This is a genomic window from Rhodospirillaceae bacterium (assembly GCA_018662005.1).
Classification (GTDB): domain Bacteria; phylum Pseudomonadota; class Alphaproteobacteria; order Rhodospirillales; family JABHCV01; genus JACNJU01.
On sequence record JABJHA010000006.1, the window covers coordinates 1 to 46,967 of the forward strand.

Annotated in this window: 57 protein-coding genes and 3 tRNA genes; 23 read left to right on the forward strand and 37 right to left on the reverse strand. The window is 53.3% G+C overall.

Annotated features, from left to right (window positions below; genetic code table 11):
• Both HOL66_03815 and HOL66_03820 read right to left on the reverse strand, forming a co-directional pair.
• Positions 1-113: nucleoside-diphosphate sugar epimerase (locus HOL66_03815; GenBank protein ID MBT5243351.1), on the reverse strand; the 113-nt coding region annotated here is incomplete at its 3' end.
• A 158-nt stretch (positions 114-271) separates the two neighbouring features.
• Entirely contained in the window at positions 272-817 is a 546-nt protein-coding gene (locus HOL66_03820) for a peroxiredoxin (GenBank protein ID MBT5243352.1), read from the reverse strand.
• A 136-nt stretch (positions 818-953) separates the two neighbouring features.
• On the opposite strand from HOL66_03820, the gene HOL66_03825 reads away from it, so the two are divergent.
• The 3 genes from HOL66_03825 (at position 954) to HOL66_03835 (ending at position 2,842) form a co-directional block, all read left to right on the forward strand.
• Positions 954-1,907 (forward strand): hydrogen peroxide-inducible genes activator, encoded by a 954-nt coding sequence (locus HOL66_03825; protein MBT5243353.1) that lies wholly within the window; start codon positions 954-956, stop codon positions 1,905-1,907.
• A 128-nt stretch (positions 1,908-2,035) separates the two neighbouring features.
• Positions 2,036-2,497 (forward strand): Hsp20 family protein, encoded by a 462-nt coding sequence (locus tag HOL66_03830; GenBank protein MBT5243354.1) that lies wholly within the window; start codon positions 2,036-2,038, stop codon positions 2,495-2,497.
• Positions 2,498-2,611: 114 nt separating this feature from the next.
• Positions 2,612-2,842: a DUF1150 family protein gene (locus HOL66_03835; GenBank protein ID MBT5243355.1), complete on the forward strand. Its 231-nt coding sequence runs from the start codon at positions 2,612-2,614 to the stop codon at positions 2,840-2,842.
• Positions 2,843-2,853: 11 nt separating this feature from the next.
• Here the strand turns inward: HOL66_03835 and ptsN are convergent, their stop codons facing one another.
• The 9 genes from ptsN to HOL66_03880 all read right to left on the reverse strand — a co-directional run bounded on the left by ptsN (position 2,854) and on the right by HOL66_03880 (position 10,025).
• Positions 2,854-3,318, reverse strand: a complete 465-nt coding sequence (gene ptsN, locus HOL66_03840; protein ID MBT5243356.1) for a PTS IIA-like nitrogen regulatory protein PtsN — start codon at positions 3,316-3,318, stop codon at positions 2,854-2,856.
• 37 nt (positions 3,319-3,355) lie between these two features.
• A complete protein-coding gene (gene raiA, locus HOL66_03845; GenBank protein ID MBT5243357.1) occupies positions 3,356-3,931 on the reverse strand; it encodes a ribosome-associated translation inhibitor RaiA in 576 nt (191 codons plus the stop codon).
• A gap of 219 nt (positions 3,932-4,150) precedes the next feature.
• A complete protein-coding gene (gene rpoN / locus HOL66_03850; protein MBT5243358.1) occupies positions 4,151-5,707 on the reverse strand; it encodes an RNA polymerase factor sigma-54 in 1,557 nt (518 codons plus the stop codon).
• Positions 5,708-5,737: 30 nt separating this feature from the next.
• Entirely contained in the window at positions 5,738-6,541 is an 804-nt protein-coding gene (gene lptB, locus HOL66_03855) for an LPS export ABC transporter ATP-binding protein (GenBank protein MBT5243359.1), read from the reverse strand.
• 66 nt (positions 6,542-6,607) lie between these two features.
• Positions 6,608-7,429, reverse strand: a complete 822-nt coding sequence (locus HOL66_03860; GenBank protein ID MBT5243360.1) for a hypothetical protein — start codon at positions 7,427-7,429, stop codon at positions 6,608-6,610.
• Positions 7,426-8,106, reverse strand: a complete 681-nt coding sequence (gene lptC, locus HOL66_03865; protein MBT5243361.1) for an LPS export ABC transporter periplasmic protein LptC — start codon at positions 8,104-8,106, stop codon at positions 7,426-7,428. The genes HOL66_03860 and lptC overlap by 4 nt, the downstream gene beginning before the upstream one ends.
• Positions 8,107-8,143: 37 nt before the next feature.
• Complete coding sequence (locus HOL66_03870) at positions 8,144-9,121, reverse strand: KpsF/GutQ family sugar-phosphate isomerase (GenBank protein ID MBT5243362.1); 978 nt, start codon at positions 9,119-9,121, stop codon at positions 8,144-8,146.
• A 139-nt stretch (positions 9,122-9,260) separates the two neighbouring features.
• Positions 9,261-9,917 carry a ribonuclease D gene (locus tag HOL66_03875; GenBank protein MBT5243363.1) on the reverse strand — a complete coding sequence of 219 codons (657 nt, stop codon included), beginning with the start codon at positions 9,915-9,917 and terminating at the stop codon, positions 9,261-9,263.
• A 21-nt stretch (positions 9,918-9,938) separates the two neighbouring features.
• Positions 9,939-10,025, reverse strand: a tRNA-Leu gene (locus HOL66_03880).
• A gap of 171 nt (positions 10,026-10,196) precedes the next feature.
• On the opposite strand from HOL66_03880, the gene HOL66_03885 reads away from it, so the two are divergent.
• On the forward strand, positions 10,197-11,210 hold the full coding sequence (locus tag HOL66_03885; GenBank protein ID MBT5243364.1) for a complex I NDUFA9 subunit family protein: 1,014 nt from the start codon (positions 10,197-10,199) through the stop codon (positions 11,208-11,210).
• Between the two features lie 11 nt (positions 11,211-11,221).
• On the opposite strand, the gene HOL66_03890 is transcribed toward HOL66_03885, so the two are convergent.
• The 3 genes from HOL66_03890 to HOL66_03900 all read right to left on the reverse strand — a co-directional run bounded on the left by HOL66_03890 (position 11,222) and on the right by HOL66_03900 (position 13,294).
• Complete coding sequence (locus HOL66_03890; GenBank protein ID MBT5243365.1) at positions 11,222-11,572, reverse strand: MarR family transcriptional regulator; 351 nt, start codon at positions 11,570-11,572, stop codon at positions 11,222-11,224.
• A gap of 120 nt (positions 11,573-11,692) precedes the next feature.
• Positions 11,693-13,087, reverse strand: a complete 1,395-nt coding sequence (locus HOL66_03895; protein MBT5243366.1) for a leucyl aminopeptidase family protein — start codon at positions 13,085-13,087, stop codon at positions 11,693-11,695.
• Positions 13,088-13,105: 18 nt separating this feature from the next.
• Complete coding sequence (locus HOL66_03900) at positions 13,106-13,294, reverse strand: YqaE/Pmp3 family membrane protein (GenBank protein ID MBT5243367.1); 189 nt, start codon at positions 13,292-13,294, stop codon at positions 13,106-13,108.
• 138 nt (positions 13,295-13,432) lie between these two features.
• On the opposite strand from HOL66_03900, the gene HOL66_03905 reads away from it, so the two are divergent.
• A complete protein-coding gene (locus tag HOL66_03905) occupies positions 13,433-13,813 on the forward strand; it encodes a nuclear transport factor 2 family protein (GenBank protein ID MBT5243368.1) in 381 nt (126 codons plus the stop codon).
• Between the two features lie 173 nt (positions 13,814-13,986).
• On the opposite strand, the gene HOL66_03910 is transcribed toward HOL66_03905, so the two are convergent.
• The gene (locus tag HOL66_03910) at positions 13,987-14,451 is read right to left on the reverse strand and encodes a hypothetical protein (protein ID MBT5243369.1); all 465 of its coding nucleotides are present in this window, start codon (positions 14,449-14,451) and stop codon (positions 13,987-13,989) included.
• Between the two features lie 177 nt (positions 14,452-14,628).
• On the opposite strand from HOL66_03910, the gene HOL66_03915 reads away from it, so the two are divergent.
• Positions 14,629-15,738, forward strand: coding sequence for a response regulator (locus HOL66_03915; protein MBT5243370.1), 1,110 nt, complete (start codon positions 14,629-14,631; stop codon positions 15,736-15,738).
• A 135-nt stretch (positions 15,739-15,873) separates the two neighbouring features.
• On the opposite strand, the gene HOL66_03920 is transcribed toward HOL66_03915, so the two are convergent.
• The 3 genes from HOL66_03920 to HOL66_03930 are packed head-to-tail and all read right to left on the reverse strand — an operon-like array spanning position 15,874 to position 19,131.
• On the reverse strand, positions 15,874-16,851 hold the full coding sequence (locus HOL66_03920; protein MBT5243371.1) for a 2-dehydropantoate 2-reductase: 978 nt from the start codon (positions 16,849-16,851) through the stop codon (positions 15,874-15,876).
• The gene (locus HOL66_03925; GenBank protein MBT5243372.1) at positions 16,848-18,380 is read right to left on the reverse strand and encodes an AMP-binding protein; all 1,533 of its coding nucleotides are present in this window, start codon (positions 18,378-18,380) and stop codon (positions 16,848-16,850) included. Before HOL66_03925 ends, HOL66_03920 begins: the two co-directional genes overlap by 4 nt.
• Before the next feature lie 34 nt (positions 18,381-18,414).
• Entirely contained in the window at positions 18,415-19,131 is a 717-nt protein-coding gene (locus HOL66_03930; GenBank protein ID MBT5243373.1) for a FadR family transcriptional regulator, read from the reverse strand.
• A 319-nt stretch (positions 19,132-19,450) separates the two neighbouring features.
• On the opposite strand from HOL66_03930, the gene HOL66_03935 reads away from it, so the two are divergent.
• The 5 genes from HOL66_03935 to HOL66_03955 all read left to right on the forward strand — a co-directional run bounded on the left by HOL66_03935 (position 19,451) and on the right by HOL66_03955 (position 23,522).
• Positions 19,451-20,398 carry an ABC transporter substrate-binding protein gene (locus HOL66_03935; protein ID MBT5243374.1) on the forward strand — a complete coding sequence of 316 codons (948 nt, stop codon included), beginning with the start codon at positions 19,451-19,453 and terminating at the stop codon, positions 20,396-20,398.
• An 84-nt stretch (positions 20,399-20,482) separates the two neighbouring features.
• A complete protein-coding gene (locus HOL66_03940) occupies positions 20,483-21,244 on the forward strand; it encodes an ABC transporter permease subunit (protein MBT5243375.1) in 762 nt (253 codons plus the stop codon).
• Between the two features lie 24 nt (positions 21,245-21,268).
• Positions 21,269-22,042 carry an ABC transporter ATP-binding protein gene (locus tag HOL66_03945; protein MBT5243376.1) on the forward strand — a complete coding sequence of 258 codons (774 nt, stop codon included), beginning with the start codon at positions 21,269-21,271 and terminating at the stop codon, positions 22,040-22,042.
• Between the two features lie 9 nt (positions 22,043-22,051).
• Positions 22,052-22,804: an ABC transporter permease subunit gene (locus HOL66_03950; GenBank protein MBT5243377.1), complete on the forward strand. Its 753-nt coding sequence runs from the start codon at positions 22,052-22,054 to the stop codon at positions 22,802-22,804.
• 34 nt (positions 22,805-22,838) lie between these two features.
• On the forward strand, positions 22,839-23,522 hold the full coding sequence (locus tag HOL66_03955) for a fumarylacetoacetate hydrolase family protein (GenBank protein ID MBT5243378.1): 684 nt from the start codon (positions 22,839-22,841) through the stop codon (positions 23,520-23,522).
• Positions 23,523-23,734: 212 nt separating this feature from the next.
• On the opposite strand, the gene HOL66_03960 is transcribed toward HOL66_03955, so the two are convergent.
• The 6 genes from HOL66_03960 to HOL66_03985 all read right to left on the reverse strand — a co-directional run bounded on the left by HOL66_03960 (position 23,735) and on the right by HOL66_03985 (position 26,329).
• Complete coding sequence (locus HOL66_03960) at positions 23,735-24,145, reverse strand: universal stress protein (protein ID MBT5243379.1); 411 nt, start codon at positions 24,143-24,145, stop codon at positions 23,735-23,737.
• Positions 24,146-24,167: 22 nt separating this feature from the next.
• On the reverse strand, positions 24,168-24,716 hold the full coding sequence (locus tag HOL66_03965) for a universal stress protein (GenBank protein MBT5243380.1): 549 nt from the start codon (positions 24,714-24,716) through the stop codon (positions 24,168-24,170).
• Between the two features lie 62 nt (positions 24,717-24,778).
• A complete protein-coding gene (locus HOL66_03970; protein ID MBT5243381.1) occupies positions 24,779-25,252 on the reverse strand; it encodes a glycine zipper 2TM domain-containing protein in 474 nt (157 codons plus the stop codon).
• Between the two features lie 107 nt (positions 25,253-25,359).
• Complete coding sequence (locus HOL66_03975) at positions 25,360-25,758, reverse strand: DUF3775 domain-containing protein (GenBank protein MBT5243382.1); 399 nt, start codon at positions 25,756-25,758, stop codon at positions 25,360-25,362.
• A 54-nt stretch (positions 25,759-25,812) separates the two neighbouring features.
• The gene (locus HOL66_03980; GenBank protein ID MBT5243383.1) at positions 25,813-25,980 is read right to left on the reverse strand and encodes a hypothetical protein; all 168 of its coding nucleotides are present in this window, start codon (positions 25,978-25,980) and stop codon (positions 25,813-25,815) included.
• Positions 25,981-26,095: 115 nt separating this feature from the next.
• Complete coding sequence (locus HOL66_03985) at positions 26,096-26,329, reverse strand: hypothetical protein (protein MBT5243384.1); 234 nt, start codon at positions 26,327-26,329, stop codon at positions 26,096-26,098.
• Between the two features lie 376 nt (positions 26,330-26,705).
• Here HOL66_03985 and HOL66_03990 point away from each other — a divergent pair, with 376 nt between their 5' ends.
• From HOL66_03990 to HOL66_04030, 9 genes are all read left to right on the forward strand, one after another.
• The gene (locus HOL66_03990) at positions 26,706-28,400 is read left to right on the forward strand and encodes an NAD-dependent malic enzyme (GenBank protein ID MBT5243385.1); all 1,695 of its coding nucleotides are present in this window, start codon (positions 26,706-26,708) and stop codon (positions 28,398-28,400) included.
• Positions 28,401-28,542: 142 nt separating this feature from the next.
• Entirely contained in the window at positions 28,543-29,322 is a 780-nt protein-coding gene (locus tag HOL66_03995) for a hypothetical protein (protein MBT5243386.1), read from the forward strand.
• Positions 29,315-30,049, forward strand: a complete 735-nt coding sequence (locus tag HOL66_04000; protein MBT5243387.1) for a Na+-translocating NADH-quinone reductase subunit C — start codon at positions 29,315-29,317, stop codon at positions 30,047-30,049. Before HOL66_03995 ends, HOL66_04000 begins: the two co-directional genes overlap by 8 nt.
• Positions 30,046-30,696, forward strand: a complete 651-nt coding sequence (locus HOL66_04005) for an NADH:ubiquinone reductase (Na(+)-transporting) subunit D (GenBank protein MBT5243388.1) — start codon at positions 30,046-30,048, stop codon at positions 30,694-30,696. The genes HOL66_04000 and HOL66_04005 overlap by 4 nt, the downstream gene beginning before the upstream one ends.
• Positions 30,693-31,295, forward strand: coding sequence for an NADH:ubiquinone reductase (Na(+)-transporting) subunit E (gene nqrE / locus HOL66_04010; GenBank protein MBT5243389.1), 603 nt, complete (start codon positions 30,693-30,695; stop codon positions 31,293-31,295). Before HOL66_04005 ends, nqrE begins: the two co-directional genes overlap by 4 nt.
• 7 nt (positions 31,296-31,302) lie before the next feature.
• Positions 31,303-32,520 (forward strand): NADH:ubiquinone reductase (Na(+)-transporting) subunit F, encoded by a 1,218-nt coding sequence (locus HOL66_04015; protein MBT5243390.1) that lies wholly within the window; start codon positions 31,303-31,305, stop codon positions 32,518-32,520.
• Positions 32,521-33,483 carry an FAD:protein FMN transferase gene (locus HOL66_04020; GenBank protein ID MBT5243391.1) on the forward strand — a complete coding sequence of 321 codons (963 nt, stop codon included), beginning with the start codon at positions 32,521-32,523 and terminating at the stop codon, positions 33,481-33,483. It abuts the gene before it with no gap.
• A 148-nt stretch (positions 33,484-33,631) separates the two neighbouring features.
• Positions 33,632-34,021: a CBS domain-containing protein gene (locus HOL66_04025; GenBank protein MBT5243392.1), complete on the forward strand. Its 390-nt coding sequence runs from the start codon at positions 33,632-33,634 to the stop codon at positions 34,019-34,021.
• Positions 34,022-34,704: 683 nt separating this feature from the next.
• Positions 34,705-35,265 (forward strand): hypothetical protein, encoded by a 561-nt coding sequence (locus HOL66_04030; GenBank protein ID MBT5243393.1) that lies wholly within the window; start codon positions 34,705-34,707, stop codon positions 35,263-35,265.
• Positions 35,266-35,411: 146 nt separating this feature from the next.
• On the opposite strand, the gene HOL66_04035 is transcribed toward HOL66_04030, so the two are convergent.
• The 6 genes from HOL66_04035 to HOL66_04060 form a co-directional block, all read right to left on the reverse strand.
• Positions 35,412-35,750, reverse strand: a complete 339-nt coding sequence (locus tag HOL66_04035) for a hypothetical protein (GenBank protein MBT5243394.1) — start codon at positions 35,748-35,750, stop codon at positions 35,412-35,414.
• Between the two features lie 161 nt (positions 35,751-35,911).
• A complete protein-coding gene (locus HOL66_04040) occupies positions 35,912-38,314 on the reverse strand; it encodes a DUF3987 domain-containing protein (protein MBT5243395.1) in 2,403 nt (800 codons plus the stop codon).
• On the reverse strand, positions 38,307-38,639 hold the full coding sequence (locus HOL66_04045) for a hypothetical protein (GenBank protein MBT5243396.1): 333 nt from the start codon (positions 38,637-38,639) through the stop codon (positions 38,307-38,309). The genes HOL66_04040 and HOL66_04045 overlap by 8 nt, the downstream gene beginning before the upstream one ends.
• A complete protein-coding gene (locus HOL66_04050; protein ID MBT5243397.1) occupies positions 38,639-38,881 on the reverse strand; it encodes a transcriptional regulator in 243 nt (80 codons plus the stop codon). The genes HOL66_04045 and HOL66_04050 overlap by 1 nt, the downstream gene beginning before the upstream one ends.
• Before the next feature lie 189 nt (positions 38,882-39,070).
• A complete protein-coding gene (locus tag HOL66_04055) occupies positions 39,071-40,324 on the reverse strand; it encodes a tyrosine-type recombinase/integrase (protein MBT5243398.1) in 1,254 nt (417 codons plus the stop codon).
• A 134-nt stretch (positions 40,325-40,458) separates the two neighbouring features.
• Positions 40,459-40,548 (reverse strand) — tRNA-Ser (locus tag HOL66_04060).
• Between the two features lie 89 nt (positions 40,549-40,637).
• Here HOL66_04060 and HOL66_04065 point away from each other — a divergent pair.
• Complete coding sequence (locus HOL66_04065; protein MBT5243399.1) at positions 40,638-41,102, forward strand: hypothetical protein; 465 nt, start codon at positions 40,638-40,640, stop codon at positions 41,100-41,102.
• Here HOL66_04065 and lepA read toward each other — a convergent pair.
• Genes lepA through HOL66_04080 form a run of 3 tightly spaced genes read right to left on the reverse strand, consistent with a single transcriptional unit; the run spans position 41,099 to position 44,293 of the window.
• Entirely contained in the window at positions 41,099-42,907 is a 1,809-nt protein-coding gene (lepA, locus tag HOL66_04070) for an elongation factor 4 (GenBank protein MBT5243400.1), read from the reverse strand. The genes HOL66_04065 and lepA overlap by 4 nt on opposite strands.
• A gap of 42 nt (positions 42,908-42,949) precedes the next feature.
• A complete protein-coding gene (locus tag HOL66_04075; protein ID MBT5243401.1) occupies positions 42,950-43,636 on the reverse strand; it encodes an NnrU protein in 687 nt (228 codons plus the stop codon).
• A gap of 15 nt (positions 43,637-43,651) precedes the next feature.
• Positions 43,652-44,293 (reverse strand): hypothetical protein, encoded by a 642-nt coding sequence (locus HOL66_04080; GenBank protein MBT5243402.1) that lies wholly within the window; start codon positions 44,291-44,293, stop codon positions 43,652-43,654.
• A gap of 14 nt (positions 44,294-44,307) precedes the next feature.
• Here HOL66_04080 and HOL66_04085 point away from each other — a divergent pair, with 14 nt between their 5' ends.
• Entirely contained in the window at positions 44,308-44,652 is a 345-nt protein-coding gene (locus HOL66_04085; GenBank protein ID MBT5243403.1) for a hypothetical protein, read from the forward strand.
• Here HOL66_04085 and HOL66_04090 read toward each other — a convergent pair.
• From HOL66_04090 to HOL66_04105, 4 genes are read right to left on the reverse strand one after another with little or no spacing between them, the layout of a single operon-like run.
• A complete protein-coding gene (locus tag HOL66_04090) occupies positions 44,649-45,101 on the reverse strand; it encodes a GNAT family N-acetyltransferase (GenBank protein MBT5243404.1) in 453 nt (150 codons plus the stop codon). The genes HOL66_04085 and HOL66_04090 overlap by 4 nt on opposite strands.
• A 32-nt stretch (positions 45,102-45,133) precedes the next feature.
• Positions 45,134-46,033: a bifunctional methylenetetrahydrofolate dehydrogenase/methenyltetrahydrofolate cyclohydrolase FolD gene (folD, locus tag HOL66_04095; protein ID MBT5243405.1), complete on the reverse strand. Its 900-nt coding sequence runs from the start codon at positions 46,031-46,033 to the stop codon at positions 45,134-45,136.
• Positions 46,030-46,371: a DUF167 domain-containing protein gene (locus tag HOL66_04100; GenBank protein MBT5243406.1), complete on the reverse strand. Its 342-nt coding sequence runs from the start codon at positions 46,369-46,371 to the stop codon at positions 46,030-46,032. The genes folD and HOL66_04100 overlap by 4 nt, the downstream gene beginning before the upstream one ends.
• Positions 46,371-46,673 carry a YggT family protein gene (locus HOL66_04105; protein ID MBT5243407.1) on the reverse strand — a complete coding sequence of 101 codons (303 nt, stop codon included), beginning with the start codon at positions 46,671-46,673 and terminating at the stop codon, positions 46,371-46,373. The genes HOL66_04100 and HOL66_04105 overlap by 1 nt, the downstream gene beginning before the upstream one ends.
• Before the next feature lie 139 nt (positions 46,674-46,812).
• Here HOL66_04105 and HOL66_04110 point away from each other — a divergent pair.
• A tRNA-Ala gene (locus tag HOL66_04110) sits at positions 46,813-46,888 on the forward strand.
• Positions 46,889-46,967 lie beyond the last annotated feature (79 nt).

Below are 46,967 nucleotides of genomic sequence, written 5' to 3' on the forward strand. Positions count from 1 at the left end.
AGGAAACCCCGGCCACCGGTCAGTAACACCGTCTTGCCCGAAAAGTCCTTAGCCTGAATGGCCAGCCGCTGACAGATCTCGTCGATATCGGATTTAAGCAGAAATTCGGTCATGGAAATGTCTTCTTCGTGGTTAATGGGTGAATTTGCCACTCTATTAGCCCGAATCCGGGACTTGGCATAGTATAAACCCCTTTTAAACCTGCCCGTTACCACCATAAAAAAGGGCCAGACCGCACCAGCCTGACCCCTTTTGGATTTTATCATATTTTCTAAGCGCTCAATGCCTTCGGAAAGTATTCGTTTACGTATCCTATCATGGTATCGGCGTCAGAGACCTCAAACGGGTCATCCTCCACATTGTCGCCAAAACCGTCTTCAACAAACATTTTGACGATCTCGCCGTCTTCAACCAACATCGAATAGCGCCAGCTACGCATTCCGAAGCCCAGGTTTTCTTTTTCAACAAGCATCCCCATTTTACGGGTGAATTCAGCATTGCCGTCAGGCAGCAGGAAGACGTTTTTCGCCTTCTGGCTTTGGCCCCACTGGTACATGACAAAGGCGTCGTTAACCGACAGACAAACAATCTGGTCAACACCATGCGCCCTGAAGTCTTCATTCAATTCTTCGTATCGCGGCAGGTGGCTGGTCGAGCAGGTCGGGGTAAAGGCGCCGGGGAGGGCGAAAACAACAACCCGTTTGCCCTTGAAAATATCGTCACTGGTCAACGTCTTCCATTCAAATGGATTATCACCATCGATGTCATCATTACGAACACGGGTGTTGAAAGTCGCCTGGGGTATCTGTGTCATCATCTTGTTCTCCAAAAAATAAGGTTGCGAAACCGGCTGTTCGGCCTCGAGTGAAGACACCCTAGGCGATGTCTTTTAATTGGTAAAACAAGTTCAATAGCTTATACTTATTTGTATAATCACTTAAATAAAGAACCCCATGCCCCTCTACCGCCGTCTGCCAACACTGACCCAATTGCGTCACCTGATCGCCGTAAGCGAGCACGGCCATTTCGGACGCGCTGCCGAGGCTTGTTTTATCACCCAGTCCTCATTAAGTGCCTCGATCAGGGAACTTGAGACAACCCTGGGCGAAACTCTGATCGAGCGGACCAGGCGTTCCGTGATGATGACGGTGCTGGGCCTGGAAACCGTAAACCGGGCCAAAAACGTGATCAGGGATGTGGAAGACATCGCCGATCTTGTCAGCGCCGCCGGCGCCCCCCTTTCAGGGTCATTGCGTCTGGGCATCATTCCGACCATTGCCCCGTTCCTGTTGCCGCGGGTCTTGCCGACCCTGCGCGCGGCTTATCCGGAGCTGAAACTCTACTTGAGTGAAAAACAATCGGCCCCCCTTCTTGATGATCTTGCCGCCGGAAACCTTGACCTTCTGCTGCTCGCCTTTCCGTACCCGTGCGAGAAACTGAAAACGTTTGTCTTCGCCGATGACCCCTTCTGGGTCGCCTCCCCAAAAGGCCATCTGCCGATAAAGAAGGAGCGCCTGACGCGCCACGACATCGCGGCTGAAAACCTGCTGTTGTTGGGTGAAGGCCATTGCCTGCGCGACCATGCTTTAAGCGCCTGCGGGCTCGCCAAACAGCATCAGGGGGCGGAATTTCAGGCGACCAGCCTGCAGACACTTGTCCAGATGGTCGAGGGGGGACTCGGGGTTACGTTGCTTCCGAAGATGGCCATCGACGCCGGCATCGCCCGGTCGACCGGCATACAATTGCGCCCCATCGATGGCGAAAGCCTTGGTCGCCAAATCGGTTTTGCCTGGCGGCCTTCATCGCCACGCGAAGACGAATTCAAACTATTGGCGGCGTATTTCCGCGATGAACTGGCCACCCCCCTGTCACCGGGTAAAAAGGCAAAATTAAGGACAAGCCCTTGACTTTTCAACATCTTGAACCAACTCTAGGGGGAACGTTACTGGCGCCTACGGGGCCAGTAGCAGGGCGCTTTTAAGGGGCCCAAACCGCGCTATGCTCGCTCATAAGACTTCGAGGAGGAAACGCCACAATGTCGCGCCTATCTGGCTTCAACAGCCCACTTTTGCTGGGTTTTGATCATTTTGAACGGATTCTCGATCAGGCATCGAAAACCTCTGCCGAAGGCTATCCTCCTTATAACATTGAGCAATGCGGTGAAAATGCCTTGCGCATTACCGTCGCCATCGCCGGTTTCTCCATGGATGATTTGAGCGTCACCACCGAGGATAACCAGCTTGTCATCCGTGGCCGTCATTGCGAAGACGACAGCGAGCGCATCTACTTGCATCGCGGCATCGCGGCCCGTCAGTTCCAGCGCAGTTTCATTCTCGCCGAAGGCATCGAAATCACCGGCGCCTCTATGGATAATGGACTTTTGCACGTTGAATTGGTCCGTCACGTCCCGGAACCCGAAATTCGTAATATCAAGATCGAAGCCAACAAAGGCAGCAGCAACAAGCCAAAAACCATTGAGGTCGATCCCGATGACTAACGATTAAGTGAACAGGTGTGACTTTCAGGCCGTCCCGCCAGACCCCATATTAAACTAAAGCCCCATATAAACGTGCCGAACCCAAGACAGGGCGTTTTAAAAGGAGTTGATGAAATGATCCAGGACCCCACCACCCAAACCCCGATCAACCGCTATATGTCAGTTGCTGATTTCGCCCTTTATGGAGCCCAGGACGTTGCCTACGTCAAACCAGTGATCATCAACGGCGAGGCGCTTTATGCCATATACGCCGCCGACGGTCAGGAATTGGCTTTTATTGAAGGGCGTGATCTTGCCGACGCAACCGTGCGCCAAAACGACATGCAGCCGCTCAGCGTTCACTAAATCAGAAAAAATTAAGCTGCCTGGTGGGCGGTTTCTTCGATCAACAGGGCGTAAAGCGCTTCTGACTGGTCGGTGCCGCGAAGCTTGTCGCAGACCGTCTTGTCGCGCAACAGGCGTGATACGCGGGCCAATGCTTTCAGATGGTCTGCTCCGGCAGTTTCAGGGGCCAGCAGCAGGAAGATCAGATCAACCGGTTGCTCATCGATGGACTGGAAATCAATCGGCTTCTCAAGGCGTGCAAACAGGCCATAAAGTTTTTCAAGATTGGCTAATTTTCCATGTGGAATGGCAATGCCGTTACCAACGCCCGTGGTGCCTAGACGTTCGCGCTCCATCAGCACTTCAAAAATGGCGCGCTCGTGCAAGCCGGTGATATCGGCAGCCTTCTTTGCCAAATCCTGGATCGCCTGTTTTTTAGACGTCGCGTGTAGATTGGCGACGACACTTTCGGTGCTGATAAGGTCGTTGATTTCCATCAATACTTCCCTGATCCGGCTTTATAAAAATTGATTTTCAAGATTTTTCGGCCTCGCTGGGATCAATCCAGCCAATGTTGCCGTCGTCACGACGATAAACCACATTCAAGCCGCCATGGGCGCGATTGCGGAACATCATTACGGGTGCTTCGGCAAGGTCCATACGCATCACTGCCTGACTGACGGTCAGTGTTGCGATATTATGGGGCATCTCCGCAACGATGGCGGGCTCACCCGCTTCAGGCAATTCGTCCTCACCTTCGCTGGCGAGAATGGAATACTGGGCCATGACGATTTCGTCGTCACTGGGGCCATTCTGATGGTGGCTGCTAATGCGCCTTTTATAGCGCCGCAATTGCTTGGAGATACGCCCTAACGCACCATCAAATGCGCCGTAGGCGTCGTTGCCGTCCGCGCCGCCCTGCATAACCATGCCACGCCCGGCGTGGACGGAAATGTCGGCGCGAAAACCGGGGCCTTCCTTGGAGAAAACAACCGTTGAATCCAGCGCGTTCTCGAAATATTTTTTGACGGAGTTCTGCAATTGATCTTCGGCATGGCCGCGAAGGGCGTCACCGACATCAACATGTTTGCCTTTGATCGATATTTCCATGAGTGTGTGCCGTCCAGTTTATCTAAACTTTTCAGCTGTCCATATTGTTATGCAAAAAATTTCTTAAAACCTGGCGTCCAAATCTAACACCTTATATTAACGCTCCCTGGCACCTTGATTTACACCTGCGGGCTGCGAAGGCCCGGAACCTAGATGCCCGGTGCCCTGCTGTCAATAGTTTGCACACTTAAGAATTTGGTCCACTGGGCCAACCATTTGTTAGAGCGCAGAATTTTTTTCGCGGCGACGCTGCACGGATGAGGAAAGTCCCAGGGCTTCACGGTATTTAGCCACCGTCCGACGGGCAATGTCCATGCCTTCATTTTTCAAAATAGTAACAATTTTGTCGTCAGAAAGAATTTTAGCAGGTGCTTCTTCGTCAATCAATTCCTTGATTCTGTAGCGCACGGATTCTGCCGAATGGGTTTCCCCGCCCGATGAGCTGGCAATCGCTGCGGTAAAGAAATACTTGAGCTCGAAGATGCCCCGCGGAGAGGCAATGAACTTGTTCGATGTGACCCTGGATACGGTGCTTTCATGCATATCGATGACTTCGGCGATATCACGCAACACCAGTGGACGCAGATGCTGAACACCATTAGTGAAAAAACCGTCCTGCTGGCTGACAATTTCACTGGCCACTTTCAGGATCGTCGTCGCTCTTTGATGCAGGGATTTAACCAGCCAGTTAGCCGACTGATAACATTCATTTATATAGCGCTTGTCTTCTTTTGAACCGGCAACGGAACTGATGGTCGCGAAATAGGTGTTATTGACCAGAACCCTGGGCAAGGTATCGCTGTTCAATTCAACGATCCAGCCGCCGCCGGGCTGGCTGCGCATGATGACGTCGGGAACAACCGGCTGCATGATCGTATCTTCAAAAACCAGTCCCGGTTTCGGATCCAGTTCCTTGATCTCGGCAAACATGTCGGCGATGTCCTCTGCATCAACGCCGCAAATTTCCGTTAAGCGCTTAAGGTCGCGCTTGGCCAGCAAGTCCAGATTTTCAAGCAGCGTCTGCATGGCCGGATCGAGCCGGTCGCGCTCGCGCAGTTGCAGGGCAAGGCATTCAGCCAAATCGCGGGCGAACAGGCCCGGCTGGTCGATTCGCTGGAGCTTTTCCAAAACCTGCTCGACCTGTTCCAACGCACAGCCAAGGGTTTCGGCAACGCCCTCCAACGGGTCACTGATGTAACCAGAATCATCAAGCATATCAATAAGTTGGGTGCCAATCATTCGTTCCTCAGGATCACCCAGCGTCATCGTCATTTGACTGTTCAGGCGTTCGCGCAGGCTGACCTGATCGATCAGGGTTTCTTCCGGATTGGGAAGGGCGGCGCTAAAATCCGTGGCCCCGCCGGGGCCGTTATCGGCAAATGCGGGTTCGGCTAAATTGGCCTGGGCGATTTCGACGGGACTGGCTTCATCCGTATTCCACTCGTTGTCGACCTCCACGTCCAGGTCATTGCCGATGGCTTCGGCATCCTTGCCCGTGTCACTAAAATCGATGCTTTCTAGGCCTCCGTCTTCCTGCAGGGAATCGCCCGCTTGATCAGAAAGTTCATCGGCCATATCAAGCGCGTCACCGCCTTCCTGATCATCACCCTGGTCTTCTTCCTGACGTTCAAGAAGAGGATTCTGTTCAAGTTCCTGCTCCACATAATCGAGCAGTTCAATGCTGGAAAGTTGCAGCATTTTAATCGCCTGCTGCAATTGCGGCGTCATCACCAGTGACTGGCTTTGACGCAAATCCAGACGGGGGGTCAACGCCATGTCGAAACCCGCCTGTTGTTCAAAGTTGATCTAGAGACTGAAACGATCACCCAGATATACGCGCCTGACGTCTTCGTTTCCGACGATGTCGGAAGGCGCGCCCTCCATCAACATCATGCCATCATGGATAATGTATGCGCGATCAATGACATCCAATGTCTCGCGAACATTATGATCGGTGATCAACACACCGATACCACGGTCTTTCAAATGCGCGACCAGTTCACGGATGTCACCCACAGCGATCGGGTCAACACCGGCAAATGGCTCATCAAGCAAGATAAAATGCGGATTTGAAGCAAGTGCACGGGCGATTTCAACCCGTCGGCGTTCGCCACCCGAAAGCGCCAGCGCCGGGGTGCGGCGAAGATGGGTTATCGAAAATTCGGCGAGCAGGGCATCGAGCATGGACTCACGGCGTTCACGGACCGGCTCGGCGACCTCGAGCACGGCGCGGATATTATTTTCCACCGTCAGCCCCCGGAAAATTGAGGCTTCCTGTGGCAAGTAACCGATCCCCAAACGGGCGCGGCGATACATGGGAAGGTCGGTGATATCCTGACCATCAAGAACAACGGACCCGTAATCAAGGGGGATCAGGCCAGTAATCATATAGAAACACGTGGTTTTTCCGGCCCCGTTGGGACCAAGCAGGCCGACAACTTCACCGCGCTGAATAGACATGCTGGCGCCACGCACGACCGGGCGTTTCTTGAAGCGCTTGCCCATGTTCGTCGCATGCAGGCCGCGGTCCTTGTTTTCACTGATCAGGCGCGGCGCCTCTTCGGGCGTCGAAGGCGTCAAGCCGTGAATATCGATCGTGTCATCTACCATGGTTTTGCTAACGGAGCCTTTGAAATTCAATCATTTAACTTAGAACGACGTTGGTAAAAAAAGAGTTTAATTCCCTTGCGTTTTTTTGCCACCAAGGTTGAACACCCCGCCGACCTGGCCGCCACCCTGCCCTGCACAACTGAACATTTTTGAAATACCGCTGTTCATGTTGACCTCGGCCTTGCAGCCTTTTAGCTGGTTGGCATCGCGGACGATCATAACGGAACCGGTCAGCGTCGCGATACCGCTTTTCACAATATAGACGCCGCGTTCGGATGTCGCTTTTTCAGATTTGGTCACGACCTGCACATTATCGAACGCTTCGACCCTGCGAATAGAGCTTTTTCCGCTGCCGTCCTTTTTCATGTAGGCGACGATAACATCGGCTTTAAGATTTTTTCCATCGCTGAATACCTGCGCGTTTCCGCGTGCGACGGCCATCTGTTTACGTTCCCAGTATTCAAGCTGTTCATTGGCGATGACTTCGTCTGTCGGAGTCACCAAACTGACCTTCCTTCCGGTCAGAACCAGAATGCCGTTATCAACGTCATAGACACCTTTGTCGCCGGAAGCCGTTTCGCCGGGCGTTACGATACGGACGTTGTTAATAGCATCGAGACGCCATATTTCCGTGCCCCCATCTGGTAATTTGCGATAGAAAGCATGCAGTTCATCACCGTAAACTGTGACCTCGCCGCGCACGGCGCGCGCATGACCACGGGCGACAAAGGTCAACGCGTCCTGTTGCCACTCGATACCATCGTCAGCGTAAACTTCGATCGGCGCATCGGAATCACCGCTACCGAAATTGAGCCCCTGCGCCGATGCCGGGGTGACCAGCAACACAACGACGAAGCTTAGAGCAAAACGGGAGAGCCACTTGATCATTGCTGTTGCTCCCCGGCACCAGGATAAATCGTCAACTTTGATTTACCGGTGAAATAGATTGTCTTGCCCTTATCAACAAGACGAAATCCTTCGGCCTGCAATTTGCCGAACGGGCCTTGGCCTTCGATGGGGACTGAGCCACTGGCGGTGCCGCTGGTCAGTTCGATGTCAGCGCTTTCGGTGCGAAATTCGTACCCGGAATCATGAAACAGGTTGACCTGTTCGTTCAGGGTCAGGGTTTCGCTTTGGCGCACATAAATACCGTTCTTTGCCGTCACCACCAGCCACGAGCCGTCATCAAGGGAAATATCAGCCTTCGGCATTTCCAATTCGACGCTTTTTTCCGCATTCAGCAAATTTTTGGCGATGTCGGCTGTGATAGAGAATGTTTGCCGTTCCTTGTCGGCGCCAAGAAAGCGCGGGTTAATCATCGCCGGATTTTCCACATTACCGACTTTCAAAGCCGTAAAGCCGATGTTGAAGCGCGTGTCATTCAGTTTCAGGTAGGGCCAGACAACAATCAGGACGATCAGCAGCAAGGCGACCACCGGCAGCAAGACTTTCATCCAGATAACAAACCGCGAATAGCCCTGAACCGGTTGCCCGTGCAATGCGTTCGGACGACCGATTCCATCGGCGGCGACCATCGCCGGTTTGGGGGTTAATTGAGCGCTCATTTTTTGCGTCTCTTGCGTCCCATCAATTGGTTTTGGCTCAGGCAACACCGGCACGCAGACAATCATGAATGTGGACGATACCGACGGGGTGCGCGCCTTCAACGACAAAAAGCGTTGTAATGGCTTTTGAATTCATCGTCCCCAAAGCCTCGCTGGCCAGTGCATCGGCGCTTATAAAGCGGCCACCGGCTGTCATCACCTCGCCGGCTGTCCGGGCCATCAATTCGGGGCCCATGTGGCGCCGCAAATCGCCATCGGTCAAAATCCCTTGCAACGCGCCATCATCGCCAACAACGCCCAGACAGCCAAAACTTTTCGCCGTCATGACGACGATGGCCTCCGACATGGCCATGTCAGCCGCGACCAGGGGAAGTTCATCGCCGCTATGCATGATATCGCCGACTTTAAGCAACTGGTTGCCCAGTTTTCCGCCGGGATGGAAAACATGAAAGTCATCGGGCGAGAAACCCTTACGTTCCAGCATGGCGACGGCAAGAGCATCGCCCAGAGCCAACATCGCCGTTGTCGATGTTGTCGGCGCCAATCCCATGGGACAGGCTTCGTCAGTATCGGGCAGCATCAGGGCGACGGTCGCCGCCTTGGCCAGGGTGCTCTGCTGCTTGCCGGTAATGCCGATCAGGGGAATTTCAAAACGCTTGGCGTAGGCTACCAGATCGGCCAGTTCTGCCGTTTCGCCAGAATTCGACAAGGCGATGATAACGTCCTGTTCGGTAATCATTCCGAGGTCACCATGGCTCGCTTCACCGGGATGAACAAAAAACGTCGGCGTCCCTGTCGAAGCCATGGTGGCAACGATTTTACGAGCGATATGGCCACTTTTTCCCATTCCCGAAACAACGCAGCGACCGCTCATGGCCGAGAGTAAATCAAGGGCCTGAATAAAGGACTGGTCGAGATTTTCAGAGAGCGTCTGCAATCCTTCTATTTCCAGCAGCAGGACACGTTTGGCAGAATCGAGCAGGTCTTTTTCCGGTTTGCTTTTTGTCGCGGTCATTTAATTATTATCGTTATCCTGGACTGTACGGATGATCCGCACGTTCTATCGGCGCACTATGGGTGAAGTGGTGCAATTATGGGGCCAACACGTTGATTGGTCAATAAAACCGGGGTCAGGGATGAAGTCCGACAGAAAGTCAGTGATGAAAGATATCGACGTCGATCCATCCCTTGAGGTCAAGGGTGGCACGGGTCGGTAAAAACCTGAAACAAGCCTCAAGAAGCTGGTCGCGGCCTTCACGCACCAGCATCGCATCAAGGACGTCGCGCAGACGATGCAAATAAAGGACGTCAGAAGCCGCGTACAATATCTGATCTTTGCTTAAAGTAGCCGCCCCCCAGTCCGATGACTGCTGGGCTTTCGAGATTTCAATCCCCAGAATTTCCCGACAAAGGTCTTTAAGGCCATGGCCGTCCGTATAGGTACGAGCCAGTTGAGAGGCAATTTTGGTGCAGTAGATCGGATCGCACTCAACCCCCAGATAACCGCTAATCACGGCAATATCAAAGCGCGCATAATGAAAAATCTTGGTCACCGCGCTATCACTCATCAGGGCTTTTAAATTGGGCGCGGCATAATCGTCACCGGCATCAAACTTGACCAGATGGGCGGTTCCATCACCGGCTGAAAGCTGGACAACACAAAGACGATCGCGGTGATTGTTCAGGCCCATTGCCTCGGTATCGACAGCAACAGCGTCGCCAAAATCAAGGCCGGCAGGGATATCACCCTGATGAACTTCTATCTTTGCGTCTTTGGCACTGCTTACATTCACCGGGTTTCTCCTCGGCATTCGCCTTCGAGAAAAAGAAAATGGTGCCCAGGAGAAGACTCGAACTTCCACGACCTTGCGATCACTGACACCTGAAGCCAGCGCGTCTACCAATTCCGCCACCTGGGCACGGGGCTTGTCAATTCAAGCGGCCTTTAAGCCACTTTCGCACTGTCTTTACCCGCCCCGGCGCGACAGGTCAACAGGATGTCGCCGAATGTCGATAAGATTGATTTAATCCGCTGAAACATATGATATGTTGAGACCTTGAATTAAAGTGGGAAAAGTGGAGCAATAGCGATGGCGCGTCGTGTCGTAACAGTCTTTGGCGGTACAGGTTTTATCGGCCGCCACCTTATTCAACGTCTGGCCAAACAAGGCGCTGTCGTTCGTGTCGCCACCCGCGATACCGAAGCCGCCAATTTTTTGAAGCCATTGGGAGAAATTGCCCAGATCGCCCCGGTTCCCGTCAAAATCGATGACGCGGCCTCTATTGCCCGCGCCGTTCACGGTGCCGATCAGGTGATCAATCTGATTGGTATTTTGTCAGAATGGGGCAAGTCGACCTTCGAGAGCATCCACGTTGGCGCCGCAAGCGCTATCGCCCAGGCTGCCGCAAGCGCCGGTGTCCGTCAGTTCGTCCATGTCTCGGCGCTGGGCGCATCGGCAGAGTCTGCATCCTTTTATTCACGCTCCAAAGCAGCCGGGGAAGAGGCCGTAAAAGCCGCCTTTGCCGACGCCGTTATTGTTCGCCCGGCAGCCATCTTCGGGCCGGAAGATCATTTCTTCAACATGTTTGCGGGTCTTGCCCGGATCACGCCTGTGATGCCGGTGTTCGGCTGTCCGTTGATTCCCAAACTGCATCTTTTCGGCATCGACGCGCCGGTCGATATTGATTTTTATGGTCACGGCGGCACCCGCCTGCAGCCGGTCTATGTTGGCGATGTGGCCGATGCCATTGCCGCCATTCTTGATGATAAAGCGATCAAGGGCAGCACCTTTGAGCTGGCCGGGCCGCAGGTTTACAGCTTCAAGGCGATGATGGACATGATCCTGAAAGAAAGCGGTCGTCCGCGTATGCTCATCCCCTATCCCTTTGCACTGGCTTCATTCTGGGCCTGGTTTATTGAGTTTTTGCCCAATCCCATCCTCACCCGTGATCAGGTTACATTGCTGAAGACCGATAATGTGATTTCCGGTGAGCTGCCGGGATTTGCCGACTTAAAGCTAAAACCGGCAAGTGCCGAGGCTATGTTGCCAACCTACCTCAGGCGGTTTCGACCGCCGGCCAAACGCCACCTCAGGGAAGCCTGATCGGCAGGTTCTTACAGGTCCAGCTCGGTTGCAGCGGCGGCGATCAATTCGGCAAATTCACGAAGGAAAACGGATCCACGAACGGTGCGCTGTATCAACACGCTGCGCCGATCCTGCTCGTCAGGCTTACGACGAACCAGTTCAATATCACTTAAACGATCCAGCGCCCGGGTAATGGCCGGTTTGGAAACTTTCAGGGCGTCGGCCAGGCCGCGCACCGTATGGGGCGGCGGTGTCAGATAGACCGTCAGCAGCAAAGCCATCTGGCGAGCCGATAAATCCGGCGCTTCACGACGAACGCTGGTCACCGTTGCCCGGCGCCATAAATCCAGGGCCTGCAATTCTTCCAGTTCAAGCGCCATGATGATTTTGTTTTCCGTTAAATCATTTCGTTATCAAAACTTCTATCCGATTGGGCCCATAATAAGCAACAAAAAACCACCCTCTACTTAGAGAAAAACTCACCGAAATGAACTGATAAACTAGGCGAAACGTTCTTTTAGCAGGGCGAACAGGGCCCTCATCGACATCGCCTCGCCGCCTTCGGGACGGCCCGCGCTGGAGGTTGTGTTCCAGGCCATCAGGTCAATATGGGCCCAGCTTGTGCCTTCATTGACAAACGCCTCGAGAAACAAGGCAGCGGTGATTGCGCCTGCTAAACCACCCTCTGCGGCGTTGTTAAGGTCGGCAACCTTTCCTTCGATCAACTTGGCGTAAGGTTGCCATAAGGGGAGCCGCCAGAGCGGATCGTTTTCTGCCCCGCTATGGCGCGCAAGTTGCCGGGCCAGATCATCATCGTTGGTAAACAAAGCCGGCAATTCGGTGCCCAGTGCAACCCTGGCGGCGCCGGTCAGTGTTGCCATGTCGATCAACAGGTCGGGTGTTTCCTGACACGCCGCACTTAAGGCGTCGGCCAGAACAAGGCGACCCTCGGCATCCGTATTGCCGATTTCGACGCTCATACCATTGCCCATGGTGATCACATCAAGGGGTCGCATGGCATTTCCCGAAACACTGTTTTCGACGGCCGGGATCAGCACCCGTAAGCGCACCGGAAGGACTGCCGCCATGATCATTGAGGCAAGCCCCAGAACATGGGCCGCCCCGCCCATGTCCTTTTTCATCAGTTTCATACCCGCAGCACCCTTTAAGTCGAGGCCGCCGCTATCAAAACAGACGCCCTTGCCGACCAGGGTCACCTTGGGACTTTCAGGATCGCCCCACTGAAGGTCGATCAACCTTGGTGAACGGGTGCTGGCACGCCCAACGGCGTGGACGGCGGGAAAGGCATGGTCGAGCAGATCATCACCAACGATAACCTGAAAGGAGGCGTCATGGGTTTCGGCTAACGCCTGGGCGGCATCGGCCAGTTGCTCAGGGCCCATGTCAGAAGCCGGTGTGTTGACCAGATCACGAACCAGAAACGTCGCCCGGGCCGCGCGGCTCACCGCGTCGCGCTCACAGGTTTTGGGCCAGAGCAAACACGGCATGTCAATCTCGTCGTCTGTTTGCTGACTGGCGTAACGACTAAACCCGTATCCGGCCAGAGCCCAACCAAGGGCGGCCCGGTAAGCTTCGTCGGGGCCTAAGTCATTTTCAAGATGATAATTGCGCGCCGGCAAACCCGCTGACACCCCGGCCCATGTCCAAAGCCCCGAAGGATCATCGTCGCCTAGGCCCGTTAAGACCCTTTCAAGGTTGCCTTGTTCATCAGCGATCAGGCAATGGGTCCCGGCTTTGGCGTTAAAGCCGGTTGCCTCGACCCAGCTTGATATCCTGTCCGGTTGATCAGCAAGCCAAAGGGCCAGAGCCTCTGCCCCGGCAAGCGTTGTCAATGCAATGCTGTCTGCAGCATCTTCAATCAGGTTCAAAGGCACGGGTTCAGATTCCTGCTTTTAGTCGGAATTGGCGGCCTCGATTTTCTTGTCTGTGCTGTATTGGCTTAAAGCATAAACCGACCAGATCGCCGCCGGAATCCAACCGATCAACGTTATTTGCAATATCAGGCAAATGACGCCGGCGATGGGGCGGCCAATCGTGAAAAATTGGAGCCAGGGCAGGAGGACTGCAAGAATAAGGCGCATGTGAAAAACATTCCTTTTGTTTCAACGTTAAGAATAAACAATCTAACCATTCTACGCGTCCCGGCGAACACCTAAATTGGTATTGCACGGACCAACAGCGAGGGTCACTGTAAGTTATCCATTCAAAGGGCCAAACCAATGAGCGACGAGACAAACCTAGAAGGCATTTTTGAGACCGTCAAAATCTATTTCGACGGCATCTATCGAAGCGACGTTGATTTGCTAAGACGAATCTTCCATCCCCTGGCAACCGTCATCGGCTATGGCAGCGACGGGGAGCTGAAAACCATGACGCTGGAGGATTTTCTTGGTTTCGTTCAAACCGTACCATCGCCCGAGACAACCGGTGCGGATTTTGATATGTCGGTGTTATCGGTGGATCGAAGCGGCAAAGCCGCGGCCGTCAAAGTTCATGATTATTATATTGGCCGGGATTTTATTGATTACCTGCACCTGGCGGAAACCGATTCGGGATGGAAAATAACCGCCAAGGCCTTCCATTCGGACGCCAGAGAATAATTTTTCTCCCCTGTGACGGCGATCACAGCATCTGACATTGGAATGTGCTTTTATCATCTTGTCGATGCATTACTTCTCCCCTTGCTCCCGACACTCATTTTGTACCTACCCTGTCAAACTCGCTGGTCCCTTGGAGGACCAGCTTTTTTTTGAGAAAAACAAAGACGAAAAAGCTAGCTTAAAAAGCCGTCGATAAAACTTGAAACGGACTCAGGGTTGGAAAGGTATGCGATGGCCAGAATAACAATAAGCAAGGTGATAGAACCGATAACAATGACGGACGACCTGATACGATCAATGAGGTCCGTAACACGTTCGGGGTGCAGTTTTCCCTTGTCATTGGCTTCCGGTACATCTTCTTCGTGACTTTTCGCGGCGGGTTTATGTTTTTGAGCATGGGATGAACCATGAGAAACAGCGATTCCATCCTGCAAACCACCCGTATAAATGGTTTTGGAACGCTCCTCGCCGGTCTCATCGTCAGCGCTTTCCTGAATGACCTTGACCGCTTGAAGATGCTTTCCGGCTTCGGCGGTTTTGGCTTCCGAAAGGGCCTCTTCCCGGTCATCCGTAACGAACAAGATGGACCAGCGAGCATCCTTGAAACCCATCACTTCATATGAAACGGATGAAACCATAGCCTCACTCTCTTGATTGAACTTGTCATTTAAAAGGATATTCTGCCCGAAAGTATGGAACAATACCATTTCAAAGGCGGCGCAAATTGAAATATCTGGGCTTCATTGCCGATATCAGGGATTGAAAAAAATTTTATTCTTCATATTCCGTTCAGGTTAGTGTTTTAAACGACTAGCATGACAATCAAAAATGCCAATAAAATCCTTATCGTTGATGACGACACCGTCATCATGGATTTCATGACTGAACTTCTGCAAGACGAAATCAGTGTCTCTTACACATCCGAAGGCGCGAAAGCGCTGGAACTTGGAAAGTTGCACAAGCCGGATTTGATCCTGCTTGATGTGATGATGCCGGGAATGGATGGTTTTGAAGTTTGTGCGTTGCTCAAGGCTGATCCCGAAACCCAGCACATTCCGGTTGTCTTCCTGACCGGCAAGGCCGACGAAAAGGATATCGCCAGGGGATTGGAACTGGGGGCCATTGATTATATCACCAAGCCGTTCGATCCCGAACTCATTACCATCAAGATTAACAACATCCTCAAACAAATCACCGCCACCCGTGCTGCAACCAAACCCGCCGGGGGCGGAAATTTCAAGGCCGACAAAGCAGCGGACCGTCGCGCCGATGGGGAACGCAGGCCCGATCGCATTCCAAAAGTCGCACCCGATGGCGCTCAAGAGCGACGCGCCCACGGACCAACGAGGCCGGATCGTTTTCCAAAACCTGACGAAACATCCCCAAGCGGGATGTCGCTAAAGCAATTTCTTCTTATCGCCGTTCTTGTCGCGGTCGCTGGCGGTGGTGGATACGCATGGTACAGCAACACACCTGCCGGTTCTGATAGCGTCTCAAAAACCGGGCCCGCAACACCTGCCCCGACAAACAAACAACCGATGACGCAGAAAGGTTTAACCGAAGACGATATGCAGGCTGTCATTGCCGAAGCCTACGATCAATCAGGAAACTCCTCACAAACGACGTCCTCTGCATCGACGCGGGCGTGTGGTGAACTGCCGAAAGTGCCGTGGTGGGGCAATGTCTCCCACGAAAGCATTATCAGTTACGTCAACAACAAGAACAGCGGCGACTGGGATGCCTACGTTGCCAAGTGGGAGCGTCAGCTGGAAAAACTGGGCAGTATTCAATCCAGGGGCGGAACGGTTATCGCACCAAAACTGGGCACCCGCCTGACCGGCACGGTGCTGGCCGAATATGTAGACCAGGTCGAAACCCGCTTAAAGGTAACCCGCTGCCTGGCCAAAGTTTCCAGTCCGCAATAGCTTTGATGGCGTTGAAATAAACTGACGATCAAGGGACACTGGCCGTGTGGTCAGATAAATGCGAATTGGTCTGTGTATATCAGAAGCATTTGCCGGGTACGAACAGCCACAGTCGATGTGATCGCCCTCTTTTAGTTAGCCATAACAACCTGATTGACGCGCCAGCCGCTTGGTCAGTGCCAGCACGACGTCTACAGCCGGGGTAGGGGTTTCGGTCAAGCAGCCCAACTCCTGAACGGCGCCGATCAGGGCATCAATCTCCATGGGCCGTCCGCGTTCCAGGTCCTGCAACATTGATGTTTTATGGGCGCCTACGTCTCCGGCTCCCTTGATGCGTTTATCAACATCAACCGGAAATTTGACACCCAGTTTGCCGGCAATGGTTTCAGCCTCGATCATCATGGTACGGGCGACGGCGCGGCTGTCAGGGTCGCTGACGATATCTTCCAGGGTTGACCCGGTTAAGGCGCTGATCGGGTTGAACGATAGGTTACCCCACAGTTTTACCCAGATTTCATTACGAATATTGTTTTTTACCGGCGCTCGTAATCCGGCGTCAATCATGGCCTTGCTTAAAGCCTGGGCGCGATCTGACTTTGATCCGTCCGGCTCGCCCAGGGTAAATCTGTTGCCTTCAATATGCTCGATGACGCCGGGTTCAACCACTTCACATGCCGGATAAACGACACAGCCAATGGCGCGTTTGGGGGTAATGGCGTTCCACAGAACACCGCCGGGGTCGACGCTTTCAATACGGCGGTCCTGCCACGGGCCGTCAAGTCCGTGAAAATACCAGAACGGGATGCCGTTCATGCCGGTGACGACGGCGGTCTCATCGCCCAGCAAGGGGGCCAGATTGCCCGCGATGGGCGGAACCGAATGGGCTTTCAGGGTCAGGATGATATAGTCCTGGGGGCCCAGGTCGGCAGGATCATCACTGGCTGTTACGGTGGCGGTTTTCTCTTCACCGGCGATGCGCAAGCGCAGACCGTTTGCGCGAATGGCCTCAAGGTGCGCTCCGCGCGCGACAATGGAAACATCATAACCGGCGCGTTTTAGTTCAACGGCCATATAGCCGCCGATGGCGCCCGCTCCGAAAATGCAGATTTTCAAGATGTCAGCCCCAGTTTTTCGGCAAGACCGATTCGCTGTACCTTACCCGTCGCACCTTTCGGGATTTCCTCAAGGATGACAACTTTACGCGGCACCTTGAAGTCGGCAAGGCGGCTGCTGGCGTAGTCGCGAATAGAGCGCTCGTCCGCTTCGCTGCCTTCATTCAAGACCACGGCGGCGGCGACTTCTTCACCCAGTTTGTCATGGGGCATGGCGAAGGTGACGATCTGGGCAATATCGGGATGGTCGAGCAGAACTTCATCGACCTCACGTGGCGAGATTTTCTCGCCGCCGCGATTGATAATTTCTTTCAGGCGTCCGGTAATGGTCAGGTAGCCCTGCGCGTCAAGATTTCCCTGATCGCCGGTGCGAAACCAACCGCCCGTAAAGCCTGTGGCGTTGGCCTCATCATTGTTCTGATAACCGGTGGTGACATTGTCACCCCTGATGACGATCTCACCTGTGTCACCCTGGGCAAGGATATTGCCATCATCATCCATGATGCCAACCTCGGGCCCGGCGGCTATGCCGACAGTGCCGGGCTTGCGGTCCATCGGTTCAAGCGGGTTAGAGGCCATTTGATGGGCTGCCTCGGTCATCCCGTAAGCTTCAATGACCCGACAGCCGAATGTCTCCTCCAGTTGCAGCAAGACCTGCGGCGGCAGGGCGGCCGATGAAGAGCGGACAAAACGCAGTTCGGCCCGTTCAAGACTTTCGACGTTGCGCGGGGCGCGGGCCAGAATCGTCTGATGCATGGTCGGAACCGCCGTGTACCAGCTTGGGCAGGCATCATCCATCCAGCCAAAAAACTTAAGCGCGTTGAAGCCCGGTGTGCAGAAGATGGAAGCCCCGGCGGCCAGGGACGACAGCACGGCGGCGATCAGGCCGTGGATATGAAACAGCGGCATCACGTTAAGGCAGCGGTCGGTTTCGCTTAAAGCCAGTGTCTTGCCAATGTTGATGGCCGAGGTGCAGACATTGCGATGGCTTAAGGGAACGATCTTGGGCCTGGATGTGGTGCCAGAGGTATGCAGGACGAGAGCGACATCATCGGCCTGGGCGGAACCGCCGTTGGCTGTCTTCACGGGCACGATGGTTTGGTCTTCAAGTTGCAGGGTAAAGGATCCTGCAGGGGCGGCTTCATCGACAACGAGTTCAATAATCATAACGCCGTGCTTTGCGGCGACGGCGCGGGCAGGCGAATCCATGCCCTGCCCGATGACAAGGGCGCGGGCGTTCAGGTCGGATAGATAAAAATCCAATTCATCTTCCCTGTAGGCCGGGTTTAAGGGGGCGGAGGTCGCCGCCGATGCAATGGCGACAAAGGCCGTCGCCATTTCCGGGCCGTTGGGCAGAATAATGGCAACCGGGTCGTTGCGGCCAATGCCGAGGTCGTTCAATTTTAAAATGGTGTCGGCAACCAGCTGGTTCAGCGCGCCATAGGTTAAGGGGTCTCTGTCAGGGGCGTTAAGGGCGGCGGCGCTCTGCTCAAAGGGTGCGATAAGGTGTTCGATGGTCGTGTCGGTCATGTGGCTTCTTTCATTCTTGTTCTTTGCACCCGGCTTATCCGGTTTCGGTGGCGTCATCAATAGCGACAACTTCGTCTGCTTCATAGTTTGAACCAAGCAGGGCCTTGTGGACTGATTTAAGATGATTGCGCATGGCGGTTTCAGCCTGTTCCATATCACGGGCGATGATGGCGTCAATAATGGCCAGATGCTGTTTCCCGGAGCGTTGGCGATGGGCATCGGTCAAGCGTGATTTGCGCAGACGTCCCCATTCGGTGGCCTCGCGGACCGTATTGAGGGCATTGAACAAAGTCAGCAAAAGCGTGTTGTGAGAGCCTTCGGCAACGGCCTGATGGAAAGCGCCGTCCCAACGCTCATACGTATGCCAGTCAACAGCGGCGTCTTTTCGCTTTGAACATAAACGCATGCGCTCGATATCTGCGGCGGTCGATTGAATAGCCGCTATCCGCACGATGCCCGGCTCCAAAAGCAGTCGCGCCTGCATAACCTCTGCAGGATTGGTGTGGGTGCTCAGGGCCGTAATCTCATCCATCCTGTCAAGCGGGCGGGTGCCAATGAAGGTGCCACGGCCAACATGACGCCAGATCTTGCCTTCAGCTTCGAGCAGACTGAGCGCCTTGCGCAATTCTCCACGGCTCATATTAAGCTCTTCGCAAAGACGGCGTTCAGGCGGCAGCTTGCTTTGCGGAGGCAATGCCCGATCTTCGATATATGATGCCAAACGGGCGGCAGCATGACGTTGCGGATTCATTTCAGACAAGCCTCCCAAACCAATTTTTAACCAATATATACATTGGCTAAGTTTTGTGCAACAAACTTATCGTTATATTTCAATAAGTTAATTAATAACAGCCGAGCTAATTGACACCATTATTATAATGGTTGATAATTATGTGTCCATTCAGAAATATAACAAATGTGGAAGTTGGTTATGTTTGTGGGCTTTCAACAGGATATTTTCCAGCTTCCGTCGGGGTAACTTCTCGAAATAACATCGCTTTATACATGCGTAAAAATACGCTTGCTGCACAAGGGAGAGAATCATGAAAACTTTATTTAAAAAACTGACACTGGTCGTCGCGTCGTTACTGTTAACGACAATGTTTATGACGAACAGTTCTTACGCCGCGAAAATTCGCATTGCCTTAGCCGAAACACCGTCAGACGAATTGGCGGCATTCTTTATCGCGCTGGACCGGGCGAAAGCCAACGGTCTTGATTATGAATGGACGGCGTTTGCCGATGAAGAGCTGGCCATTCAGGCAATCTTGAGCGGTCAGATGGATATTGGTTTCGGCACGCCTTATTCGGCGATGCAGAGATCCAAGGCCCCGGTACGGATCATTTTTCAGTTGTCCAAATTGAAATTCTTCCCCGTATCTTCACCAAAATACAGCAAGCTTGAAGACCTTAACGGCGAGCCGATCTTGCTGCACTCGCGCGGTGGCGGAACCGATTCCATCGCCAACGTCATCGAAGACAAGCTGGGCATTAAATTCGGTAAACGCTCGTATGTTCCGGGTAGTTCCAACAGGATTGTCGCCCTGGTCTCTGGTCAGGCGGACGCCACCATTGTTGACATGTCCAACAAGAACAAACTGGTCCGGAAGCATGGCACTAAATACAACGTGCTCCCCATGTTTGAAGTTGACGCCAGCGATGAAGCCCTTTTCGCCAACCTGAACTGGATCAAATCCAACGCCAAGGACGTCGATATTTTCGTCAAGGCGCTGCTCAGCGTCTACAGGGACTTCCATAAAGACCCGACGATGGTCAGAAAAGAAACCGACCCGGACGGACCGATCGGCCAGTTGCCGAAAGAAGTTCTTGCCGAACTGGACGGCTTCTACACCGATGCCGTGGCAGGTGGTCTGTTTGATCAGAACGGTGGCGGTGAAAAAGCCGCAAAGGCCGATCTGGAGTGGTACCACAAAGCCGGTCACCTGACTGGAAAGCTGTCGGATCTTAAGATCGATGATTTCTGGTACATGAAACCGCTTAAAGACGCCATGAACTAAGAGCCTTAAAGAGGACCGGGCGTCGGCTTGGCCGGTGCCCGGTCCTCTCATTTTTTTTCTGTACATTTTTTATAAGTAGCTTTCATGCGACACCGGGCTTTATCGCTAAAAATTCTGTCGTCCGTCTTGATCTTCGGGGCATGGGAAGTGGCCGGACGGGCAGGGGTGAGCTTTGCCTTCCCGACTTTTCTGGAATCCATGGCCGCGCTGTGGTCTCTGACGATTGAAGGGACCATATTCACAGCCTACGCTGAAACCTTGAAACCCCTTATTGTCGGTGTCTTGATCTCGGCGTTTCTGGGTATTGGCTTAGGGATCTGGATTGGCTTGAGCAGCAAGTTTGACTGGCTGGTCTCGCCCATATTTATTGTCATGCAATCAGCTCCATTGGCCGCCCTTATCCCGCTTTTGATTATGGTTTACGGTATTGGCTTGACCTCAAAAGTGTTCGTGGTTTGCATTATGGCCATGCCGGTAATCGTGTTGAATACCAGCGGCGCGGTACGCAACACCTCTGTTTCGATCATAGAGATGGGGCAATCCTTTCTTGGATCCAGGCGAGACATCATCTTTAAAATTATTATGCCTTCCGCCTCGCCAATCATTTTTGTGGGCCTGCGCCTAGGTATTTCGGCAGGCTTCATTGGCGCTATTCTTTCAGAGTTGAAAATCACACCAACGGGGGTTGGCGATATAATTTCCTACAGCCGCTCCATTGCCGATTACCCCAGCATGTACGCCGCTATTTTTTCCATCATTCTGTTGGCGGTTCTTTTTCTGAACGTTCTTGAGCGTATCGAAGTCATGGTGTTCAAGGGCATTAACAAGGGTTTGGTCTCTGACTGACCTTGAGATGAGAAGTACGAATTTATGAATGCTATATCGACATCAACCAACGCCGTAGAGGTTCGCAATGTCTTCAAGAACTACGGAGAAGTCGAGGCCTTGCAGGATTTATCCCTGGAATTTCCCCTGGGACAACTGACATCTTTGCTGGGGCCTTCGGGATGTGGAAAGACCACGCTACTGAAGATCATTGCAGGGCTGCTTCCCGCAGACAGTGGCGAAATTCTGGTGGGTGGCGAGACGGTCACAGGCCCCGGACCGGACCGGGCATTTGTTTTTCAGGATTTCGCCCTTCTGCCCTGGGCCAGCGTTATCAGAAATGTCGCCTTTGGCCTGGAACTGCGTAATGTGGCGAAATCCGAAAGGGAAGCTATTGCCGAAAAATATATTGCCGATGTTGGGTTAAGCGGCTTTGAGCAGAAATTCCCTCACCAGCTATCGGGCGGTATGCGCCAGCGGGTGGGCTTGGCAAGGGCGCTCAGCGTTGATGCCCAGGTATTGTTGATGGATGAACCGTTCTCCGCCGTTGATGAACAAACGCGCAGAAAATTCCAGGAAGACTTGCTGGATTTGGTGAAACACGAAAACAAGACATTCCTTTTCGTCACTCACTCAATTGAAGAGGCCGTTTATGTATCGGACCAAATCGCCCTGTTGTTGCCCCGCCCCAGCCGGGTTTCGGAAATCATTCGCCCGGGCGGGTTCCGGGACAAAGACATCAACAGCATCAGGCGGGATTCTGAATACCTTGATATCGTTGACAAAATTTGGGATTCACTACGCACTTACGTAGAGTAAATATTACTTATGAAAGCATTCGGCTATCAGTTACCGGCGATGTCTTCCCTTCTGATTTGGGGGTTGCTGTGGGAAATAGTGGGTCAGTTGGAAATGACTTTCTTTCTGCCTGCCCTGTCGGAAATTTTTACGACATTAACTGAAATCATCACCACAAAACCGTTCATTAAGGCGTTGAAAGAAACCGGGCAGGCGTTTTTCCTGGGCACTTTTTACGCCATTACAATTGGCATCCCTGTCGGTATCCTGATGGGCAAAAACCGGCTGATCGATGAGTTGTTGCTGCCTTGGGTCAATGTGTTCCTCAGCGCGCCACTAACGGCGCTGGTTCCGGTTTTGATGGTTTTGTTCGGGTTCGGATTGAAATCTATTGTCATCACGACGACACTATTCGCCATCTGGATTATCATTTTGAACGCCCGGGCTGGCGTCAAACAGATTAATCCGGCGCTGGTGGAAATGGCCCAGTCCTTTGGCGCTACACCCATGGATGCTTTTGTGAAAATTTATTTCTGGGCCGCCCTGCCGGAAATTTTAAGTGGCGTTCGTATTGGTTTTATTCGTGCCGTCAAGGGCGTCATCATTGGCCAGCTTCTGATATCCATCGTTGGTTTTGGCGCCTTATTCGAGCTGTATTCGTCACAATTTCTTATGTCCCATTTTTGGGCCGTCTTACTGGTGTTGTTCGCCATGGCGTTCACCATTTCAGAATTCCTCGCTTTACTGGAACGCAAAGTCGGCTACTACGCATCGAAAAGATAATTTCAGAATTCTCAAGCTTATCAGGAGATCATCCATGAGTTTCGTCATTCCCGAACATCCCGTCGCTTCCGTCGATATAAGCGGAACTGAGGACCGCTTTCCGGTTCGCCGCATCTATTGTATCGGGCGCAACTACCTGGCCCACAGAGTTGAAATGGGAAATGATGATCGCAAACCGCCGTTCTTTTTTCAAAAACCGGCTGATGCGCTGGTGGCAAACGGTGGTGAATTCCCCTATCCACCCCAGTCAGATAATGTGCATCACGAAATTGAACTTGTTGTCGCCATCGGCAAAGGCGGCAAGGACATCGCCGTGGAAGACGCCCTTGATCACGTATATGGCTATGCCCTGGGTATCGACATGACCCGGCGCGATCAGCAAAGCAAAGCAAAGGCCGACGGCAAGCCCTGGGAAGCCGCCAAGGGATTTGACCATTCAGCGCCCATCGCGACAATCAGGCCGGTCAGCGAAATAGGTCACCCGGATGCGGGCCGGATCTGGCTTTCCGTCAACGGCGAAAGCCGCCAGGACAGCGACCTGAACCTGCAGATATGGAACGTCCAGGAAGGCATATCGCATCTCTCGAAGCTTTTTGAAGTGATGCCAGGGGATCTGATTTATACCGGCACCCCCGATGGTGTCGGCCCTGTCACGACCGGCGATGTGATGACCGGCGGCATCGACGGTATAGGCGAGATTGAAATCACCGTCGTTTGACCGGAAATTTCCGAAAAGGAACCCCAGGCAAACCGGGCCTCCCACATAGTTGATTTGATGGTTCGGTTAACAATTGTTATTGGAACGTCTGCTTATAGGGGGAAAGCGGACGTTGTTTCGAGCAGGTGTTTAGGACTGCTCCTGACCCCACTCAGGCATTCGGGAGCCACCATATTTTCCGGCAGCGGGTTTCCCATGCCTTTCAGTAGCCTTCAGCGTTTCACAAGAACCGAACATTTGGCATGGCGAACGATGCGTGACGCTGTAGAGCCGAGCAGATAGTTGTATAAACCAGGCCGATGCGAAGCGATGATTATCAGGTCAGCTCCAATTTCTTCTGCCTTGGCAAGGATAGACGGCGCAATGCTTCCCGAAACCACAGCAACATCCGCCGTCATCCCGGCTGTTTCTGCCATGTCTTCCAGGGTAATGCGAGCATTCTGCACTGTCTTGTCAAGAATTCCGCTGGGAAGTCCCGCCGTTATAAATGATGGTACTTCTCCTATTACGTTAATCAGCGTGATCCGTGCCTCCTTATCACCTTGAGTTTTAGCAACTTCCATAATCGCCTTGCCGTTTTCGATATATGAAAGATCAATCGGAACCAAAATGGTCTGGAACATGATTATCTCCTCTCTATCGATGTCACTTGACGGTGATGCAGGTGCATTCCGCCAACTGCGAGACCTTGTGTGATACGCTGCCCATCAGCAACCCCTTGAGGTCGCTTAAACCCCGGCTGCCAAGGATTATAAGGTCGGCGTTCTTGTCTTTGGCGGTTGCCAGGATGTTGGTTGCCGGATCGCCTTCCTCGAACAACGTCTCAAGGTTTTCTATACCTCTCGACTTAGCCCTGGCACGGGCTTCACTCATCAGCCTTTCGCAAACGGCCTGGCGCATCTTGCTCTCCGCATTACTGTATTGCTTGACGAGCATGCCAGCGACGACACGTGGATCGCCCCGGACATCCATCAACGATGAAGCATCAAGCTTGCTGAATTCTTCGACATGATATTCGGTGACGGCAAAATGGCGTTCCTCGTCATTAAGCGGTTGCTCGCTTAGGACGTTTAGGGCAATTAGCCGAGCACTATATTTTTCTGCCAGATCGGCGGCAAAATCGAGGGCTTTATAGGCGTGATCGGAGCCGTCGAGGGCGACAACGATGGTTTTGACTTGCATTTGTGATGGCATGACGATCTCCTTCCATAAATTCTTCGCAGCATTATCCTTGATCAGAATTTCTCAAAATCCCTTCAGGGAACGATCCGCCAGGTTCCATCCGCTTCGCGGCAAGCCCGTCCGCTGGCCGGTTCGGTCTTGCCATCAACGGTGATGGTCGATTCAAAGTCGCGACAGTCCTTGCCGTTGCTCTTATCGACGCTTGTCGGCGTGTAGGAACCGGAAATACCTGAGTCCGGATTGTTCCAGAAGGCAGTTTGACCCGAAGGATTGTATTCGAGAGCATTCTTTGCGGTTTTCTCGGCCTTGGTCTTGTCGGCCTGATCCAGGTTTTTTCCCGCCTCGCCGCCAAGCCATCCCCCGGCAATTGCACCGACCGCGGCACCAACCCACTGCCCCTTGCCGCTACCTACCTGAGAACCCAGCAGGGCACCGACCGCGGCCCCGACGATGGTTCCGGCAGTCTGTTTCTCCTGACCTTCAACGCAGGCGGCGAGCAGAAAAATGGTGAGAATGCTTAAAATGCCAAGTTTTTTTAACATTGTCATAGCCCCCTTTCCTGGCTGTTCTTGATCAACAGGAAGGTCGCAGACAGGTCTTGAAATTGCCCATCATTATACACCAAATACGGACATTCAGGTAGGGTTGGTTACCCTTACCAATCGCAGGACAGATTGTTCTTCGATAGCCCAACTTCCAGGTATTCGGCGAGCAAAGGCATCCCTAGCAAGTATTCGGCCGTGGATATCGACTCGTACTCGTCGTGAGCGCGTCTCGCTTCAGCAACCGCGTCATCCCACTCCGCCATCGAGAAATCATCCCGCCCGACCCAAGCAAGGGCAACCAGGTCGATTTGCTCATCCTCGTTGAGGGCGTCCATAAATTGCGTAATTTCTTCATACGTGGCATCATCTGAATAATCCTCAAGGACTTCACGCATATCTTCATCAACGGGATTGGAGCCGTAATCCGGTTCCACCACATCCACTTTGGCAGCCAAAGCCTTGGCCTTGACGACGATTTCACAAATTTTATCAAGTGCAATCCGGAGCATGACAGTCCCTCCATTCCAGGCACGTAACTTCAGGACCTGCGAGGAAGCGTCAAATCAGTGAGACGCCTTTTCCTCGGCCGCAAATTCCTTATCCAGTCCGGCTTCAAGGTCTTTGAGGTCCTGGGGTACGGGCAGGTTTTCGGCGCGCATGGTGGCAATCAGTTGCCTGAGACGCATATGAATCTCGTGGGCGTCGCCTTGGTCACCCTGCACTTCCGTCATTAACCGCGACAGTTCGGCGTTATAGTCAATTTTATCTACGATGACCGCCTCCTGTGTTTATTTGAGCCTTGCAGCATTATACGACATTTTCCCGGTAACCGCACCGCTTGCATGATCAATAATTGGACAAAACCGACGTGTAAAAATGCCCGAATTGCGTTATACTGTTACTCGTCAACCCGCGCACGAAAGTGGGGACAAACAAGTGGACATCTTTAGGCATATTGGCCGTCTGTTGTGTCGGCTTGGGTTTCATGATTACCAAATCATCGAGACAAAATTCGGCTTCGGCAACGGTGTCAGCGTTGAAAAAGACAGATGCCGTCGCTGCGGGGCGTTGTACACTCATCAGGTCTGAATCCACCGCCCGGGTCAGGCATCAGACATTTTAAAATTTCTGAAATCGCCCCTTTTTTCCTCATGAGTTATCTCCCTGTATTTTGAATTAAATTCAGGTCTAAGATGATTAGGATCAATGTCAAAAATCCTGATTCGCGCTAGACTTCCCGCTTGATTGGAGCCTCCCTGGAGACTCCCTGATAAATTGCTTGGCAAATGCCAATCGGTTGGCCCTGAAAGGTGGCATCTTCTTTGTGCCGCCTGCGCTGCTGTAGATTTATCGAAAGTCGACAACCTCTGCAGCGCCGGACATAAATCAGGTTTTGGGGAGCGTTGCTGGTCGCGAGAAATTACGTCTCTTTAATCTCCAGGACCGCAGGTGCATCATGCCAGATCAGGTTGAAGACTTTTCAAGTCCGTTTCACACTGAGGATCTGCCGAAAGGCTCAAGCATCCTCCACGATCCCGCCTTCAATAAAGGAACAGCCTTCACAATGGCCGAGCGCGACGCCTTGGGCTTGCACGGGCTTTTGCCGCCCCACGTTTCCACCCAGGACGAACAGGTGGAGCGGGTGATGGATAATTTCAATCGCAAGGATTCAGGTCTTGGTAAGTACATCTTTATGATCGCCCTGATGGAGCGAAACCAGCAGCTCTTCTACCGTGTCGTAATGGATTATATCGAGGACATGCTGCCGATTCTCTACACCCCCACCGTCGGCAAGGCATGCCTTGAATACGGCCACATTTTCCGCCGGCCCCGGGGCATGTACCTTAGCGCCGAAGATCAGGGCCGAATGGAGGAAATTCTCGGCAACTGGCATTTCAAAAACCCCCGGATTATCGTTGTCACCGACGGCGAGCGAATTCTTGGACTAGGCGATCTGGGCGCTAACGGCATGGGGATACCGATTGGCAAACTGACCCTGTATTCCGCCTGCGCCGGGGTGCCCCCAAGTTCAACCTTGCCGATAATGCTGGATGTCGGAACCAACAATCAGGCCCTGATTGATGACGACCTATATCTTGGTTTGAAGATGCCGCGCCTGCGGGGCGACAGGTATGATGCAATTGTCGATGAATTTGTCACGGCTGCTGAGAGACGTTTTCCACAAGCGGTCATTCAGTTTGAGGATTTCGGAAAGTCCAACGCCTTTCGCCTGTTGATGAAATACCGGGACCGTGTCTGCACCTTTAATGACGATATTCAGGGTACTGCGGCGGTGACCTTGTCAGGCATCTGGTCGGCCATGTCCCTGAAGGGTGAAGATTTGTCGGAGCAAAAATTTCTGTTCTACGGCGCTGGCAGCGCCGGTGTCGGTATCGCCAACTTGATCGTTTCCGCCCTGGTTCAGGAGGGTATGGAGGAAGATGAGGCGCGCGGCCGAATTTGCCTGCTCGATTCGAAAGGGTTGCTGGTTAAAAACCGAATTGAGGAACTGGACGATTTCAAACGCCCGTACGCCCATGATCTGGAATTCGTCGCTGACCTTCAAACCGCCGTGGAGCGGATCAAACCGACGGTGCTTATCGGTGTTTCCGGTCAGGGGGGCAGCTTCACTTCTGACATTCTGCAGACCATGGCCGATGTCAATTCAGGCGATGCGCATCGTCCGCTTATCATGGCGCTGTCAAATCCCACCACCAAAGCCGAGTGCACAGCCGAGGAAGCCTACAAACACACTCAGGGCCGCGCGATTTTTGCCAGCGGCAGCCCGTTTCCCGACGTCACCATGCACGGTCGGACGTATTGTCCGGGCCAGGGCAACAATGCATACATATTCCCCGGCGTCGGACTGGGGATCATGGCTTCTGGCGCGCGACGCGTAACCGACGAAATGTTCTTCGCCGCCGCAAAGGCTCTGAGCGAAAAAGTGACGGACGAGGATTTGGCTCTGGACAGGATCTACCCGGCGCTGGGTCGCATTCGCGAGGTCTCGGTTGCGATAGCTGTGGCGGTGGCGGATGTCGCCTACAGCCACGACATCACCAGCCAGCAGCACCCGACCGACATGCTGGGGCACATCAGGTCGCACATGTTCAGTACGGAGTACCCAAAATACGTGGCCTCCGCTATATGAAATAGAATCCGGACATTCCGTTCCGGTTTCTATCTGCGGAGAAATAGGGTCTCTTCATGGTCGATGTGGTGAATAGACCGGACTCTGTTTATGCCATAATATTCTAACTGGTTCTTTCCAAGTGAGCTGATCGGCGAATCTTATGTTTGTTATGATGGACGAAGACAAATTCAAGGTAGCCGGTCTTTCCTTGCCATTGGTGGCGCGACTTTTTGCCGATGGAGCCGAGGCAGGAGTCGACCGGTTGCTGCTACTGGCCATGACGCTGCTCATTGCTTACGCCTTAGGCGCCAAATTTGCGCGTGAAGCGGAACGCCCCATCGGACCCGGTATTCTTCCTTTCGTGCTGATGTTTGTGGTTTTTCTTCCAACCCCGGTTTCTCTCGTTAGCGCCGGGGTGGCGATTGGTTTCGGTAGTATCTTCGGACGGGAAGTTTTTGGTGGAAGACCCATTCTGCCACCGGCTCTGATCGCTTTGGCCTTTGCACTATTTTCTTATCCGGATGGTGGTTTCCAGCTTCGCCATTTGTTGGATCAGGCTGAGGACCCGGTTTTTGCTGTCGCCAGCCTGGCCGGTGGAGCCATTTATCTATGGAAGGGTTTTCTGGCATGGCGGGTGGCTGTTGGTGCGCTGCTAGGTTCAGTGCTGGGCAGCCAACTGATGATGGGATTCGTCAGTTGGGAGCAACCCCTACTGGGTTCCTATGTTGCGGGTGTCTTGTTTTTGGCCGCCAGCACCGAAAGTGCGCCGCGCTCTGAAAGTGCTCGCTGGCTGCACGGTTTTTTGGTTGGAATGCTGGTAATGGTTATTCGATCGGTTGATCCCGATCAACCGGATGGAATCGTGTTCGCCGCCTTGCTGGGCTGCTTGTTCGCCCCCTTGCTGGACAGGGCCGTGATGTGGAGACCGCAACGTGGGTAATCCAATTTCCTTGTGGCGATCGTTTCTGGCGCTTCCCAATGATCATCCGGGAAAAATTATCGGTATGGCGTTCATTGTCGCCGCCATAGCCTCCTTTTTCGTATCTCTTACAGCCGTCACCCTGCAACCCCTTCGCGACGCCAACCGCGAAAGGGCCAGTAAAGCCGGCATGCTGGCCATAGTCGAGCAACTGGGGGTCAAATCGCCAGAGGCTCGTTTTGTTGAACTTTCAAGCGGCAAATACGTGAAAAAAGCCTCCAGCATCTGGAGACAAGTCCCCCCCAGCCGCGACCCGGCGCGCATAGGCCAAATGGAAGACGTCGCCACCGTTTACGAAGTTCGCGATGGCGAGAGGCTAACCCTGGTGATTTTGCCGGTCCGGGGAAAGGGCTACAAGTCGACTTTGAAGGGGTTCCTGGCCCTTGAAGGCGACCTTAACACCGTTGCCGCAGTGAAATTCCACGACCATGATGAAACTCCCGGCTTTGGAGCCAATATTGAAAAGGACTCCTGGACTGGCCGGTGGCCGGGTCGGGAAATAGCGGACGCAAGTGGTAAAATCCTTATCGAGGTCGTGAAGGGGCGCGCCAAGGGAATTCATGAAGTCGATGGAATTTCGGGGGCAACACGAACCGGTAGCGGGATCAGCAGGCTCATGCGTTTCTGGCTTGGGCCTGATGCCTACGGCCCCTATCTTGCGCGATTGGGTTCGGGGGAATCGAAATGAGCAAATTACCCCTCCCCCTGACAGAACCAATCATGGCCAGCAATCCGGTAACGCTGCAGGTATTGGGCATCTGTTCCGCCCTCGCCGTGACCACGTCGGTGTCAACTTCCCTGGTTATGAGCGCCGCGTTAATCTTCGTATTGACCCTTTCCAATGTTTCCATCAGCCTGATCCGCAACCACATTCCGCGGCCGGTTCGCCTGATCATCCAGATCACCATCATTGCCTCGCTGGTTATTGTCGTCGATCAACTGTTGCAAGCCTATTGGTACGACATGAGCAAACGCCTTAGCGTTTTTGTCGGCCTGATCGTCACCAACTGTATCGTGCTCGGCCGGGCGGAGGCCTTCGCCATGAAGAATACCCCGCTTCGCAGCTTTCAGGACGGTCTTGGCAACGGACTTGGTTATTCCCTTATTCTGGTTATCGTCGGCACCATCCGTGAACTGCTGGGCGCCGGGACACTGTTTGGCGCCCCTATCCTGATTACCGTTTCGGATGGCGGCTGGTTCACACCGGTCGGCCTGATGTCATTGCCGCCCAGCGCCTTTTTCCTGCTGGGTTTGGTTGTCTGGTGGGCTCGCAACAGACACCCCGAGCAGAATGAGGATGCCCAGGTCCCTGCTGAAGATGGAGGGCAACAATGATCGACCTGCTGTTGCGATCCATTTTTACAGAAAATCTGGCGCTGTCCTATTTCCTCGGGATGTGCACGTTTCTGGCCGTTTCACGCCGTTTCGACGTTGCTTTCGGATTGGGACTGGCCATGATTGCCGTCGAAACCATAACCGTTCCGATCAACAACCTGCTCTACACATGGCTGTTGAAAGATGGTGCGCTGGCCTGGGCCGGAAGGGACGATCTGGATTTGAGCTTCCTGGTTCTGATCGCTGCCATCGGTGTGATCGCGGCAATCGTCCAGATCCTGGAAATGGTGCTGGATCGATATTTCCCCAGACTTTACAACGGGCTCGGCATTTTCCTGCCATTGATTACCGTCAACTGCGCCATCCTGGGAGCCAGTTTATTCATGATCGAACGGCGCATGGACTTCACCGACAGCGTAGTTTACGGCTTTGGGTCGGGCCTTGGCTGGGCGTTGGCCATCTGGGCGCTTGCTACTCTGCGCGAAAAGATCGACGAAACGCATGTCCCCAAAGGACTGCGCGGCTTGGGCATGGCCTTTATTTTGACCGGCCTTATGTCCATGGGATTCGCAGTTTTCACAGGTTTGGAATTCGGGTGAGTAAACGATGACTGAAACCATCTTGGGCTCATTGGTATTTACCGGATTGGTGATGGCATTGACCTTTATCGTGCTGGGGGCGCGACGCCTACTGGTGCTCAAGGGAACCACCCAACTGACCATCAACGGCGATCAAAAAATAGACGCCTCCCTTGGTGAAAAATTGCTCGATGCCCTTACCCGGGGCGGCATCCATCTACCGACAAGTTGCGGTGGTGCTGGAACCTGCGGGCTTTGCCGGATACAGGTATCGGGTGGTGACGATGTTTCGGTGGTCGAACGCGCAGCCTTGTCAAAAATTGATGCAGAAACAGGTTACCGTCTTGCCTGCCAGGTCGTTGTTCGCAATGCGCTGACAATCAAGCTGCCTACCGAATTGCTAACGGCGGAAACCTGGACGTGCAGTGTTCACAAAATCCGTACCGTTTCGCCATTGATCAAGGAGATCATCCTGGATTTGCCGGAGGGTCAGGTTAAAAGCATTCGCGCCGGATCATATGTTCAGATTGTCGCCCCGCAGTTCGAGTTGTCTTTTGCAGATATTGAGGTCGCGCCGGAACATGCAGAAACCTGGGAACGCATGGGCCTTCGTGCGCTGACGGTAAACAATAAGGCCCCAGTCGCACGGGCTTACTCTTTGGCCAATTCATCCAGTGAAACAAGCCACCTGACACTGAATATTCGACTTGCCCTGCCGCCGGCAAATCAACCGGATGTTCCTCCGGGAATCGTTTCTTCCTATTTGTTCGGATTGCGCGCCGGTGACCAGGTCGAGGTTTCGGGACCCTTCGGCAACTTTTTTGCCAGCGATACCACCCGCGAGATGGTGATGATCGGTGGCGGGGTAGGTATGGCCCCCTTGCGGGCCATCGTCGTCGATCAGTTGGAACGCCAGGGCGACGACAGGACGATCAGTTTCTGGTACGGGGCGCGCGGGTTGATCGATCTTTATTATGATGAAGAGATGGAAAATCTGGCACAAAAGTTTGAAAACTTCTCGTGGAATATCGCCCTTTCGGACCCGGCACCTGAAGATGAGTGGAGTGGTGACACCGGATTTATTCACGATGTCGTCTATCGTCGACACCTGGAAAATCATCCGGATCCAACGGCGTGTGAATACTATCTTTGCGGCCCACCCCTGATGATTGAAGCCGTGCGTTCCCTGTTGAATACACTCGGTGTCGCGGAAAGTTCTGTCTTCTACGACGATTTTGGAGGTTGAATGAACATCAAACGACGAGATTTTCTTCAACTTGGCTGCGCTACGGCACTGACCGGTCTGGCGTTCGGCCCGGTTTGGGCACGCTCGCCGGACGTCAAGGTTTTAACAGGTCCTGCCTTCGGTTCATCCTGGCGATTGGTCCTGCCGGATACGATGGAAAACCCGCGTTCGTTGATTGACGGAATTGTTCGCGACATTGATGGCCACATGTCACCTTTCCGCGCTGATTCGGATTTGGGAAAATTTAATGCCGGGCGAACCAACCTCGTCGATGACGAAACGCGCTTTGTCGCTCAGGCGGCCCTCGACCTGGCAAAAATTAGTGGCGGCGCCTTCGATCCAACCAGTGCGCCCATCGGGCGGAAATACGGGTTCGGCCCTGCGGCCATTGCCGCCACGGCACCCGCAGGGATGTATTCCGACGTTCGTGTTGTTGGCGGACGATTGGAAAAATCCATAACTGAATTAACACTGGATCTAAATGGCATCGCCAAGGGTTATGCTTTGGATAAAATCGCAGCGGCACTTGATGGCCTTGATTTTCTTCTTGAACTGGGCGGTGAAGTTGTCGCTCGTGGCCGTCACCCAACTGGGCGGCCTTGGCGCATAGGCATTGAACGCCCGGGAACAAATAAAATCCAGCGCTTGATAAATGCCGGTAACGCGGCCCTTGCCACGTCGGGGGATGCCGCACAAAGTTATGTAGTTGGAGGACGACGTTACGCCCATGTCATTGACCCCCGCACCGCTGGCCCACTGGTCAATGATGTCTCTTCGGTCAGCGTGATGGCGCCGTCCGGTATGCTGGCTGACGGATTGGCAACGGCGGCTATGGTTCTGGGGCCAAACGAGTCCGCTAACCTGTTTAACGCCTATGATGCGCGGGCGTTGTTTTTGCTAAAAAATGGAAATAACTTCGTGGAAGTAACCTTGGGCGATTTTCCGTTGGAGGGTTCCCGATGATTGAGTTTTTGATTGGCTTTGGGGTTTTTGGGTTGGCAGGCCTGGCGCTTTATCTTGGTGCCTTATTCGGGCGCCCGCCGCTAAAGGGGTCATGTGGCGGCAATGCTGTCATCAAGGTCTGCCCGCTTTGCAAACCTGGAGACACACCATGACCCGCACCATTGCAGACATCATGGCCACCGAACTCGTGACCTTTCACCCCAACCAAGATATCCACCAGGCAATCCACACCCTGCTGGAGAAGCGAATTTCAGGGGCGCCGGTCGTTGATGATTCCGGCAAGTTGGTGGGGGTTCTATCACGCAAGGATTGTCTAAGGATCGCCTTCAGTACCTGCTATCACGACGGATGGGGCGGGCTGGTGCAGGATTATATGGTGAACGATGTCAAAACTTTGGATGCCAGTTTAGATATAACCTCCGCCGTGCAATTATTTTTGGATGCCCCCTTCCGCCGGTTCCCAGTCATGCGCCATGGTCAATTGGTCGGGCTGGTCTGTCGGCACGACATCCTCAATGCTTTGAGTAAGAACCTATAGAGTCAGCGTTGAAACAATATCGGGCGAATGAAAATACAAGCAAAAAAAAGTATTTTTGCCGTTTCCGGTCCAAATAACGTTGCTTTTAAGCTGTTAATGAAAAAAGAAAATGGCGGAGGGAGAGTCTGCCGCATCATTGTGTAATGTATTGGTTTAATTGCATTAATCCGCTGGCTACTTCTCAGCCCCACACACAGCCCCACATTAGTAGCGATCTTCTCCAAGCGCTGTGCACCAGTAGCTGCTTGGCTTCATATGCCTCGCCCTAGCTAGCTGTGAGTTCGACTCCCACTATTGGCGCTGCCGGTCCAGTTCCGCCTTTCTTTTCCAAACTTGACAGTGATGTAAGGAAAGGGAGACGGGGGGTACATGGACTGAGAAAACTACCCCTCCCCCTATTATGGTCTGCCTCTTTCATCACAGGGTGATTTTTAGGCCGTGTATAGTTTGGTGGTTGATGCTTGACGGGTTAGTTCTTCAAAGGGCGATAGCACGACGGATGTGGATGCGTAGTGGCAAAACCGGACATTCACTTCTGCTTACCCCCCTAATTGCAGACATTATTGAGTGATGCTGATAGAGTCCGGGTATAGCCAAGAAGAGACATTGGTTTGTCTTTCGACCATGGGGTTGGGTATTCCTATCGCGGTTAATTTAGATGCTGTTTGAAATGAGATATAATATTGAAAATTGAACTTGCCGGGTTTGATCTCGATTTGATTGATCTTATCGAGTCCTGCGGTCATATTTTCGCAGGGTATTATGATCTCCGTGAATTTGGGGCAGGTTACCTAGGCGGAGACAAACAAGCTAACAATTCCGACAACCCTGTAATCCTCGGCTCGATGGTTCCGAAAATCAGGCGAAAACTCTTCCCGATTTACGAGTCAAGATTAACCAACCTTGTATCCCCCCACGCCTACATTTCCAAGGCAGCAAAACTTGGCAACGGCATCACAATTCAACATCATTCTACAGTAATGAACGCCATCCTCGGAGACGGCGTCCAAATAAATATTGGTGCGACCGTACATCACGAGTGCATTATCGGTGATTTTGCGACGCTTGCACCTCAGGCACTTATACTTGGAAGGGTCAAAGTCGAATGTGGGGCATACATCGGAGCCGGGGCGATCATACGAGATGAGTGCACAATAGGAGAGAATGCGTTCGTCGGTATGGGGGCAGTTGTAGTGAAAGATGTTCTGCCCAACACGACAGTCATGGGTGTTCCAGCTTCTTAACTATGTCCCTTGTGGGTCAAAACCGGCTGTCATGGCCACCCTGTTTTCACTTCCGCTTAGCCCCCAAATAACGGACATTGAGGCTTTTCCTCACCTATATGCCAACATCGCCATTGCGCGTCCAGCCTGCCCCTGTGTCCGGCCCGTCAGTCCCTTGAAGGGGGCAACCAAAAACGCCGACCATTCCCTGCATTTGAAAATATTCTAACCCTTTTGAAACCGAGTGCCGTCAGCACGATGCCCAGATCGCCAGCCGATGGCATCGCGTTGTAGGTGCCTGTTAATTGAGCGCGGAGTGCCATGAGCGAGATCGGCTTGTCGCGCATGATCGGAGGCTGGGACAGCAGGTATTCTTGAACTTGCTGCTTGAGGGGGGTGGTTGAAACTATGCGCGGATCGGCAGGGGGACTTTTCGCTTGGGCTTTTTCTTCGCGCAGGCGGTTAGCATCAGCAGTGGCAAGTTTCAGATTTTCTATGTATCCCATTATAAAGCTCCTCTGGTGGCTGGGACTTTCGTCAGTTTTGGCAGTTCTTCACAACATTTGAATTTTTAAAAACCTGTAAGGTTTGTTCTCTTACTTAACAAAAGAGAGAAATCGAACGTCTGTAGATCACTGCCAAAACCGACAAAAGTCCACCCAAGCCGTTATCCCTGTACCTTTGGGTTTATGGTGTAAACTGTCGTTGGGCGGCCAGCGCTCTTCTTGTCTTCTCCAACTATCCAGTTGGCATCGACTAACCACTCCATCGCAGCCCGTACATCATCGTCTTTGGTAAGGTTCTGCCACCCCTTCCGCTTAAAATGCCGGACAGTGAAACCAGACTTAAGTGCACCCTTTGTGATTTTATCTGCCAGTGCTTTGGCAGACAGTGCGGCAGAATTATCGGCGGCTCCATATGCTCGCTTGGCGTGACGAGCAAGATACTGTGCCCATGCAACAGCCTTCTTGGTGGCGTCAAGATTAACTGGGCCATATCCACCATCAACAAGGTGGATGACCAACGCCAGCGCAGCGATCATTGATGGGTACTTGGAAAAATGCGCTTCCAAAGTTGAGTTTAAAGCGCCAGAACGCACTGGTATCTCAAACCATTTACGCGCCTCGTTGTAGTGCGCTTGCGCTTGTGTATCGAACTTCAAGTAGGCCACATCCCCAAATATTTCAGTCTTTGCGTTAACGTCAGCAGGCGTAAGGTCGCGCAACCGGGTGAAGGCGGCCAAAACATCGTCAAATGCTTTTTGGTCGTGGCGGCGGTCAACGTCAACCCAATCAGGAGACACATCAGGCCACACCAGAAGCTGAAACCGTTGCATTAGCCCATCATCACCATTCCCACCACGGGTGGCTTGACGGACATAATTTTGCAGCTTACCCGGCTGCATACCGCCGAGAACACACACAGACAAGCGTGGAATGACAAAACTGCCCCGACCAATGCGATCAACCCGGTAAGGCTGGTTTCCGTTCCAAGCAGTGAGATAAAATGCCCGAGCACCTTCCTGGCTCGTTGCATCCAGTCCCTCTAGCAAGCCGACCAATTCATCCCTAACGACTGCCACACCTCTAGGCGAGCCACGGAGAATTTCACTAAGTTTTTGTACTGTCGTGTCGTTCGTCATTAACCGTTCTGGCTGAGGCTCTTCCGGCGGCAAGGATAGAGAAGGAACAGTCCCGGTTTTAGCGGCTTGGGTTTGAGCCTTCTTTAACAAAGCATCGTGCAGCAACTTGTCGGACTGATGTTTTTGCAGCCGTTGGGTATGCGCATCTGCCAACTTCGTTTCGATCTCTAGCAGAGGGAAAAGCGCCTTATTCATGCATGGACTTTTTTTCGTTCCGGGACGACCAACGATCGCGCCCCACAGCACAGGGGGGACCTTCCAACTCAAGTCTTTCGCCTTTGGGGCGATGGCCCATTGATTGCCCAGCGTAGCGGCTGCACCGACCATAAGTGGGACCGCTATAAATTCCGGTGGGGATTGCATAAGTTCAGAAGCATCTACCACATACGGCTTGAGCACATTGGGTAGAATGTCGACGTCGAACTTGGGGACTACCGATAATGCGGCCTTGATTTCTTTCGGTTCGGGCCAGTCGTCGGGGGAAAGGTTACCTACAGGGGAGCTTGCTTGTTTTTCATAACGGCTGACGATGTCTAGCACCTCATCATCATCGAGAGGCGGGCTACAGCGGGAGCGATTAAAATCGAGAGCCATGTCGGGAATTAGGTCCTCAGGCACTCCACGGCCACGGAGATGGCCAACATGGGCCAAAATGCCACTGTTTCTGTCACCTTCGTCAACACGATCAGGAAGATCGTAACCTCCAATGCCCCCGCCCATGGCAGCGAGCAATTCTGCACTTCTTGCTGACATCTCCCTTGGTGGAGCTGTGCGCAGAAGCCCATCCCCATCGACAGTACTACCACCGAATTGAATAGCCGTTTTACGCCGCTGCGAAATATTCAGAAGAGTATCTACTTCTACCGCTTTACCTTGAAAGCTAAAGGTCTTGGTGCCTACTACCGGCGTATAGATAGGCTGCTCACCCCGATATACCGAGGAGTCGAATTTGACCCAGCCAGGACCGACGCTTAACTCAATTTCCGCTTCAAGCGTTTCAGATACTTTTTCGCACTCGTCCCGTGACATTGGGCGGCTGACAAGCAGGATTACACGAGCGCGGGGTTTTTCTTCGGTGTGGGTCGCCGTCGTATAGCAAAAACCCCTATAACGCTGCATAAACACCCTGACTGCGTCAAAGGTTTCAGGCGAAGAAAAGCCATCAAAATCGAAAGCTAAAAACTGACGCGACAATGCGTAATTCTTCAAACGCCAGGTTGCTTCGCCCGGATATTTCTCAGGGTTTTGATAATGAATACCGCATTGAAGGGGTGAACAGATGAATGACAGGCCCTTCTCCGGCGACAGGTCAGAGATGACCGCCTTTTCAAATTCATCGAAGCTATTGGATGAGCGTTGCTCCGGACAATTGTCGAACCTGCTGACACCGCGGGAAAAACGCATGGGTGCGAGTGTTGGATTACTCATTGTCGCCTCCCATGAAAGGTGTTGAGCGCTGCATCTGAATTGACATTTTGCACATTGCAAGGGAGCACTCTGCATGTGCGGTCATCGCTCCTAAGGGGATGCCAGACATCTTTGAGGCTTCTTTTATCGCCTGCTTTAGAGGCTTTTTACTTCCTTTGCTTTGGGCAGCGATGGCCGCTGCTCCTGAAATGAGTAGTCCCGCCATCATCCCATCTGGGGATTGGAACTTGTCCATATGCGGTGCCATTTTGCTTTCGGCACGTTTCATTAAACGGGTAATCTTTTTTGAACCCGATTGGGGGGTGCTTGAATTGAATACAGACATTACGCGTCCCCTTTCAGGTACAGCCGCACGTCGCCCACATACCAGCGAGTAGCGTTAGGACCTACCTTGTGGGGTTTTGCTAAGCGACCATGATTTACGTCGCGCCAGATGCTGGCCCGACTGCGCCGCGCAAGAAAACTTATCTCTGAGACTTCGGTTAGAGCGCCGTCAGGCAGATCATCGAACCCACAGATGCGGTCTGTGGCTGTTTGTTTTGTGGGGGAATTGGTGATTTCGATCATGAGAACCTCCTAAGTTTCTGGTTACGCTTTGGTCTTGCTTCGGACCTATTTCTCCTTAAAAGAAGAAACGCGTAACCTCATTAGGAGGCGACTAAGTACTTATGTATCACCCCGACCCACCCCGTCAAGAGGCGGCAAGTTCTACAACATGTTGTAGAACTAAGTATTTGTTTTTAAACAAAAGAAAAATTATTTTCTTTTTGCCGACATAGCAACAACGTTAGTTTGCTCAACTTCTAGCCCGCCGACAAACAACGCCCACGCTTCCATCATTCCCCGACGCTGCTCCAGCAGATCGGTTCTATGGTAAGCCGCTTCGGTTTGGTTCCTAACGGTGTGGGCCAAGGCTCTCTCGGCAAGATCACGGCTGTATCCATTTTCTGATGCCCAGTCCCTAAAACTGGACCTAAACCCATGCGCTGTGGCCGTCCGCCCCGGATCACTGCTTTCAACATTCTTGTCCCGAAGAAACTTGGTCAGGATCATGTCACTCGGCACGCCCCCAGTTGGAGAGGGAAACACCAGCGTTGTGTGAGCGGCGGCATCCTTCTGGGCTTTTAGTATTTCAGTAGCCCTACCTGATAATGGCACACGATGCTCTTTATTCGCCTTCATACGCTCCGCTGGCACCGTCCACACACAATCGGTCAGATCGACCTCCGCCCACGTCATAGCTCGGGTCTCGCCTGATCTGGCAGCGGTCAAGATCAAGAACTCCAGCATTTTTTTGCTTACATTCGACGTGCCTATCCGCAGATGATCCTCAATAAACTTCGGGACATCTCCCCAAGCCATCGCTGGTTGATGTTTAACGCGTTCTTGAGCACTCGGCTGTTTGGGCAGCAGCTTACCTACAACGCCTACAGGGTTACCTGCAATTAAGTCCTGAGCGGCACACCAGTCCATGACAGTACTGCACCGTTGCCTAACCCTTGAGGCTGTCTCTGGCTTGTCTAGCCATATAGGCCGCAGTGCATCAGCGAAGTCCCTCGCCTTGAGGCTATCAATTTTGCGGCCACCTATATGGGGAAATACATATGTCTCCAAAGTAGTGATCCACTGCGCAGCGTGTTTTGGGTTTCTCCAGCCAGATTTATTGTCATCGTGGCATTGCCTCGCTGCCTTCTCAAATGTAAGCGCATTTACTTCACGTTTTCGATCAAGCCCTGCTGCCCTCCTCGCATCAATAGGATCAATGCCATTGCGGATCGACTCACGCGCCGAAGCTGCTACCTTACGAGCCTCTAAAATGCTGACTTCAGGGTAAACGCCGAAGCCCATATCACGACGCTTGTTTGTTTCCGGAGAGACAAACCGCATCATCCACTTGCCTTGCCCCTTCTCTTTACCCGGATGGAACCGCAGTCCTGAGACAGTGCCATCTGCTATTGGCTTGTCGTCGGGCTTGATGTTGTCTGCCTGAAGTTTAGATAGATTGGCCATATCAGCCCCACACTCCGCCCCACATTTATTATGAGCTTCAATGATACGCCATGAGACGGCACAATACAAACTTGTTGTTTTACAACATGTTGCAGAACGTATGATTTGATAATTGGCTGATTATAAGGGGGTGGTGGCGGAGGGAGAGGGATTCGAACCCTCGATACGGTTTCCCGCATACACGCTTTCCAAGCGTGCGCCTTCAGCCACTCGGCCACCCCTCCACAGGGTTTTCCTGGACGCGCAAAATAAAAGTCCAAGGCGGCGCAAATTAACCGAGGCACGAGGCCGACGCAACGGCTATTATGCCGCCATGCGCATGTTCTTTTATATCGGCCTGATTTTGCTGGGCCTGGGCTTCTTTGCAGCGGCCACCGAAAATGCCTCGCACGCTTTGCCTGGCATCCCGCGCTCGTTCGTCGTACCCGCCCATGACCTGTGGTACGCGCTTTCGCCTGAAACCTTTCTTGTTGCCGAAATCAGGATCCAGCGACTGTTCGGGGACTGGATATGGGACCTGGTGATCCTGACGATCTTGAAACTTCCGGCCTGGCTTCTTGTTGGTGGTCCGGGTGCCGCCCTGATGTTTTTCAGCCCCAACCGTAGCCCCCATAGCCGCGAGGAAATAGCCCAGGTTAACGAGTCCTACGCCCTGTATGATGAACTGACCAAGCGGGCGATGGAGGAAAATCCACCCGGCGAAGAACACGGCCCCCGCGATATTTTGCCCGAAAACCCCATCGATGATGATGAGATCATCAATGACAACAAGCCCTAATCGTCACCCATGCGAAGGGCGGCGATAAAGGCCGATTGCGGAATTTCCACCTTGCCGAACTGGCGCATCTTCTTTTTGCCCTTCTTCTGCTTCTCCAGCAGTTTTTTCTTGCGCGTAATATCGCCGCCGTAACACTTGGCGGTAACGTCCTTGCGCATACCGCTGATGGTTTCGCGGGCCACAAACTTGCCGCCGATAGCGGCCTGAATGGGAATTTTGAATAACTGGCGCGGGATCAAATCCTTGAGGCGTTCACAAACGCCGCGGCCACGGGTTTCGGACTGGCTGCGGTGACAGACAAAACCCAGTGCATCAACCGGCTCTGCGTTGACCAGAATGGACACCTTGACCAGATCGCCTTCCTGAAATCCGTCCAGTTCATAATCGAAGCTGGCGTAGCCCCGGCTGATGGATTTCAGACGGTCGTAGAAATCGAACACCACCTCGTTTAAAGGCAGCCGGTAAATTACCATGGGGCGATTTCCGGCGTAGGTTAGTTCGATCTGGACGCCGCGACGCTCCGTACACAGTTGCAGGACGGATCCTAAGTATTCATCGGGGACCATAATCGTCGCCCTGATCCAGGGTTCGGAAATTTCGGCGATCTGGGTCGGGTCGGGCATATCGGCCGGGTTGTGCAGTTCCATCTCGGTGCCGTCATTAAGTTTGATTTTATAGGCAACCGACGGGGCCGTGGTGATCAGATCCAGATCGAATTCCCGCTCCAGACGTTCCTGGACAATCTCAAGATGCAACAATCCCAAAAAGCCACACCGGTAACCCAAGCCAAGGGCCATGGAATTTTCCGGCTCGTATTCAAAGCTGGCGTCATTAAGCCGCAACTTGGCGAGACTTTCGCGCAAGTCTTCAAAGTCGTTGGCGTCAGATGGAAACAGCGAACAAAAGACCACCGGCACTGACGGCTTGAACCCGGCAAGCGGCTCTGTGGCCTGGTGTTTATCTTCGGTGATGGTATCGCCGACATCGGTGTCGGCAACCGTCTTGATCGATGCCGTGATGTAACCAACCTCGCCGGGGCCCAGGCTGTCGACCCGCTTGGCCTTCGGCATAAAAACCCCGACCTGTTCAACCTGATGGACGCTACCTGAGGCCATCATCCTGATCTTCATGCCCTTCTTTAGATGCCCGTCATGCACCCGAACAAGAATCATTACCCCCAGATACGAGTCATACCAACTGTCAACCAGCAACGCCTTCAAGGGCGCGGCAGCGTCCCCTGTGGGGGCCGGCAACCGTTCGACCAGGGCTTCGAGAACCTGATCAATGCCCTGACCCGTCTTGGCCGAAATCTCCACCGCGTCCGAAGCATCCAGGCCGATCACATCTTCGATCTGGGCCTTGATGCGTGCGGGTTCAGAGGCCGGCAGGTCAATTTTGTTAAGCACCGTGATAATGTCGTGATCGTTGTCGAGGGCCAGATAGACATTGGCCAGGGTCTGTGCTTCCACCCCTTGTGTCGCGTCAACGATAAGAAGCGAGCCTTCACAGGCGGCCAGCGAACGGCTGACCTCGTAGGCAAAATCAACATGGCCCGGGGTGTCCATCAGGTTCAACTGATAGGTCTCGCCATTGTCCGCTTTATAGTTCAGTCGCACGGTCTGCGCCTTGATGGTAATACCGCGCTCGCGCTCGATATCCATATTATCGAGCACCTGCTCCTTCATCTCGCGATCAGCGAGCCCGCCGCACATCTGGATCATCCGGTCGGCAAGCGTCGACTTACCGTGATCAATGTGGGCAATGATGGAAAAATTGCGGATATGCGACAGGTCGGTTGTACTCATGGGCGGCTTTTATCATTGCCCGCAAGGCTTGGCTATCCCTGTTTACACGGGCAGCGGAAATGCCGTAACGCCGAGCACCATTTTGTGGCCGGCGAGTATCCCGGCGTAGAGCGCGCACGTCAGGACCAGCCGCCACCAGCCGATATCCCCCACCCGCAACTTCGTCCGCCTTGAAAGCATGGCGGCGAGGGGCCAAAACGACGTTTCTTCGCAAAGTTCCAGCCATTTCTGCCCGCCTTCCGCCTGTTTTCGTTGATCAAGATGCCAGCCACCGGCAATGGCCAGAACCAGCAAAGCGCCAAAGAAAATCCACGACGCCGTGTCGGCATTGGCGAGCATGTGCGAGAAGGCGAAAATGCCGACACCCCACATCACCGGGGCGCGGGTGATTTTCAAAATACCGGCAATCCCATCGCCGGGCTTCAAGTCTTCCAGCACAATCGCTGAAGGGTTGGCGATGCTGTAGCCGCCGACAATCAGCAGGGAGGCGAACATCATCAAGCTAAGCGGTAAGTGCTTTAGCGCCATGTGTGGGTCGAACAAAAGGACATGGGGGGCATCGGTATATGCCATCACCATCCACGCCAGCGCTGCTATGGAAATCAGTGAATAAACAAGCCGGTGCGGCCACAGGCCAAGCCTTGCCACCAGTGCGGCACGAATCCCACCATGAGACAGCCCTATGTGGGAGACGACAAAAACCAGCGCCGCCAAGGTTAATTCGATCATGGTTTTTAATCCTCTTTACGGCAGGGGGGCGACGCCAACCAGCCATTCATGGGCAAAAAATATGGCAGCATACAAAACACCGCCACCAATAAATGGCGAAACCGTCAAACCTTTCAAGGTGGCCTTTCCCTGCGTCAGTTCTTGCCATTGTTGCTCCCCCAGCTTGGCGCGGCGTTTCCTGTCCAGGCTCCTTGGCCCCGCAAGGCCGGCCAGCAGAAGCAACGAGAACATCAAAAGCGACGCCAGATCACCGTTGGGCGCCAGATGGGCCAGTGCCCACAAGCCAATGGCCCAGATTACCGGATGGCGCATCATCCCGACGATGCCGGGCCGGTCGGGATCGAACCTGTCAGCCGGCAGCAACGACAGCGACAAGGGGTTGGGGCTTAAAAGACCGACAACCAGCAGATAGCACGACGGCCCCATCAGGATCAACGTCAGCCAGCGGGTCCATTCCTGAAATGCCCAGACCTCTATATATGGGGCGTTCGCATAAGCAAAACCGAGCCACACCAGAACCGCCAGCGAGATCATGGAATACAGGCTCACATACATGGGAAAACCCATGGCCCTGATCAGATAGGCACGCAAGGGGCCCAATGCCGGAATGGCGTGGGAGACGATAAACGCGGCGATGGCGGAAAGCAGGTCGGTCATATAAGGTTTATACCATGGCGCAAAAAAAGAACCCATTGAAGCTCAACAAACTGCAATTGCGAACGCTGCTGCTGTTTCAGGAACTGGCGCGCCATCCGGGTACCTCGACCCGTGACGAAAGCAGCGGCGAGATCATGCTGTCGACCCTGCCCCATGCCCACGGTGACCATGTCCATATTGGCAGCTTTGTTGTTTCGGCTAGCGACGCCAGCGGCTTTTCCAATCAGGCGGTATGGCGGGCGCTGGAACGTAAAGGCCTGGCCCGCTCCAATTTCCCGACAGCCATAACCCTGACCCCGGAAGGCGTTGCATACGAGACGGGCCTTACCGAAAAACTGGCCCAGCAGTCTGATCATTAAAGCATCAAACGGTAAAACCGCTTGTCGACGGCCATCACAGGAAAGCTTTCGGGCAGCTCATCGATGGTGATTTCCTGAAAGCCGTTTTTTTCATAAAACCGGTGCGCGCCGGCCATCACCGGCGTCGTCCCCAGAATGATCCGGGATAGCCCTTCGGCCCGTGCGTGATCCAAAAGGGTTTTCAGCAAGGTTGAGGCAATGCCACGCTCGCCGCCACGGTAGTCAGCCCCTACAAACATCTTGCGAAGCGCCCCCACACCCCCGTCAATATCGATCAGGGCGATGGTGCCGATAGTCCTGTCCCCGTCTTGGGCGACCCAAAAGCCACCAGCGCCCTGCTGATAGAACCCCGGGATATCGTTTAAGTCCGGCTGATCGGCGAAGCCGATGTTGACGCCGAATTCCTGTTGCTGGATGGGCAGAATTAAATCGATGACGCCGGCACCCATTTCAGCGCTGAACGCCTTGATCGAAATGTCCACTAGACGTCCGGAACCTCCAGCCCGTGTTGCAGGCAGGTTGCGGCAAGGGTGTTGCGCAACAGGCAGGCGATGGTCATGGGGCCGACGCCACCCGGAACCGGGGTTATGGCGCCTGCGACCTTGATCACTTCGTCGAAGTCGACATCGCCGACAAGCCGTGTTTTGCCTTCACCGCGCTCCGGTGCGTCAATACGGTTGATACCCACATCGATAACCGCAGCACCGGGCTTGACCCAATCGCCCTTGACCATCTGGGGACGGCCAACCGCAGCGATCAGTATATCAGAGGCGGCACATTCAGCGGCCAGATTTTCGGTCCGTGAATGGGCGATGGTGACGGTGCAATGCTCGCCCAGGAGCAATTGCGCCATCGGTTTACCGACAATGTTCGAGCGCCCCAGCACCAGTGCCTTTTTGCCCTTAAGATCGCCGAGACGGTCTTTGAGCATCATCAGACAACCCCACGGCGTACAGGGAACCATGGCCCGCTTATCGCCGGTTGCCAGGCGTCCAACATTGACCACATGGAAACCGTCCACATCCTTGTCCGGATCAACAGCCGAAAGCACCGCCGCCTCGTCAATATGATCCGGCAGGGGCAATTGCACCAGAATGCCGTGAACTTTCTCATCAGCGTTGAGTTGACCTATCAAATCAAGCAGCGCTTGTTCGCTAAGGCTGTCATCGAACTTGTGCTCATAGGAATTCATCCCGGCCTCAAGCGTCTGCTTGCCCTTGTTGCGCACATACACCTGCGAGGCCGGGTCTTCCCCGACCAACACGACGGCCAGACCAGGGGTCAGGCCATGATCTTCCTTAAGGCGGGTCACGGCTGTGCCGACGCGTTCGCGCAAAGCTTCGGCAAAGGCCTTACCGTCAATAATTGCCGCTTCGTTCATGGCGTTTCATTCCCTAATTTTTGTGAAGCCCAGTCTTGCAATTTTTTCAACACGTGGTCTGTATCTCCGGCGACAAACAATGTTTTGTTTTGGCCTGTTGCGCCGTGGATAATATCGAAACCCGATTTCACCAGCTTCCATTCTTTGGCCAGCATTTTTATCAGCGCCGCATTGGCTTTTCCGTCTTCAGGAACCGTCGTGACGGTGGCTTTCAGGACAACCCCACCATCAGCATCGGCAGTCAGGCCGGTAATGCGATTTGCCGAAGCTTTCGGGTTTAAACGTAAGCGAACCCGGACACCGCCGGGGACCCTTGAAAACGGCGAGCAGGATGACATCAGGCGCCAAATTTTACCATGACATTGATCAAGACATCCTGGAGCAGCATCAGGCCCAGGATGAGGGCGATTGGCGATAAGTCAAAGCCGCCCAAAACCGGCAAAATTCTGCGAATCCGGCCGAGCACCGGTTCGGTAATCCGGTAGATAAATTCGCCAACCATATAGACGAAACGGTTTGATGTATTGACGACCTTGAAAGTGGTCAACCAGTTGAGGATAACGCCAATGACGACGATCCATACATAAAGGTCGATAACGGTCAAAAGGAGCTTCAAAAGAGGGCCTGCGATGACGTCCATGGCGATGATCAAATCCTTGAATTAAATGTGCCCGCATAACCTATCCCCACACTGTTTTTCTGGCAAGAGGCGGACGCGCCGCGGCGTCACTCTTGACAGCAATAGAGCGAGCCCGCATATACTTTCGCAAGGAAACTTTGGGGCCGTAGCTCAGTTGGGAGAGCGCCACGTTCGCAACGTGGAGGTCGGGAGTTCGATTCTCCTCGGCTCCACCAAGTTTCTCAAACCCCTTCTTTCTGTCAGACGGGTGCCGAAAGCTGGGTGAAGCGATTTAACGCCTTGCCCAAATTATCC

Coding starts and splice junctions, on each gene's coding strand:
- HOL66_03820 (MBT5243352.1), bottom strand. CDS start 817: ATGATGACACAGATACCCCAGGCGACTTTCAACACCCGTGTTCGTAAT.
- HOL66_03825 (MBT5243353.1), top strand. CDS start 954: ATGCCCCTCTACCGCCGTCTGCCAACACTGACCCAATTGCGTCACCTG.
- HOL66_03830 (MBT5243354.1), top strand. CDS start 2,036: ATGTCGCGCCTATCTGGCTTCAACAGCCCACTTTTGCTGGGTTTTGAT.
- HOL66_03835 (MBT5243355.1), top strand. CDS start 2,612: ATGATCCAGGACCCCACCACCCAAACCCCGATCAACCGCTATATGTCA.
- ptsN (MBT5243356.1), bottom strand. CDS start 3,318: ATGGAAATCAACGACCTTATCAGCACCGAAAGTGTCGTCGCCAATCTA.
- raiA (MBT5243357.1), bottom strand. CDS start 3,931: ATGGAAATATCGATCAAAGGCAAACATGTTGATGTCGGTGACGCCCTT.
- rpoN (MBT5243358.1), bottom strand. CDS start 5,707: ATGGCGTTGACCCCCCGTCTGGATTTGCGTCAAAGCCAGTCACTGGTG.
- lptB (MBT5243359.1), bottom strand. CDS start 6,541: ATGGTAGATGACACGATCGATATTCACGGCTTGACGCCTTCGACGCCC.
- HOL66_03860 (MBT5243360.1), bottom strand. CDS start 7,429: ATGATCAAGTGGCTCTCCCGTTTTGCTCTAAGCTTCGTCGTTGTGTTG.
- lptC (MBT5243361.1), bottom strand. CDS start 8,106: ATGAGCGCTCAATTAACCCCCAAACCGGCGATGGTCGCCGCCGATGGA.
- HOL66_03870 (MBT5243362.1), bottom strand. CDS start 9,121: ATGACCGCGACAAAAAGCAAACCGGAAAAAGACCTGCTCGATTCTGCC.
- HOL66_03875 (MBT5243363.1), bottom strand. CDS start 9,917: ATGCCGAGGAGAAACCCGGTGAATGTAAGCAGTGCCAAAGACGCAAAG.
- HOL66_03885 (MBT5243364.1), top strand. CDS start 10,197: ATGGCGCGTCGTGTCGTAACAGTCTTTGGCGGTACAGGTTTTATCGGC.
- HOL66_03890 (MBT5243365.1), bottom strand. CDS start 11,572: ATGGCGCTTGAACTGGAAGAATTGCAGGCCCTGGATTTATGGCGCCGG.
- HOL66_03900 (MBT5243367.1), bottom strand. CDS start 13,294: ATGCGCCTTATTCTTGCAGTCCTCCTGCCCTGGCTCCAATTTTTCACG.
- HOL66_03905 (MBT5243368.1), top strand. CDS start 13,433: ATGAGCGACGAGACAAACCTAGAAGGCATTTTTGAGACCGTCAAAATC.
- HOL66_03910 (MBT5243369.1), bottom strand. CDS start 14,451: ATGGTTTCATCCGTTTCATATGAAGTGATGGGTTTCAAGGATGCTCGC.
- HOL66_03915 (MBT5243370.1), top strand. CDS start 14,629: ATGACAATCAAAAATGCCAATAAAATCCTTATCGTTGATGACGACACC.
- HOL66_03925 (MBT5243372.1), bottom strand. CDS start 18,380: ATGACCGACACGACCATCGAACACCTTATCGCACCCTTTGAGCAGAGC.
- HOL66_03930 (MBT5243373.1), bottom strand. CDS start 19,131: ATGAATCCGCAACGTCATGCTGCCGCCCGTTTGGCATCATATATCGAA.
- HOL66_03940 (MBT5243375.1), top strand. CDS start 20,483: ATGCGACACCGGGCTTTATCGCTAAAAATTCTGTCGTCCGTCTTGATC.
- HOL66_03945 (MBT5243376.1), top strand. CDS start 21,269: ATGAATGCTATATCGACATCAACCAACGCCGTAGAGGTTCGCAATGTC.
- HOL66_03950 (MBT5243377.1), top strand. CDS start 22,052: ATGAAAGCATTCGGCTATCAGTTACCGGCGATGTCTTCCCTTCTGATT.
- HOL66_03955 (MBT5243378.1), top strand. CDS start 22,839: ATGAGTTTCGTCATTCCCGAACATCCCGTCGCTTCCGTCGATATAAGC.
- HOL66_03960 (MBT5243379.1), bottom strand. CDS start 24,145: ATGTTCCAGACCATTTTGGTTCCGATTGATCTTTCATATATCGAAAAC.
- HOL66_03965 (MBT5243380.1), bottom strand. CDS start 24,716: ATGCCATCACAAATGCAAGTCAAAACCATCGTTGTCGCCCTCGACGGC.
- HOL66_03970 (MBT5243381.1), bottom strand. CDS start 25,252: ATGACAATGTTAAAAAAACTTGGCATTTTAAGCATTCTCACCATTTTT.
- HOL66_03975 (MBT5243382.1), bottom strand. CDS start 25,758: ATGCTCCGGATTGCACTTGATAAAATTTGTGAAATCGTCGTCAAGGCC.
- HOL66_03980 (MBT5243383.1), bottom strand. CDS start 25,980: ATGACGGAAGTGCAGGGTGACCAAGGCGACGCCCACGAGATTCATATG.
- HOL66_03985 (MBT5243384.1), bottom strand. CDS start 26,329: ATGAGTGTACAACGCCCCGCAGCGACGGCATCTGTCTTTTTCAACGCT.
- HOL66_03990 (MBT5243385.1), top strand. CDS start 26,706: ATGCCAGATCAGGTTGAAGACTTTTCAAGTCCGTTTCACACTGAGGAT.
- HOL66_03995 (MBT5243386.1), top strand. CDS start 28,543: ATGTTTGTTATGATGGACGAAGACAAATTCAAGGTAGCCGGTCTTTCC.
- HOL66_04005 (MBT5243388.1), top strand. CDS start 30,046: ATGAGCAAATTACCCCTCCCCCTGACAGAACCAATCATGGCCAGCAAT.
- nqrE (MBT5243389.1), top strand. CDS start 30,693: ATGATCGACCTGCTGTTGCGATCCATTTTTACAGAAAATCTGGCGCTG.
- HOL66_04015 (MBT5243390.1), top strand. CDS start 31,303: ATGACTGAAACCATCTTGGGCTCATTGGTATTTACCGGATTGGTGATG.
- HOL66_04020 (MBT5243391.1), top strand. CDS start 32,521: ATGAACATCAAACGACGAGATTTTCTTCAACTTGGCTGCGCTACGGCA.
- HOL66_04025 (MBT5243392.1), top strand. CDS start 33,632: ATGACCCGCACCATTGCAGACATCATGGCCACCGAACTCGTGACCTTT.
- HOL66_04035 (MBT5243394.1), bottom strand. CDS start 35,750: ATGGGATACATAGAAAATCTGAAACTTGCCACTGCTGATGCTAACCGC.
- HOL66_04040 (MBT5243395.1), bottom strand. CDS start 38,314: ATGAGTAATCCAACACTCGCACCCATGCGTTTTTCCCGCGGTGTCAGC.
- HOL66_04045 (MBT5243396.1), bottom strand. CDS start 38,639: ATGTCTGTATTCAATTCAAGCACCCCCCAATCGGGTTCAAAAAAGATT.
- HOL66_04050 (MBT5243397.1), bottom strand. CDS start 38,881: ATGATCGAAATCACCAATTCCCCCACAAAACAAACAGCCACAGACCGC.
- HOL66_04055 (MBT5243398.1), bottom strand. CDS start 40,324: ATGGCCAATCTATCTAAACTTCAGGCAGACAACATCAAGCCCGACGAC.
- HOL66_04065 (MBT5243399.1), top strand. CDS start 40,638: ATGCGCATGTTCTTTTATATCGGCCTGATTTTGCTGGGCCTGGGCTTC.
- lepA (MBT5243400.1), bottom strand. CDS start 42,907: ATGAGTACAACCGACCTGTCGCATATCCGCAATTTTTCCATCATTGCC.
- HOL66_04075 (MBT5243401.1), bottom strand. CDS start 43,636: ATGATCGAATTAACCTTGGCGGCGCTGGTTTTTGTCGTCTCCCACATA.
- HOL66_04080 (MBT5243402.1), bottom strand. CDS start 44,293: ATGACCGACCTGCTTTCCGCCATCGCCGCGTTTATCGTCTCCCACGCC.
- HOL66_04085 (MBT5243403.1), top strand. CDS start 44,308: ATGGCGCAAAAAAAGAACCCATTGAAGCTCAACAAACTGCAATTGCGA.
- HOL66_04090 (MBT5243404.1), bottom strand. CDS start 45,101: ATGGGTGCCGGCGTCATCGATTTAATTCTGCCCATCCAGCAACAGGAA.
- folD (MBT5243405.1), bottom strand. CDS start 46,033: ATGAACGAAGCGGCAATTATTGACGGTAAGGCCTTTGCCGAAGCTTTG.
- HOL66_04100 (MBT5243406.1), bottom strand. CDS start 46,371: ATGTCATCCTGCTCGCCGTTTTCAAGGGTCCCCGGCGGTGTCCGGGTT.
- HOL66_04105 (MBT5243407.1), bottom strand. CDS start 46,673: ATGGACGTCATCGCAGGCCCTCTTTTGAAGCTCCTTTTGACCGTTATC.